This is a genomic window from Gemmatimonadaceae bacterium, from assembly GCA_030647905.1.
GTDB lineage: Bacteria > Gemmatimonadota > Gemmatimonadetes > Gemmatimonadales > Gemmatimonadaceae > UBA4720.
The window spans coordinates 115343-173013 of sequence record JAUSJA010000026.1; the positions used below are offsets into that span (position 1 = coordinate 115343).

40 protein-coding genes (2 of these 40 running past the window's edge) are annotated in these 57671 nt (G+C 63.4%); 18 read left to right on the top strand and 22 right to left on the bottom strand.

What is annotated here, in order from left to right:
• The 3 genes from Q7S20_06715 to Q7S20_06725 form a co-directional block, all read right to left on the bottom strand.
• Positions 1–410: the 5' portion of a hypothetical protein gene (locus tag Q7S20_06715; protein MDO8501517.1), read on the bottom strand. Its footprint begins 334 nt before the window's first position; only the first 410 of its 744 coding nucleotides appear in the window; its start codon is at positions 408–410; its stop codon lies beyond the left edge, outside the window.
• A 66-nt stretch (positions 411–476) separates the two neighbouring features.
• The gene (locus Q7S20_06720; protein ID MDO8501518.1) at positions 477–701 is read right to left on the bottom strand and encodes a hypothetical protein; all 225 of its coding nucleotides are present in this window, start codon (positions 699–701) and stop codon (positions 477–479) included.
• The gene (locus Q7S20_06725; GenBank protein ID MDO8501519.1) at positions 698–1735 is read right to left on the bottom strand and encodes a zinc-binding dehydrogenase; all 1038 of its coding nucleotides are present in this window, start codon (positions 1733–1735) and stop codon (positions 698–700) included. The genes Q7S20_06720 and Q7S20_06725 overlap by 4 nt, the downstream gene beginning before the upstream one ends.
• Positions 1736–1828: 93 nt before the next feature.
• On the opposite strand from Q7S20_06725, the gene odhB reads away from it, so the two are divergent.
• The 6 genes from odhB to Q7S20_06755 all read left to right on the top strand — a co-directional run bounded on the left by odhB (position 1829) and on the right by Q7S20_06755 (position 9019).
• Positions 1829–3073: a 2-oxoglutarate dehydrogenase complex dihydrolipoyllysine-residue succinyltransferase gene (odhB, locus tag Q7S20_06730; protein ID MDO8501520.1), complete on the top strand. Its 1245-nt coding sequence runs from the start codon at positions 1829–1831 to the stop codon at positions 3071–3073.
• 15 nt (positions 3074–3088) lie between these two features.
• Positions 3089–4486 (top strand): dihydrolipoyl dehydrogenase, encoded by a 1398-nt coding sequence (lpdA, locus tag Q7S20_06735; protein ID MDO8501521.1) that lies wholly within the window; start codon positions 3089–3091, stop codon positions 4484–4486.
• Positions 4487–4506: 20 nt separating this feature from the next.
• Entirely contained in the window at positions 4507–4995 is a 489-nt protein-coding gene (locus Q7S20_06740; protein MDO8501522.1) for a GNAT family N-acetyltransferase, read from the top strand.
• Positions 4996–5022: 27 nt separating this feature from the next.
• A complete protein-coding gene (locus tag Q7S20_06745) occupies positions 5023–5829 on the top strand; it encodes a polyphosphate kinase 2 family protein (GenBank protein ID MDO8501523.1) in 807 nt (268 codons plus the stop codon).
• Positions 5830–5890: 61 nt separating this feature from the next.
• On the top strand, positions 5891–7738 hold the full coding sequence (locus tag Q7S20_06750; GenBank protein MDO8501524.1) for a DUF1800 domain-containing protein: 1848 nt from the start codon (positions 5891–5893) through the stop codon (positions 7736–7738).
• An 18-nt stretch (positions 7739–7756) separates the two neighbouring features.
• Positions 7757–9019, top strand: coding sequence for a DUF1501 domain-containing protein (locus Q7S20_06755; GenBank protein MDO8501525.1), 1263 nt, complete (start codon positions 7757–7759; stop codon positions 9017–9019).
• A 43-nt stretch (positions 9020–9062) separates the two neighbouring features.
• On the opposite strand, the gene Q7S20_06760 is transcribed toward Q7S20_06755, so the two are convergent.
• On the bottom strand, positions 9063–11204 hold the full coding sequence (locus Q7S20_06760) for a PBP1A family penicillin-binding protein (protein MDO8501526.1): 2142 nt from the start codon (positions 11202–11204) through the stop codon (positions 9063–9065).
• A gap of 6 nt (positions 11205–11210) precedes the next feature.
• Between Q7S20_06760 and Q7S20_06765 the strand changes: the two genes are divergently transcribed.
• A complete protein-coding gene (locus tag Q7S20_06765) occupies positions 11211–12269 on the top strand; it encodes a polysaccharide deacetylase family protein (protein ID MDO8501527.1) in 1059 nt (352 codons plus the stop codon).
• A 13-nt stretch (positions 12270–12282) separates the two neighbouring features.
• Here the strand turns inward: Q7S20_06765 and Q7S20_06770 are convergent, their stop codons facing one another.
• Positions 12283–12723, bottom strand: a complete 441-nt coding sequence (locus tag Q7S20_06770; protein ID MDO8501528.1) for a hypothetical protein — start codon at positions 12721–12723, stop codon at positions 12283–12285.
• A 465-nt stretch (positions 12724–13188) separates the two neighbouring features.
• Between Q7S20_06770 and rho the strand changes: the two genes are divergently transcribed.
• The 4 genes from rho (at position 13189) to Q7S20_06790 (ending at position 23095) form a co-directional block, all read left to right on the top strand.
• On the top strand, positions 13189–14595 hold the full coding sequence (gene rho / locus Q7S20_06775) for a transcription termination factor Rho (protein ID MDO8501529.1): 1407 nt from the start codon (positions 13189–13191) through the stop codon (positions 14593–14595).
• An 80-nt stretch (positions 14596–14675) separates the two neighbouring features.
• Complete coding sequence (locus Q7S20_06780; protein MDO8501530.1) at positions 14676–16889, top strand: BamA/TamA family outer membrane protein; 2214 nt, start codon at positions 14676–14678, stop codon at positions 16887–16889.
• Positions 16889–21460 (top strand): translocation/assembly module TamB domain-containing protein, encoded by a 4572-nt coding sequence (locus Q7S20_06785; GenBank protein MDO8501531.1) that lies wholly within the window; start codon positions 16889–16891, stop codon positions 21458–21460. Before Q7S20_06780 ends, Q7S20_06785 begins: the two co-directional genes overlap by 1 nt.
• Positions 21461–21571: 111 nt before the next feature.
• On the top strand, positions 21572–23095 hold the full coding sequence (locus Q7S20_06790) for a DUF4173 domain-containing protein (GenBank protein ID MDO8501532.1): 1524 nt from the start codon (positions 21572–21574) through the stop codon (positions 23093–23095).
• A gap of 3 nt (positions 23096–23098) precedes the next feature.
• Here the strand turns inward: Q7S20_06790 and Q7S20_06795 are convergent, their stop codons facing one another.
• Positions 23099–24487 (bottom strand): dipeptidase, encoded by a 1389-nt coding sequence (locus Q7S20_06795; protein MDO8501533.1) that lies wholly within the window; start codon positions 24485–24487, stop codon positions 23099–23101.
• A 244-nt stretch (positions 24488–24731) separates the two neighbouring features.
• On the opposite strand from Q7S20_06795, the gene Q7S20_06800 reads away from it, so the two are divergent.
• The gene (locus tag Q7S20_06800; protein MDO8501534.1) at positions 24732–26789 is read left to right on the top strand and encodes a thioredoxin domain-containing protein; all 2058 of its coding nucleotides are present in this window, start codon (positions 24732–24734) and stop codon (positions 26787–26789) included.
• An 18-nt stretch (positions 26790–26807) separates the two neighbouring features.
• Here the strand turns inward: Q7S20_06800 and nadC are convergent, their stop codons facing one another.
• The 3 genes from nadC to Q7S20_06815 are packed head-to-tail and all read right to left on the bottom strand — an operon-like array spanning position 26808 to position 30251.
• Entirely contained in the window at positions 26808–27722 is a 915-nt protein-coding gene (nadC, locus tag Q7S20_06805) for a carboxylating nicotinate-nucleotide diphosphorylase (protein ID MDO8501535.1), read from the bottom strand.
• Positions 27719–28738: a quinolinate synthase NadA gene (gene nadA, locus Q7S20_06810; GenBank protein MDO8501536.1), complete on the bottom strand. Its 1020-nt coding sequence runs from the start codon at positions 28736–28738 to the stop codon at positions 27719–27721. Before nadA ends, nadC begins: the two co-directional genes overlap by 4 nt.
• Position 28739: 1 nt before the next feature.
• Positions 28740–30251 carry an L-aspartate oxidase gene (locus Q7S20_06815; GenBank protein MDO8501537.1) on the bottom strand — a complete coding sequence of 504 codons (1512 nt, stop codon included), beginning with the start codon at positions 30249–30251 and terminating at the stop codon, positions 28740–28742.
• An 86-nt stretch (positions 30252–30337) separates the two neighbouring features.
• Here Q7S20_06815 and Q7S20_06820 point away from each other — a divergent pair, with 86 nt between their 5' ends.
• From Q7S20_06820 to Q7S20_06840, 5 genes are read left to right on the top strand one after another with little or no spacing between them, the layout of a single operon-like run.
• A complete protein-coding gene (locus Q7S20_06820; GenBank protein ID MDO8501538.1) occupies positions 30338–31375 on the top strand; it encodes a BMP family ABC transporter substrate-binding protein in 1038 nt (345 codons plus the stop codon).
• Positions 31372–32970: an ABC transporter ATP-binding protein gene (locus Q7S20_06825; protein MDO8501539.1), complete on the top strand. Its 1599-nt coding sequence runs from the start codon at positions 31372–31374 to the stop codon at positions 32968–32970. Before Q7S20_06820 ends, Q7S20_06825 begins: the two co-directional genes overlap by 4 nt.
• Entirely contained in the window at positions 32967–34031 is a 1065-nt protein-coding gene (locus Q7S20_06830; protein ID MDO8501540.1) for an ABC transporter permease, read from the top strand. The genes Q7S20_06825 and Q7S20_06830 overlap by 4 nt, the downstream gene beginning before the upstream one ends.
• A complete protein-coding gene (locus Q7S20_06835) occupies positions 34028–34897 on the top strand; it encodes an ABC transporter permease (protein ID MDO8501541.1) in 870 nt (289 codons plus the stop codon). The genes Q7S20_06830 and Q7S20_06835 overlap by 4 nt, the downstream gene beginning before the upstream one ends.
• 3 nt (positions 34898–34900) lie before the next feature.
• Positions 34901–36106, top strand: coding sequence for an MFS transporter (locus Q7S20_06840; GenBank protein ID MDO8501542.1), 1206 nt, complete (start codon positions 34901–34903; stop codon positions 36104–36106).
• A gap of 3 nt (positions 36107–36109) precedes the next feature.
• Here the strand turns inward: Q7S20_06840 and Q7S20_06845 are convergent, their stop codons facing one another.
• From Q7S20_06845 to Q7S20_06900, 12 genes are all read right to left on the bottom strand, one after another.
• The gene (locus Q7S20_06845; GenBank protein ID MDO8501543.1) at positions 36110–37765 is read right to left on the bottom strand and encodes an iron ABC transporter permease; all 1656 of its coding nucleotides are present in this window, start codon (positions 37763–37765) and stop codon (positions 36110–36112) included.
• A 25-nt stretch (positions 37766–37790) separates the two neighbouring features.
• Positions 37791–38849: an ABC transporter ATP-binding protein gene (locus tag Q7S20_06850; protein ID MDO8501544.1), complete on the bottom strand. Its 1059-nt coding sequence runs from the start codon at positions 38847–38849 to the stop codon at positions 37791–37793.
• Positions 38846–39886, bottom strand: coding sequence for an extracellular solute-binding protein (locus tag Q7S20_06855; GenBank protein MDO8501545.1), 1041 nt, complete (start codon positions 39884–39886; stop codon positions 38846–38848). Before Q7S20_06855 ends, Q7S20_06850 begins: the two co-directional genes overlap by 4 nt.
• The gene (locus Q7S20_06860; protein ID MDO8501546.1) at positions 39883–42285 is read right to left on the bottom strand and encodes a PIG-L family deacetylase; all 2403 of its coding nucleotides are present in this window, start codon (positions 42283–42285) and stop codon (positions 39883–39885) included. The genes Q7S20_06855 and Q7S20_06860 overlap by 4 nt, the downstream gene beginning before the upstream one ends.
• Before the next feature lie 34 nt (positions 42286–42319).
• Positions 42320–45100 carry a 2-oxoglutarate dehydrogenase E1 component gene (locus Q7S20_06865; protein MDO8501547.1) on the bottom strand — a complete coding sequence of 927 codons (2781 nt, stop codon included), beginning with the start codon at positions 45098–45100 and terminating at the stop codon, positions 42320–42322.
• Positions 45101–45462: 362 nt separating this feature from the next.
• The gene (locus Q7S20_06870; protein MDO8501548.1) at positions 45463–45951 is read right to left on the bottom strand and encodes a YMGG-like glycine zipper-containing protein; all 489 of its coding nucleotides are present in this window, start codon (positions 45949–45951) and stop codon (positions 45463–45465) included.
• A gap of 58 nt (positions 45952–46009) precedes the next feature.
• A complete protein-coding gene (locus tag Q7S20_06875; protein MDO8501549.1) occupies positions 46010–47374 on the bottom strand; it encodes an ATP-binding protein in 1365 nt (454 codons plus the stop codon).
• Positions 47371–47970: a chemotaxis protein CheB gene (locus Q7S20_06880; protein ID MDO8501550.1), complete on the bottom strand. Its 600-nt coding sequence runs from the start codon at positions 47968–47970 to the stop codon at positions 47371–47373. The genes Q7S20_06875 and Q7S20_06880 overlap by 4 nt, the downstream gene beginning before the upstream one ends.
• Positions 47967–48842, bottom strand: a complete 876-nt coding sequence (locus Q7S20_06885) for a protein-glutamate O-methyltransferase CheR (GenBank protein MDO8501551.1) — start codon at positions 48840–48842, stop codon at positions 47967–47969. The genes Q7S20_06880 and Q7S20_06885 overlap by 4 nt, the downstream gene beginning before the upstream one ends.
• Positions 48827–54250, bottom strand: a complete 5424-nt coding sequence (locus tag Q7S20_06890) for a response regulator (protein MDO8501552.1) — start codon at positions 54248–54250, stop codon at positions 48827–48829. Before Q7S20_06890 ends, Q7S20_06885 begins: the two co-directional genes overlap by 16 nt.
• A gap of 99 nt (positions 54251–54349) precedes the next feature.
• Positions 54350–54715 (bottom strand): MOSC domain-containing protein, encoded by a 366-nt coding sequence (locus Q7S20_06895; protein MDO8501553.1) that lies wholly within the window; start codon positions 54713–54715, stop codon positions 54350–54352.
• Positions 54712–55869, bottom strand: a complete 1158-nt coding sequence (locus Q7S20_06900; GenBank protein ID MDO8501554.1) for a hypothetical protein — start codon at positions 55867–55869, stop codon at positions 54712–54714. Before Q7S20_06900 ends, Q7S20_06895 begins: the two co-directional genes overlap by 4 nt.
• Positions 55870–55944: 75 nt before the next feature.
• Here Q7S20_06900 and Q7S20_06905 point away from each other — a divergent pair, with 75 nt between their 5' ends.
• On the top strand, positions 55945–57426 hold the full coding sequence (locus Q7S20_06905) for an ATP-dependent DNA helicase RecQ (GenBank protein MDO8501555.1): 1482 nt from the start codon (positions 55945–55947) through the stop codon (positions 57424–57426).
• Between the two features lie 38 nt (positions 57427–57464).
• Here Q7S20_06905 and Q7S20_06910 read toward each other — a convergent pair whose 3' ends face one another.
• Positions 57465–57671: the end of an OsmC family peroxiredoxin gene (locus Q7S20_06910; protein ID MDO8501556.1), read on the bottom strand. The gene runs 228 nt beyond the window's last position; 207 of the gene's 435 nt are visible here — the last part of the coding sequence; its start codon lies off the right edge, out of view — the gene reads right to left on this strand; its stop codon occupies positions 57465–57467.

Sequence of the window (57671 nt, forward strand, 5' to 3'; positions counted from 1 at the left end):
AATCCACCGAGCACGATACCGACGATGATGATGACGATCGCCGCGATGACGCTCGGGATGTAGCTCACCAGCTCGCTGAAGACGTTCGCCAGCGACTGCAGGCCTAGCGCGTTCGCCGCGACAAGCATCACCGTGAACATGATGAACCAGAACACCAGGTTCGCGCTGATGCGGATCGGATTGACGTGCGAGCCTGCGCGCTCGACGGCGTCCATGACGCCTCCGCGCTCGAGCAGCTGGTTGAACCTTATGCGGCGGAGGACCTTTTCCGTCCCCTTCTCGAAAAGCCGCGCGAGAAGGTAGCCGGCGAAAAGGATGACGAGCGCGCCGACGAGCGCGGGTACGTACTGGTATAGCTGCGAGAAGCTGTCCTGAAGCCGTTCGGTGAAGCTCTGTGTCGTGTTGCCCACGGTCTGCTCTTGGTGGATTGCCGGACTGCCCTCTAAGAATAGCAACCCTTACGGTTCTTTGCTCGGCTAGTTCCGCGTTCCGCGCTTGATGTCGTAGATGGCGCTGCGGTGGCAGCGCGGACAGATGAGCCACTCCCGTTTCCGGGCATAGCCAAGCCCGAACGACCCGCCCCCGATTGGACGCTCCGTCATTCGAACATGGCAGCGGGGACAATCGGGCATCACACCGGTGACGAATACCTCGCGAATCGCCTTCAGCTCCCCGGCCGCATACTGTGCCCGCTCGCTCATTGCCCGACCTTCACGACGATTTTTCCGAACTGCTCGCCCGCAACCATCCGGGCGTAGGCTTCGCGGCCGTTCTCCAGGTCGAAGACCGAGTCCACCACTGGAGTCAGCCTGCCCGCTCTGAGCTCCTCCGTGACGGCGTCGAATTCGGCATCGTTGCCCATCGTCGAGCCCATGATCGTCCACTGGTTCCAGAAAAGGCGGCGCACGTCGGTCTGAACCAGCGCACCGGACGTGCCTCCGCAGGTGACGAGCCGTCCGGCCCGCCCAAGCGCGACGAGCGATTGTTCCCATGTCGCCTGCCCGACGCTGTCAATCACGACGCTGACTCCACGCTTTGCAGTACGGGCGCGGATCTCCTTACCGACGGATTGCGTGCGATGGTTCAGCGTTTCGTCGGCGCCGAGTTCCCGCGCGCGCTCGAGCTTCGCGTCACTGCCCGACGTCACCCACACCCGGGCCCCACACTGTTTCGCGATCTGTAGCGCCGCCTGTGCAACCCCGCCCCCAATTCCCCATATCAGGACGTTGTCGCCCGGGCCGACGTTCGCGCGTGTCACGACCATCCGCCACGCCGTAAGTGTCGCGAGGGTAAACGCGGCGGCCGTCTCGTCGGAGATACTTTCCGGAATCGTCCGCACGTTTCCAGCAGGAACCACGACGTACTCGGCGAGAGTTCCCGGAAGGTGTTCACCGAGAAGCCTGAAGTGGATACAGAGGGACTGTTCGCCGGCCTGGCAGAATTCGCAGGCTCCGTCACTGATGCCGGGATTGATGACCACGCGGTCGCCGGGCTTCACCGAATGAACCCCGTCACCGATTGAATCAATGACGCCAGTCCCGTCGGCGCCCATCACCCAGGGTGGCGTTATGGTGATCCCGGGAAAGCCCGCGACCGTGAAAACGTCGAGGTGATTGAGGGCCGCGGCACGGATGCGGACGCGAACGGTGCCGGGCGCGGGTTCAGGCACGGCGACGTCGGTGCGGAATTCGAGCTGTTCTACCCCGCCGTGCGCGGAGATGGTGAGTGCTCGCAACGAAAACCTCGAGCGTTATATTGAGATTCCACCGCGCCTAAGCGACGGTGACCGCACAAGATACCGGGTCAGTCCTCATTTCGCTCCGAGTCAATGCTATCCATCAAGGTGCCCCCGCTGGGTGAGTCGATCGTCGAAGCAACCGTGTCGCGCTGGGTGAAGAAGAAGGGGGATACGGTAGCGAGCGGCGATACGATCGTCGAGCTCGAGACGGACAAGATCACGGTAGAGGTCCCGGCTCCGCGTGCCGGCGTGCTCGCTTCTCTCGAGGTTGCTGAAGGCGATGTCGTGAAAGTTGACCAGGTACTGGCCGAGCTCGACGAGACCGCTGCAGGCGTGGCGGCTCCCGCGGCTGCGGCTGCTCCTGCTGCTCCAGCGACGCCGGCGGCCTCTGCTGCCGCGGCGGCTTCTGCTCCGCCCGGCCCGGCCGAGGCGAAGTCATCCCCCGCTGCGCGGCGCCTTGCCGCAGATACCGGAGTTTCGATCGGAGATATCGCGGGAACCGGACGCGGCGGCGGCGTAAGCAAGCCGGATGTCGCAGAGCACGTGGCCAGGGGCGGAACCGCGGCACCTGTTCTCGCGCCGACTCCGAGAGCGCCGGCACCACAGGCCGGATTCGCCCCTGTTCCTGCGGTCGCCGGCGAGCGTGAGACACGTGAGAAGATGACCACGCGGCGCAAGCGCATCGCGGAGAATCTGTTGCAGTCCCAGCACGCAACCGCGCATCTCACGACGTTCAACGAGATTGACATGTCGGCGGTGAACGCGCTGCGCGAGCGGATGAAGGAGAAGGTCGAGAAGGAGCACGGAGTCAAGCTGACGTTCATGCCGTTATTCGTGAAAGCCACGTGCATGGCTCTCGAGAGCTTTCCGGTCGTCAACGCGCAGATTGACGGCGACTCGATCGTATACAAGCACTACGTCAACATGGGAATCGCGGTCGCATCCGACGCAGGGCTCGTGGTCCCCAACATCAAGGATGCGCATCGCAAAGGCATCATTGAGGTCAGCCGCGACATCTCCGCCGTCGCCATGCGCGCGCGGGACGGCAAGCTGTCCATGGACGACCTCATGGGCGGCACGTTCACGATCACCAACGGCGGTGTTTTCGGATCGCTCATCTCCACACCGATCATCAACTACCCGCAGGTCGGCATCCTCGGCCTTCACAAGACGCAGGACCGGCCCGTCGCCATAAACGGGCAGGTCGAGATCCGCCCGATGATGTACATCGCGTTGTCCTACGACCATCGCATCGTGGATGGACAGCAGGCGGTGCTGTTCCTCATTCGCGTGAAGGAGCTCCTCGAGGATCCCGCATCCATGCTCATCTCCTGACGCACCATGACTGAAATGAAATCCGCAGACGTCGTCATCATCGGCAGCGGACCGGGCGGATACGTCGCCGCGATTCGCGCTGCGCAGCTCGGACTCAGCACCGTCTGCGTTGAGATGGAAGAGACGCTCGGCGGAACTTGCGTCAACGTCGGATGCATTCCGTCGAAGGCTCTCCTCACATCATCCGAGCATTACGAGTTCGCGCGCCTGCACGCGGCCGAGCATGGGGTGAAGTTCGAGGGCGTGTCGGCCGACCTTCCGACCATGCTCAAGCGGAAGGACGCGGTGGTCGCACAGAACACAAAGGGCATCGAGTTCCTGTTCAAGAAGAACGGGATCGAGTGGGCGAAGGGACGCGGCACCCTGAAGGCGGGCAACGTCGTCGAGGTCACCGGCGCCGACGGTGTGGTTACGTCGTACCACGCGAGGAACGTCATCATCGCCACCGGCTCCGTTCCCATCGAGCTGCCGTTTCTCAGGTTCGACGAGCAGCGCGTTCTCTCCAACATCGGCGCGCTCACCATCTCCGAAGTGCCAAAGGAGCTGATTGTCATCGGCGGTGGAGTCATCGGCCTCGAGCTCGGCTCGGTCTGGCGCCGGCTCGGCGCGAAGGTGACGGTCGTCGAGCTGTTCCCGACGATTCTTCCCGGGAATGACGCCGAGATCATCAAGGAAGCCGATCGCATCTTCCGGAAGCAGGGACTCGACATCCGCGTGGGCACCAAGGTCGTCGGCGCGAAGCGCGAAGGCGACCGGCTCAAGGTTGACGTCGAGAAGGACGGCAAGACGGAGACTCTCGAAGCCGATTACGTGCTCGTCTCCGTAGGCCGCAAGCCGTCGCTCACCGGCATAGATGCGGCTGCGCTCGGCCTGACGCTGGGCAAGCGCGGCGAGATCGCAGTGGACGCGCAGATGCGCACCAATCTTCCGAACGTCTACGCGATCGGCGATGCTGTCGGTGGCAAGCTGCTGGCGCACAAGGCGGAAGAAGAGGGTGTGATCGCGGCCGAGGTGATCGCCGGCCATCACGCTCACATGGATTACAAGTCCATGCCGTCGGTCGTCTATACCTGGCCGGAGATTGCCACGGTTGGACTCGCCGAGCACGAGGTGAAGGAGTCGGGACGCGAGTACAAGGTCGGGAAGTTTCCGTTTTCGGCGAACGGCCGCGCACGGACGATGGCGGAGACGAACGGATTCGTGAAGTTCATCGCCGACGCGAAGACCGACGAGCTGCTCGGGTGCCACATCATCGGCGCCAATGCATCCGATCTCATCCAGGAGGTCGTGCTCGCATTCGAGTATCGCGGCTCATCGGAAGACATCGGGATCACCGTGCATGCCCATCCGACCCTTTCCGAGACGGTGAAAGAGGCCGCTCTGGGCGTGCTCGGCCGATCACTACATATATAGATAGTGACACAGAGCCGACGGTGCTTGCCCCAGCCCTGAAGCGACTCGATGTCCACGCGGCGCGCGAAGAGGATCTCGCCGCCGCGCTTGCGTTGGTGGAGTTCGAGCGGCAGAAGAACCATTGGGTTGACCGGATTCCCGAGCTGCTGCAGGATGCCGTTCTCAAGCCGGATGGTGAGCACCGCGCGTGCGTTGCGGTTCGGGATGGCGAAGTCGTCGGCTTCGGAGTGTACGGAATCGTCGCCGGAACCGTCGGAACCGGAATCCTCTATTCCGTGCTGGTGGCGCCGCGCTCACGGCGGGCCGGAATTGGGCAGTGCATCCTTTCCTACATTGCGACCGAGCTGTCGAATACGGGGGCGCGAAAAATATTCACCGAAGTTCCGGGCGACCCATACCTGATGCGCTATCGAGCACTGCTCATTTCGTATGGGTTCATGGAGGAGTCCCGGGTCGAGAACTATTACCGCGATGGGGTCCCGCAGATAATCTCCAGGTTCGACCTGTAGTCTCACTTTGGCCCCGGCCCATTCGACATGCTTCTGAAGCCAGTGTCATCCCGCGACCGTCTGCAGCTCCGCGACAAGGACGCATCTCCGCCCAAATCGCTTGGAAGCGGCGCCGAGCTCGAGAAACAGCTCCACAAGCTGCTCGACCGGCTGGGGGGGCTGCAAGAGGTCTTTTACGCCGATGGACGGCGCGCTCTGTTGATCGTGCTTCAGGGGCGCGACGCATCCGGCAAGGACGGCGTGGTGCGTACGGTGATCGGGGCGGGAAACCCGGCTGGCATCAGGGTCACTTCGTTCAAGGCGCCATCGCCCGTCGAGCTCGCACACGACTATTTGTGGCGCGTACACCAGGTGATGCCGGAAAAGGGAATGATGGGAATCTTCAACCGGTCTCACTACGAGGATGTGCTGGTTGTGCGCGTACACGAGCTCGTTCCCGAAGAGATGTGGTCGAAGCGGTACGATCAGATCAACGACTTCGAGAGGATCCTGACCGAGAACGGGACGGTGATCCTCAAGTTTTTCCTTCACGTGTCTCACGACGAGCAGAAGCAGCGGCTGCGCGAGCGGGTGGATGACAAGACCAAGAACTGGAAGTTCAACGCGGGCGACCTCGACGAGCGGAACAGGTGGGACGAATACACCGGTGCGTATCTCGATGTCCTCAGGAGGTGCAGTACGAAGTGGGCGCCGTGGTATGTCGTTCCCGCCGACAGCAACAAGGCCCGCAACTATCTCGTCGCAAAGCGGATCGTGGAGACGCTCGAAGGGCTGGATCTCTCGTACCCGAAGCCGAAGACCGACCTGAAGCAGTATCTGAAGACACTGAAATAGTGCTGGAGCCCCGGGCTCGAGCGCCGGGTTAACACTGCGGCGGTGACGGCGTCTACCAGCCATGCCAACAGGCCGTGGGATGGAGCGTCGTCGCGATATTCTCTTCACAGCCGCGATCCTGGCTCTGAGCCCGGGGCTGGATCTCCGCGATGCGCGGGCGCAGACCGTCTCACCCTCGAGTCGCCAGAAGGCGTCGGTGCCGCGACTCGATCATCGCGAGCTGGCCGCCGACCAGCAGATCATCCACGCGCTCAACCGGCTCACGTTCGGCACGCGGCCGGGCGATGCTCAGAAGATTCGCGCGATCGGCCTCGACAACTGGATCAATCAACAGCTGCATCCCGAGCGGATCGATGATTCGGTGCTCGACGTATTCCTCGATCGCTACAGCATTCTGAAGCAAAACCAGAACGAGCTGCTCGCTCAATACACCGAAGCGCAGCGCGCTCGCCAGATGGTGAGGCGCGCCGCTGATGACACGACGCGAGGCGTCTCACGCGACGACAGCATGGCGTTCCAGCGGATCGCGCAGAGCCGTCGGGCGGTGGTTGGAGAGCTCCAGTCCGCCCGTGTCGCCCGCGCCGTTGCGGGCAACCGGCAGCTCGAAGAGGTGATGACCGACTTCTGGCTCAACCACTTCAACGTCTTCGCGCAAAAGGGGCCTCCCCAGCCGTACTACCTGGTTCAGTACGAGCGCGACGTGATCCGGCCCAACGCTCTCGGGACATTCCGGAATCTCCTCGGCGCCGTGGCAAAGAGTCCGGCAATGCTCTTCTATCTCGACAACGCGCGCAGCATGGTGGACAGTACGCGCCCGCGTCTCGCAAGTATTAACCGTGCGCGCGGCCGTGCGCTTCCGCCCGAGCTGCGCCAGCGAGTGAACCAGCTCCGGAATGGCGGGCTCAACGAGAATTACGGACGCGAGCTGCTCGAGCTTCACACGCTCGGCGTTGATGGTGGGTACACGCAGCAGGACGTCATCAACGTCGCCCGGGCGCTGACCGGCTGGACGATTGAACGGCCGATGGCCGGCGGCGGATTCGTCTTCCGGCCGGTGATGCACGACGCCGGCGAGAAGATCATGCTCGGACACAAGCTCAAGGCCGGGCGCGGAATCGAGGATGGCGAAGACATTCTTGACATCGTCGCGCGGCATCCGGCCACGGCGCGCTACATCGCGACGAAGCTCGTGCGCCGGTTCGTGTCGGATGACCCACCGACGGCTCTCGTGGATCGGGCCGCCGCGGTGTTCATGAAAACCGATGGAGATATCCGCGAAGTCGTCAGGACGATCGTCACGTCGAACGAGCTATTCTCGCAGCGAGCGTTCCGCAGCAAGGTGAAATCCCCGTTCGAGGTCGTCGTCAGCGCGATGCGCGCGATGAACGCCCAGCCAGACAGCACGCCGCGTACCGCGCAGGTCATCGCGTATCTCGGCCAGCCCATCTACGGACATCAGGCGCCCAACGGATATTCCGAGACCGGGGATGCATGGATGAATGCGGGCGCCATCCTCAACCGGATCAACTTCGGAATTGCCGCGGCTTCAAACCGTGTTCCCGGCGCTCGTGTGAGCGCGATTCCGGGACTCGATTCACTGGATGCGGCGCCGCGTGCGAAGCAGGTTGACGCGGTCGTCTCGGTTCTGCTCGGCGGTGCCGTATCAGCCGATACGCGAGCGGTGCTGCTCTCGGGCGAGAACTTGCTGCTGGCAAACGCAGCGGCGACAGGTAACCAGGACGCTTCGATGCAGGCGATGGATGTGCGGCGGCGGGCGCCAGGCAACGGACCCAGTGGCGCCGCGCGGGCAAATCCGCTCGGGCGGCCGGGCGCATTGCTTCCGCAGCTCGCGGGAATCGCCCAGGTGGTCGGACTGGCGCTCGGCTCGCCCGAGTTTCAGCGCCGATGATTGCCGAGGCATAGGGATATGGAACGCAGAGCATTCGTAAAATCGGGAGCGCTGGCCCTCGTCACGATCGGGCTCAGTCCCAGCTTCCTCCGCCGCACCGTGTTCGGCGCCGAGCTGTTGAAGGCACCGAAGGGCAAGACGCTGATCTGCCTCTTTCAGCGCGGTGCGGCGGACTCACTCAACATCGTCGTCCCCCACGGCGACGCGTCGTATTATGCACTCAGGCCTTCGATCGCGATTCCGCGGCCGACTGGACTCGCACGAACCGTGTCACGCGACGCGGCGATTGACCTGGACGGTTTCTTCGGGCTGCATCCGTCGCTCGCGCCGTTCAAGCCACTGTACGACCGAGGTATTCTGGCGCCGGTGCACGCCGTGGGAAGTCCCAGCGCCACGCGGTCGCACTTCGACGCGCAGGATTATATGGAGACCGGCACGCCCGACGTGAAGGGCACGCCAGACGGCTGGCTCAATCGCTATCTCGCCGTGAAAGGGACGTGCGATGAGTGTCACGTGAGTCCGTTCCGGGCCGTCGCGCTGACGCAGCAGACACCGCGCATCATGGAAGGCGCCAACAAAGTCGTGGCGATGAACAGTCTCGACGAGTTCACTCTCCGCGCGACGGGCTCGCAGGCCGATCGCCTCGAAGCGCTGTATCGCACCGGTTCGGCGGATCTCGTGCACGGCACTGGCAAGGAGATGTTCGAGGCGGTGAAGATGCTCAAGGCCGCCAATCCACAGAAGTACGCGCCGCGCCGCGGAGCGGAGTATCCGCGGTCGCAGTTTGGACACAGGCTGATGCAGATCGCGCAGCTCATCAAGGTCGACGTCGGGCTCGAGATCGCGTTCGCCGATGTCGGTGGATGGGACACGCACGTGAACCAGGGAGCGGCGACGGGTCAGCTTGCGCTTCGTCTCGACGACTTCGCCCGTTCGATCGCCGCGCTCGTCACCGACCTCGGTGACGGGATGGACGATGTCCTGATTCTCACGATGTCGGAGTTCGGTCGGATGGCGCGAGAGAATGGCAATCGCGGAACGGATCATGGACACGCCGGCGCGCTGTTCGTCATCGGCGGCGACGTCAAGGGCGGAAAGGTGCATGGCAAGTGGCCCGGCCTCGCGCAGGAGCAACTCTACGAGGGCCGCGACCTTGCGCTGACGACCGATTTCAGATCCGTGTTCTCCGAAGTGACGTCGCGGCATCTCGGCGCGACGAAGCTCGACAGGATCTTCCCCGGATTCGCTCCGCAGCCCGGAAGCTGGCTGGGATTAGTCTGATCGGCGGGGTGTGCTGAGTCACGCCGCCCTGCCACCCCCAGCCCTAGAACCTGAAGATTCTTCCGAGCGCTTTCTGGATCTTTTTCCCGAGACGGTCGGCCTGACGCTCGACTTTGCGACCGATCTCACCCGAGTCGGCCCAGCCCGGCATTTCTTCGTCTGGTGGACCGTGCTCCATGCATTCCGTGTGCGGGCCGGTGCCGGGCTTGAAGTACTCGAGCTTGCGGGCGGGACACCATTCGTTGGCGATCCACCCCGTCGTCGGATCTATCATCACCGCTTCGCTCACCCCCGGCGGCGGCTGCCACGAACCCGGCGGTACTGCTTCGCGCCATCCCTGCGTGTAGAACTCCGCCCAGGCGGGTGACGCAAGGCGACCGCCCGACGCGTCGTGACTGATCGCGTGCGGATCATCGTATCCGAACCAGAATGCGGCGACGAGATTGGGTGTATACCCGACGAACCAGACGTCGGTACCGTTGTTCGTCGTTCCGGTCTTGCCGGCGATCATTCCCTTCGCGCCGTAGTCGCGGATCGGGCGTCCCGTGCCGTAGTCCACCACTGCGCGCAGCATGGATGTCAATTCGTACGCGTCGCGCGGATCGAGCACTTGCTCCGGTGCGATGGTCTCGCTGCTCCACAGCACTTCACCGTCACGCGATTCGATGCGGCGGACGAGACGAGGCGTGATGCGAAAACCGCCGTTCGCGAAAGGCGAGTACGCGCGCACGAGCTCGATCGGCGTCACGTCGGCGGCGCCGAGCGCGACGGCGGGGTAATTGGGAATGTCGCTGTCTATTCCCAGCCGGTGAGCCCCTTCGATGATCCGTGACAGTCCCACTGACTGGCTGACGCGGACCGCGGCAGCATTCGACGAGCGCATCAGTGCGCGACGAAAGGTGATCAGCCCGAGATATGAATCGTTGTAGTTGGAGGGCGACCACACGTTCCTGCCCTGCACCACTTCCACCGGCTCGTCGCGCACGTCCGAGGCGGGGGAATATCCCGCGGCGAGCGCGGCGACGTACACGAACGGCTTGAACGCCGACCCCGGCTGTCGTTTCGCTTTCAGCGCGCGATTGTAGTTGCCACGCTCGTAACGCCGGCCTCCCGTGAGAGCGCGGATGTCGCCGTTCCGCGGATCGATCGCGACGGCCGCGCCCTGTATCGAGTGACGCGTGCCGTTCCACCATCCGCTCGACTCGGACTGGATCGCCGATGCGCGGCGTGCCACCGCTCTGTCGGCGGCGATCTGTGCGCGCCGATCGAGGGTCGTATATACGGTGTAATCGGAGACGTCGTCGTCACGATCCTTCAATACCGAGTCGGTGAACGCGCGCACCGCATCGAGCGCATACGAGTCACCGCGCGTGTCCGGCCTCCACTCGTCGCGCGCGATCTGGAGACCCGTGGCCGCCAGGCCGCTGAGCCGGCCTTTCGACACGTAGCCCTCCTTCACCATCAGGCCGAGCACGAGATTGCGTCGCGCAAGGGCGCGCCGCGGGTTGCGCCGGGGCGTGTAGTACGACGGAGCTTTCGGCAGTGCGGCGAGCATTGCCGCCTCGGGCAGAGCGAGCCGGCTCACGCTCTTGCCGAACAGATCGCGGCTCGCCGCCTCGATTCCATAGACGCCGTTCCCCATGTAGATGGCGTTCAGGTAGAGCTGAAGGATCTGATCCTTCGTGAGCGACCTCTCCATCAGCCGCGCGACGCGCAGCTCGATCATCTTCTGCGGAAGCGAGCGATTCCTGTACTTCCGCACCACGAAGCTGTTGCGGGCGGCTTGCATGGTGATGGTGCTGAATCCCTGGCGGACGCCGCCCGCCTTCACGTTGCGGAACGCGGCGCGGACGAAACCTCGCCAATCCACTCCTTTATGCTTGTAAAACCGGCGATCTTCGGTCGCGATGAACGCCTGTCTGACGAACACCGGAACCTGCGAGATGGGTACATTCAGGCGTCGGACGATCGCCAGGCGGCCCATCAGGGCGCCGTTGCGGTCGAAGATGCGTCCGCCCTCGTCGGGCTGGTATGCCTGGATCTGACCGGGGGTCGGGCAGCTGTCGAACCCGCAGGTGGCAAGCCAGGCGTCGAGTGCGATGACGCCTAGAATGCTTATTGCGAGAGCGACCTTGAGCGCCACATCCCGGCGGATCTCTATTTTCCACTGTCTGAACTGCATCATCAGTCCATGTTCAATCGAATAGCAGCCGCAGTACTTCTCCTCGCTTCTGCCGCCTGCACGAAAGGCGACATCGCCCCCGCATCATCCACCGCGGGCACTCCCAGTGCCGCCACACCAGCTAATACACCGCCCGGACCGGCAAGCGCCAGCAATACCACGGGAACTTCTGGTGGCACTACGGCCGTGGATTCCGCGCGGATTCCGAATGAGCTCGGCCGCATTCCCGTCGTCGAGTATCACCTGATAGACACCGCCGGTGGACGCTATGCCCGCGAGCGCGGCCGATTCGCCCGCGACCTCGAGCTCATTTACCAGAAAGGCTATCGGCCGGTCAGCATCTCGCAGCTTCTGGACCGGAAAATCGATCTCCCTCGCGGACTGTCTCCCGTCGTTTTCGTCTTCGACGACGCATCACCCAGCCAGTTCAGGTACATCGAGAAGAACGGACAGCTCGAGATCGATCCCACGAGCGGAATCGGCATCTGGATGAAGTTCCGTGAGAAGCACCCCGACTGGACGAACAAGGCCGTTTTTTGCATGCTCTCCGGAGCCACCGCCGGCAGGTCGTTCTTCGGCGATCGTGGAATCGAGGGCCAGAAGAGCGAGTGGCGCTTCAAGAAGGTGCAGTGGCTGAAGGACCAGGGTTTCGAGCTCTGCAACCACACGCTCTGGCACGCCAACCTCGGCAAGTATTCCGACACCGTAGTGCAGGAGCAGATTGCGCGCGGGCAGATGGCGATCGACTCGGCGCTTTCCGGCTACAAGGTCCGCACGTTTGCGCTGCCGCTTGGCGTATGGCCGAAGAACCGCGCGCTGGCGAAGTCCGGCTCATGGACGGACCCGAAGACGAAGCAGGTCGTGCGGTACGACAACGAGGCAGTCCTCGAAGTTTCCGGCGGCCCGACCGTGAGCCCGTACGACCCTGCGTTCAACCCCCTCAGCATCAAGCGCATCCAGATCTTCGACAACCAGCTCGAGCACGTTCTCGACCGACTGGACAAGAACGCGTCACGCTACGTCTCGGATGGTGATCCCGATACCGTGGCAAAGCCGACAGGCAAGTAGCTCCGGTGGTGGCTCAAAAGCGCCATCCTCTGAGGTTGCGGAGAGCGGAGTCGAGGGCTTCGCGCTGGTCCTTCTGCTCCGCCGTCTCGAGCAGCTGCTCGTAGGTCGCGATCGCGAGATCGAGCGCATCATAATCCTTTTCCGCGCCGGCGAGCGCGGCGGCGTTGTCGGCCACATTCGCGCGCGCCAGATCGTCCTTCGGGAAGCGGCCCGAGACCTGTTGCCATCTGCCGACGCGCTGTCTCGGATCCGACTCCGACAGCGCCCACAGGTGCCATGCAGCGCGGTTTTCGGGATCGGCGGCGATCGCTCGCGAAGCCAGCTCGCCGGTGGCTTCAGGACCGCGCCCGGTGAGCCAGTATGCATTTGCGAGAGCGACGAGCTTTTGCGCGTCGTTCGGGTCCTCTTCCACCGCCTTCTCCAGCGATGGCATCGGGTCGGTCTGATCGTCCAATTTCGTATCTCGGGGTTCGTGTCCGGTGTTGCGAAACATACCGCTGTTGCGTCGTTCATCCGGTGTCGCCAATGCGTGATTGTGATTGCCGGCGGCTTGTATCCGGCTGGACAATACCGCAACGAAGGACTACCATTCGGAAGATTGCTGGACAACTCCGGCAGTCCGATGTACCATTCTGACGCTAGCGCAGCCCATCGAGGCGCGCCTACGAAGAAGATGAAGTTGCGGGACGCCGCGTGAGTACAGCCCGCGCCCGCCGCAGCAGCCAGTTGCGCTACTTTTTTTACGCCACACCACAATTTGATGAACGAACGCCGACGTCCTTTTCGTCGCGGCCGGGGCCAACGCCCGTCCGGCCCTAGCGCCAACGAACCTTACGGGGATGCTGACCCGTATCGCGAATCAGTCGAATCAGCACCACAGGACACCGAGAGCTTCGATGCTCCCAGACCGCACATTGACATGAACGGTGACGCACAGGACGACGGATCACCTCCGATCTCGTCGTCAGTAGACACACCTCCTGCTCCCCCCGATTCAGGCGAGAGCATGGCTCCGCCTCAGTACTCCAACCAGAATCAGCAGCGCCGCGATTACGGCGGACCGCAGGGCGGCAACAGACAGCAGAATGATCGCGGTGACAACCGCCGCGACGGACGGCGCAACCAGCGCAACCAGCGCGGACGCGGACGCAGCACCAACCGACCGCAGCGCGACCAGACGCCGCGCCAGCCGATGGCGCCGATCATTCCCGATGGCGAAACGACAGGATGGTACGAAGCCTCACGCGAAGGCGGCTTCATCCGCCGCGCCGCGAACAGCTACCTCGTCGATCCATCTGACGCATATGTTCCACCAGACGTCGCGCGTCAGTTCAATCTCCGCCGCGCCGATGCAGTATTCGCCACGACGGGGCGCGATCAGCGCGGCCGCACCGTCGTCGCCGAGATCACGCAGATCAACGGCGCCGAGCCCGAAGCGGCACTTCGCCGACCCGATTTCGGCTCGCTCATCGCATCGTATCCCGAACGCAAGCTCAAGCTCGAAACGGGCCGTCCCGCCAAGGGCGGACCCGAGCTTACGCGCCGCGCGATCGACCTTATCGCTCCCATCGGCTACGGCCAGCGCGCGCTGATCGTCGCCCCGGCACGCGCCGGAAAAACGATGTTGCTCCAGGCGATCGTCGAAGGCGTCGCCCTCAATCATCCGGAAGCCACACTGCTCGTGTTGCTCGTGGATGAGCGGCCGGAAGAAGTCAGCGAGATGATCACGTGGGGTTACGGCGAAGTCGTCGCATCGAGCTTCGACATGCCCGCCGCACGACACACCGACGTCACCGAAATGGTTCTCGAACGCGCGCGCCGTCTCGTCGAGCTGGGCAAGGATGTCGTCATCGTGCTCGACTCGATCACCCGCATGGCGCGCGCTTACAACACAGTCGAGCGCGGAACGGGACGCACCCTGAGCGGCGGCCTCGACGCCACCGCGATGGCCAGGCCCAAGGCATTCTTCGGATCCGCACGGTCGGTAGCTCCGGAGCATGGCGGCGGATCGCTCACCATTATCGCCACCGCTCTCGTCGAGACGGGATCGCGGATGGACGACGTCATCTTCGAGGAGTTCAAGGGCACCGGCAACTGCGAGATCAAGCTCGACCGGTCGCTCGCGGAGAAGCGTATCTATCCCGCCATAGATGTGTCCACCAGCGGGACCCGGCGCGAAGACAAGCTCTTCCGCCCCGACCAGCTGGAGCACGTCTATACGCTGAGGCGGGGACTCCAGCAAATGCCGTCCTCATCCGCCATGGAATGGCTCATCAAGCGAATCGCCGCGACCCCGGGCAACGACGCCCTGCTGGAAGGGTTGTAAGAACGGGAGAACACAGAGGGACGACCCAACCACGAAAGGGGCTGGACGCGACGGGCCCGCGCCTTGCTCTCAGAGGCGCCATGGAGTGGACCAAGAAAGGGTGGATTTCCGGTGCGGCGGCCGCCATGCTGCTGCTCCCGGGATCGCTCGCCTCGCAAGCCCCGGTCGGCATGCCCGCCCCCCCGCCCACGGAGGTGGTGACGCTCAACCTCAAGGGTGTCAAAGCCGTACGCAGGAACGAGCTCACGGCAAGCATCGCCACCGATGCTTCGCATTGCGTCAGCCTCATCCTCACTCCCCTCTGCTGGATCACCAAGGCGCACTACGTCTACATCCGGAAGTATCTGAACCGCAAGGAGCTCGCGCGCGACATCCTGCGCGCGCGGGTCTTCTACTGGAAGCGGGGATATCGCGACACGCAGGTTGACACGCTGGTAACGCCGAAGGGCAAGAACAAGGTCGCCGTCAGCTTCCTGGTCAACGAAGGACCGCCGACGATGGTCACCGATATCACGGTGACACAGTCGCAGCCGATCCTCCGCGACAGGGAAATCGCCCACCGCCTGGTGCTCGGTGAGAATTCGCCGCTCAATCTCATCCGCCTCGATTCCAGTCTCGTCTTTCTTCAGCAGAGCCTGTGGGACAAGGGCTACGCCGATGCCATCGTCGATACCACGCTCCAGGTGGATACGGCGGCGAACACCGCTGTCGTCGCGATCAGAATCAATCCGCGCTGGAAGGCGACGGTCTCCGACATCGTCGTCGAAGGCAATCACAAGATCGCGACGAGAACGATCCTCAAGTCCCTCACCCTGGGCCCCGGCAAGCTCTTCAAGCGATCCGAGCTGCTGCGCAGTCAGCGCGCCCTCTACGAGTCCAACCTGTTCAAGCGCGCCGCCATCGAGATTCCGAGGCAGGGCGATTCGTCCAAGGTCCTCATCGTTACGGTGACCGAGGCGCCGCTCCGTGAGACGCGTCTCAGCGCCGGCTTCAACACGATCGACTTCTTTCAGGTCGAAGGGCGCTTCACGAATTACAACTTTTTCGGGCGTGCCCGCCGTCTCGAGGTTCAGGGAGCGGTCGGCAACCTTTTTGCCAGCACATTCAACGGAAAATTCATCTTCCGGGACGTGTTGAGCGACGTGCGTACCCAGCACTCGGGTTACCTGGCGCCGACATACAACGCCAGCCTCAACTTCCGCGAGCCCTGGTTCGGATCGCGGGCCAACGAGCTCGCACTCGGCGTGTTCGCCCATCGCCGCAGCGCACCGGGCATCTACGTGGACAGGGGATTCGGCACCAGCGTCACGTTCACGCGCGAGCTGGTGGAGCGCGCGCCGGCGAGCATCAACTATCGGTTCGAAATGAGCCGGGTGGATGCCGGGGACGTGTACTTCTGCGTCAACTACGGCATCTGCGACCAGCCGACGCTTGGCGCGTTGCATGCGCGGCAGCGGCTCTCCCCGCTGACGCTCACCGGCAACATCAACCGCTCCAACGACCCGTTCTCACCCAGTCGCGGATACCGCGGAACGATAAGCACCGAGCACGCTTCGGCATTCACGCTGTCCAACTTCCGCTACAACAGGGCCGAAGGCGACGGCGCGATCTATCACCCTATGCGCAGCCGCGGAGCCCTCGCCGGACATCTCCACCTCGGGTGGGTGAACCCGCTGGCCAGCACGGCTTCGGCCGTCGGAGTCGAAGGCGACGGAGATGTGCTGCATCCGCGAAAGCGGTTCTACGCCGGCGGGTCCCGCTCGGTGCGCGGCTACGGTGAAAACCAGCTCGGCCCGCGCGTTCTCACCATCCCCGCGTCGAAGCTGCGCGAGCACGATCCGAATTGCGGTCCGGCGGCGGACATCACCTCCTGCGACCCGAACGCGGAAGGACTCAAGCGGACTGATTTCGACCCGCGTCCGCTCGGCGGTAACGTCATCGTCGAAGGGAGCGCGGAGTTCCGTTTCCCCGTCTGGAATCAGCTCTTCGGCGCCGTGTTCGTCGATGCAGGATACGTCGCGCAGCGGACGAATCCCGGACTCCCGTTGAGCAAATCGGCGATTACGCCCGGATTCGGCGGACGATATCGCTCGCCGGTAGGACCGATCCGCGTGGACATCGGAATCAATCCCGGGCTCGGCGACGAGCTGCCCGTCGTGACCGAAGGCGTGGTGGACGGCGAAACGAAGCTGGTGACCCTGGCCGAGCGGCGCCGATTCACTCCGGTTCGCGGCGGATTCAGGGGAGCGTTCGATCGCATGACGCTTCACCTCTCGATCGGAGAAGCGTTCTGATGCGACAAGGCCTCACCCGCTTCCTCGCGGCTGTCGCCATCGTCGCCGTCATTCTTCTGATCGCGATATTCGCGCTCACCAACACCGACCGGGGCCGCGAACAGATTCGCAAGCGCGCGCTCGCCATGCTCGAGAACAGCTCTCACGGCATCATCAGGATCGGCCGCGTGACCGGGAATCTTCTGAACGGATTCACGCTGCACGATCTCGTGATCACGGACAGCGCCGGTGCTCCGTTCGTGACAGCCGACGAAGCGAGCGCGCGGTACACTTTGAGATCACTCACCTCGCAGCGTGTCGAGTTCGACGACGTGAAGCTCGTGCGCGCGATGATCGTGCTCGATCGGCAGCCCGGCGGACGGTGGAACTGGGACCGGATCTTCCCCCGCGACACGCTCACCCCGCGCGGCAGAAGAAAGACGGGATGGGGAACGTGGATCCGCTTCACGGATGTGAGTCTCGTGGACGTAGATCTGACCGTGCGCTCCCCGTGGGAGCCGAGAGTCCTCACTGGGGCCGAGAAATCCGACGTCGTGCGCGAGGCTCTCGGGCCGGAAGGCCGGCTCGTGCTCGTCGAGGTTCCGGGCGGCTACCAGAAGATCTCGAAGTTCCACCACATCAACGCAAAGCTGCCGCTGCTGCGTCTCGAGGATCCGGGATTCAGGACGCGTCGCGCCGATGTCGCGTCGCTCAGCATGCTGGCGGAGCCTTTCCGTCCGCCGACCGTGGAAGTGCGCTCGCTCGTCGGCGGCTTCGACTTTACCGGCGATTCGGTCTGGTGGCAGAACGTCAACGCTACACTGCCCGGCAGCAAGCTCAGAGGCGGCGGCCTCTACAGGATAGACAACAACGACATGACGCTGCGCGCGCATGCCGACCCGGTCGCCGCCGCCGACATGCGCTGGGTATATCCGCGCCTCCCCGAGCGCGGGTCGGGCACACTCGATTTCGCGATGGACTGGGTGGGCGATACGAGCATCTACATCGCGCGTAATGCCGACGTCCGCGTCGCCGATGCCCATCTCCTGGGCGATCTCGGAATGACGGTCGCCGAGGATTTTACGCTGCACGATACCAACGTGCGGTTCACCGGTCTCGACACGCGCCTCATTCAGCAGATGTTCCCGCTCGTCAAGCCGTCTCGCTCGGGAATCCTCGCCGGTCGCGCGAAGCTCGACGGGAATCAGAAAAAACTCGCGGTGGACGGCGACGTCACGTTCGACGATCGTCGCGCCGGCCGCAATCGCGTCATCGCCGTCGGTGAGGTAGGGTTCGGCAACGGCGTGTTCAGGGCCGACAATCTTCGGCTGACGATGCGCCCCGTGCAGGTGGACCTGGCGCACGACTACGCACCCACGCTGCCGATCCATGGAACGATCACCGGCACCGCGACGCTGAACGGCTCGACCGCCTCACGGATGACTGCCCGTGCCGACATCACTCATGTTGATCGCGGGGCGACATCGCGCATTACCGGTACGGGCGCCATCCGCAGCTCGCCCGGCGCAAAGATGGCATCGAGCTGGTTCGATGTGGATGCACGTGTACATCCGCTGTCTCTCATCACCGCCGGACGATTTTTCCCGCAGGCCGGATTGCGAGGAGACGCTTCGGGACCAGTCCGGCTCACCGGCACCATGCGCGATCTCTCCGTTCGCACCGACCTCGGCCTTTCCGATGGCGGATCGGTCGGGCTCACCGGCAAGCTCGACCTCGCAAGCCGGGAAAAAGGCTACGACGTGGATCTGGTCGCCCGGCTGTTCAACGCCAACACCATCATGGCAAAGGCGCCGAGGACTTCGATCAACGCAACGGCATCGGCCGAGGGGCGTGGATTCGATCCGGCGACGATGCGCGCGACGCTCGTCGCCGACGCGCGATCTTCGACGTACGACACGCTCTCCCTGACCTCGGCCACCGTCCGGCTCGCGGCCGCCAACGGAATGGCGCGCGTGGACACGCTGGCGGTCGACCTTGGGCAGAGTGTCGCCGCGGCCAGCGGGACGTTCGGCCTCGCCCGCGGAATCAGTGGACAACTTCGCTATCACGTCGCGGTTGACTCACTCAACCGCCTGGCGTCACTGCTTCCGCCTGTAGCGGAAGAAGCCGTTCAGCCGCGTCCTGGAATCCTCGCCGGCCGCATGGCCCGCGTGCGCTCCGATTCCACAAAGGAGGCAAAGGCGACGGAAGTCGAGCGTGCCGCACTGGGACGCGCTCCGCCCACGCTTGCTCCGGTTGACACTCCGCGCACGCTGAGCATAAGCGAGCTCTCCGGCTCGCTGCGGGCGGATGGCGTCGCCACCGGTAACATCCGCGACTTCGGGCTCAACGGCACCGCCAGCGGTGAGAACATCATCGCCCGCGGAAGCAGCATTCAGAGGTTCCGCGCGACGTACGACTGGACGAATGCACTGACGCCGCAGTCGCACGTTGACATAGATGCTTCGGCATCGAAGGTGCTGGCGAGCGGATTCGATCTCGACAGCGTCCAGACGCGCATCACCTACAGGAAGCCCCTGGGCACGGCGAAAGTCGTAGTCGTGCAGAACCAGACGCACGTATACAGTCTCGACGCCGACTATCTGCTCAACAAGGTGCGGAACGACCTCCGCCTGAACCGAATGGAGCTTCGGTTCGATACGACAGTGTGGGCATCGGTGCGCCCGTCAACCGTGCACTGGGGGCAGGCGGGCGTGGACATAGACAAGCTCGAGATGCGCAACCAGAGCAACGGCAGAATCTACGTTGACGGTCTCATCCCGAAGGAGGGCCGCGCCAATGTCGAGGTCGCCGTGGACAACTTCGCCGTGCAGGATCTCATCGCGCTCACGCAGAGCGACATCAATGCGAGCGGCCTCGTCTCGTTCAACGTAAAGGCAGCGGGAACCGCGGCCGACCCGATATTCAGCGGTTCGTTCGGCACCGAGCGCTTCTACTACAACGGCACGCTGATCCCGGAGGTACATGGGATTGTCAGCTACGCCAATCAGACACTCACCGGACGCGCCGATGCCATGCGCGACGGCGAAGCGCCGATCCTCTTCGCGCACGGTACGATCCCGATCAACCTCGCGCTCACTGGAGTGACGGGATCGCGGCTGCCGAGAGACCGGCAGATCGATCTCGCTATCCGCGCGGACAGCCTGCCGCTCGATCTCTTGCCGCAGATCAACACGATCGTCACCAACCTCAAGGGCCGCGCGGTCGCCGACTTCAAGGTGAACGGTACGCTGAATAGACCGGAGGTGACCGGCCGGTTCGATCTCGACAGCGCCGAGGCGCGCTTCGTACCGCTTGGCCTGAATCTGAAGCGGATGGACGCATCGGTCCGGATGCTTCGCGACACCATCGTCGTGGACTCGCTCGTCGCCTGGAGTGGAGGGCGCATCGTACTGACCGGCGGTCTCGGCATCGGGTCGCTGCGCGCTCCTTCATTCGACCTGAAGCTCTTCGTCAACAACGCCACCGTGCTGGACAGCGACCAGGGAAAGCTCAGGGCGAACATGAACCTCGCCATGACCGGTCCTTTCTCCGACACTCATGTGGGCGGCACGGTGCGGATCCTGGACGGCGTGCTGTATATCCCAAAGTCCGAGGGAAAGAAGATCATCGGAACGGATGACCCGGCGCTGTTCAGCGTTCTCGATACCGCGATCATGGCGAATCGCGAGATATTCCCGGCACAGTCGCCGCTGCTCGCGAATCTGCGGATGGACGTCGATCTCCTGGTGGATCGCGACGTGTTTGTCCGCTCGCCCGACTTCAACATCGAGGTCTACAGCGACGGGGATCTCGCGGTGCACGTCAACCGCGCGAAGGAATCGCTCGTGCTCGACGGCGTTCTGCTCAGCGAGCGCGGCGAGTATCGCTTCCTGTCGAAGCGGTTCGACATCAACCGCGGATCGGCGACGTTTGTCAATCTGGACGAGATCAACCCGACGCTTCAGGTCACGGGCGGATACGAGGTGCGGCTCCCCGCGCGTGAGGCGATCAACATCAAGATCATCATCGGCGGGACGCTCCGTAATCCGCAGATCGCGCTCGAGAGCGACGCGCAGCCGCCGATTCCGCAGAGCGATCTCCTGAGCTATCTGGCGTTCGGACGCTCGTCTTCGTCGCTGCTTCAGCTCGAGGGAAGCGGGCTCGCCGCAAGCGACAATCTCGTTGGCGCCGGAGCCGCGCTGGCCAGTCGCCAGCTCGCCGCCGTCGCGCTCGGCGTATTCACCGATCAGCTCGCGGGAGAAGCGGCGCGGTCGCTCGGTGCCGACGTCTTCAACATTGCGCCCGCAGACGTCCAGACCGACATCGGAACCTTCCTGCGCGGCACCGAGATCGAGTTCGGCAAGTACATCAAGTCGCACACGTTCGTCGCGGCCCAGGTCCGGCCCGACCCTGCCGCCCTGAAGCGGCCCGGGCTTCTGCTCCAGCACCGCTTTGGCGGGCTCAGGGGGTACAGCATGGAGACAAGCTTCCAGCCGCGCTATCTGCTGAAGGAGCCGTCGCTCGATCCGCAGAATCCCACAACGACGAGCGTCTTCAGTCTCTTCCTTATCCGCAACTGGAGGTTCTAGCGTCGGGGCGATGCCCGGTTGGTATCTCGGCCGCTAACTTTGTATTATAAAGTACTTGACAACGCAGACCAGGGCCGGATATTCGACACTGAACCCCGAATGGAACCCCCGATGAACTTTCCCGAACCCGCGCGCCGCTCGTGCGACACCACGATGCTCTGGGCCGTCTCGGCCGCGGTTGCCGGCCTGGGGACATGGGTGATGTACGCCGCACTGCCCGGGCTGAACTGGGTGATCTGGACGACAGCGGCGGCCGCCGGACTCCTTCTCTTCAGCCGATCGGCGAAAGTCGCATCGGGACCAGTCGTCGTTACCGGGGTTCTCGCGGCCATCATCGCTGGCGGTGTGGCCATGACCGCCGATCCGTTCATGCATGCCCTCATCTGCCTGGCGGTCATTCAGCTTCTCGCACTTCAGATGCTGCTCGCGACCGACGGTTGGTGGACCCGGATTGCGCCGCTGTTCACCCTCGCCGCGCCTATCGTTGCGTTCGGCTGCGCCGTCATCGAGTCCGCGCGCCGCGCGCTCGAGGCATTGCACATCGTCCGGTCGCATCGCGCCATATCCGTCGTGCAGGGTCTGGCGATCACCGCTCCGGTGCTTCTCGTCTTCGCCCTGCTCCTTTCGTCCGCCGATCCTGTCTTCGCCCAGTGGCGTGCTGCGTTCGAGCACCTGCTGTCGAGCTGGGCATTTCTTCCGCGGACGGTTTTCTTTCTGGCGCTTCTCACCATCGTCCTCGGCGCCTACGGATTCGCGGCGAAAGGCGACGATGCACCGACCATCGCCGCCCTTGCACCTCCCGGCGATCGCGGCGGACGCTGGCTCGGCGCAACGGAGCGCCTCATCCTCCTCGGTGGCGTCGCTCTTCTCCTTTGGGTGTTTCTTCTCGTTCAGCTGAGCTACCTGTTCGGCAATCTCCCGATCGTCGCCGGGTCGGGGATGACCTTCGCCGAGTATGCGCGAAGAGGCTTCGCTGAGCTAACGGTGGTGGCATCGGCGAGTGTCCTGTTGATTCTTTTCGCCGAGCGATTCGGGCGCCGGGGCGAACGCGAAGTCCTGCTTCGTGCCGTGACGATCGCGCTGATCGTCGCCGTGCTTTGCCTGCTTGGCTCGGCGTTTCACCGCGTGTCGCTTTACGAAGAGGCGTATGGATTCACCACGTCGCGGCTCTATGCTCAGACCTACATGATCGTGGTCGCGATCAGCCTGGTGGCACTGGCCATCGAAGTGCGGGGCGAGATCCAGCCCCAAAGGGTATTCCGTCGCGCGGCGTCAGCGGCGGCGATCGCGTTCATCACATTGATCTACTGGAATCACGGGGCGTGGATCGCGAACCGGAACATTGATCGCTTCGCGACGACCGGGAAGCTGGATACCGTCTATCTCACGCGTGATCTCTCGCCAGACGCGGTTCCCGCCATCGCCGCGCGACTCACATCACTCCCCGAGCCCGCGCGGTCGGAGCTTCGCGCGGCGGTGAACCTGCGTTATCGCGGACGGCACCGCCTTCTCGACCAGCGATGGTTCGAGTGGAATCGTGGCCGAGCCAATGCCCGGAATGCGCTGTTGCGACTGGGAATTCCGCTGCGTCTTCCACCGCGGCCAGCGGTTCAGCCGGAGGCCGCGCGGCCCTGAGCGTCAGCTCTTCGTCGCGGCCGCGTACTCGTCCCAGAATACTGCCATCGCGCGCATCCCCATCCGGAAGCTCTCCTCGCTCATCCACTCGTCCGGCGCGTGCGCGTTTTCGCCCGGCAGTCCGAACCCGACGAGAAGCACAGGTACGCCGAGCACCCGCTCGAAATCGCCGACGACGGGAATCGAGCCTCCCTCGCCGACGACGACCGGCTGCTTCTCAAATACCGTCGCCAGCGCTCGCTTCGCGGCGTCGAAGAGAGGCCCCTGGAGCTCGGCGCGCCACGGCTTTCCGCCGTGGAGATATGTCACTGTCGTCTTCACTCCCTTTGGAGCTACGCGCTCCACGTGCGCCGTCACCGCCTTGCCGATCTCAGCCGGATTCTGATCGGGAACCAGCCGGCAGCTCACTTTCGCCATCGCCTTGGAAGGCAGAACCGTCTTTGCGCCCTGGCCCGTGTATCCGCTGAGAAGGCCATTCACTTCGCAAGTAGGCCGGGACCAGAGGCGCTCGAGTACCGTGAATCCTTCTTCGCCCCCGAGCTCGGGGGCACCTGTCTCCTTGCGAAAAGTCTCCTCGTCGAATGGAAGACCGCGCATCTGCTGCCTGATTTTCGGCTCCCATTCACGCACCGAATCGTAGAACCCCTCGATCGCGATACGGCCGTTCGCGTCATGCATCGTGGCGAGAATTCTCGCCAGCGCCATCGCCGGATTGATGACAGCACCGCCGTACGCTCCCGAATGCAGATCCATGCCCGGCCCCTGCACGGTGATCTCGAAGTAAGCGAGCCCCCGCAGCGACGAGAGAATAGACGGCTGTCCCGGCGCGAACATGGTGGAGTCGGAGATGACGACTGCATCGCACGCCAAAAGCTCCTTGTTGCCCTCCACGAAGTGCTCGAGGTTGTCGCTTCCAACTTCCTCTTCGCCTTCCGCGATGAGGACGACGTTCACGGGCAGCGTGCCGCGCGTGGAGAGATGCGCCTCCAGTGCCTTCACGTGGAGGAAAAGCTGACCCTTGTCGTCAACCGACCCGCGCGCGTAGATGTTGCCGTCCCGAATCGTCGGTTCGAACGGGGGCGACGTCCAGAGCTCGAGCGGCTCGGGGGGCTGCACGTCGTAGTGACCGTACACGAGCACAGTTGGCGCTCCGGGCGCACCGCGCCATTCTCCTGTCACGACAGGGTGGCCGGTTGTCGGATGGATCGTCGCCTTGAGGCCGGCCTGTTCCAGAGATCTCTTCAGCCATTCCGCAGCGCGCGCCACGTCGGCGTTATTCTCTGACTTTGCGCTGACACTCGGAATTCGCAGGAACTCGAAGAGCTCGTCGCGGATTCGCGTATCGTTGTCATCGAAAAACTTGTTCAGATCGGTATTGGCAATATTCGTCATTTCAGATTCCATTTTCGAGGATTGCGTTGAGTTTCTGTCGCGTCAGGCCGTCGCCACTTTAACACGCTTCCGGTCGCACCGCCGACGGCGATCCACAGTAGCATCGGGGGAAATTAACGCGTCCCCCAATTGGATGTGCCGATCCGGGCCCTGCTTGCCTTCCGGAGCGAACGAAGCGTAGTTCAGAAGGCGTTTACGGATGGCCGGCATAGAGCCGGCCTCGTAGACGGCACCGAACGAGCGAATGGCCAATCGACTGGCGGAGGAGACGAGCCCCTACCTGCTCCAGCACGCGGACAATCCCGTGGACTGGTATCCGTGGGGCAAGGACGCGCTGGAGCGCGCGCGCATCGAGGACAAGCCCATCCTCCTCAGCATCGGATACGCAGCATGCCACTGGTGCCACGTGATGGCCCACGAATCGTTCGAGAACGAAGCCACGGCGCAACTGATGAACGAAAAGTTCATCAACATCAAGGTGGACCGCGAAGAGCGTCCTGACCTCGATGGGATCTACATGCAGGCCGTGCAGGCGCTCACCGGTCACGGCGGCTGGCCGATGACGGTATTCCTCACGCCAGTTGGTGAGCCGTTCTACGGCGGTACTTACTATCCGCCCGAAGAGCGCCACGGAATGCCGTCGTTCGCCCGGGTGCTCAACGCAGTCTCGGATACGTGGAAGAATCGCCCGGACACCGTCGCCCAGACGACGCGCCAGGTAAAGAACATCTACGATTCCGCGAAGATGCAGGCGCGGAGTGAGGGGGCGCTCACTTCGCACGCTCTCGATCTGGCATATCGTGGCATCGCCCAGAAGTACGACGTGCGACATGGAGGTTTCGAGGGCGCGCCCAAGTTCCCTCCGACGATGTCGCTCGACTTCCTGCTTCGATACTGGCGGCGGACCGGAACCGGCTACGCCCTCGAGATGGTGACGGACTCGTTCCGGAAGATGGCCCGCGGCGGGATCTACGATCAGGTCGGAGGTGGATTCCACCGCTATACGGTGGACGCGATCTGGCTGGTACCCCACTTCGAGAAGATGCTGTACGACAATGCGCTGCTGGTGCGGTTTGGCGCGCATCTCTGGCAGGCGACGCACGATGATGAATTCAGGCGCGTGACGGAGGAGACGATTCGGTGGGTGGAACGCGAGATGACGTCGCCCGATGGAGGATTCTACTCGTCGCTCGACGCCGACAGCGAGGGCGAAGAAGGGCGGTTCTACGTCTGGTCGCAGGCCGAGCTCGATGCGCTGCTTGGCTCGGATGCCCAGCTCGTGAGGACCTATTACGGTGTCAGCGCAGTGGGGAACTTCGAAGGCGAGAACATTCTGCACGTTCGTTCCGATTTTTCTCTCGCCGCGGCAAGAGCGGGCATCTCACCGAAGCTCGCTGAGCAGATAATCGCCGATGCCAAAACGACGTTATACGAGGCACGGACAAAGCGGGTGTGGCCCGGCCGGGACGAGAAGATTCTCGCGGCATGGAACGGACTCATGCTGCGCGGTCTCGCTACCGCCGCGCGCGCGTTCGAGAGCGACGACCTCCGGCGGCTTGCCGTCCGAAACGGCGAGTTCCTGAGCCGGGAGATGATCCGCGACGGGCGCATCATGCGATCGCACACCCGAGGCACGAGCCGCATCAACGGTTTTCTCGAGGACTACGCCGCGGTCGGGCTGGGATTCCTCGCGCTGTACGAGCTCACGTTCGACGTCTCGTGGGTGATACGCGCCACCGAGCTCGCGAACTCGATGGTCACCTGGTTCTGGGACGAGCAGCTCGGCTCGTTCTTCGACGCGCCGAGCGACGGCGAAGAGCTGATCGCGCGACCTCGCGACGCCGGCGACAACGCGATGCCGTCGGGCACGTCGCTCGCCGTGGATCTCCTTCTTGGTCTCTCCGAGCTCACACACGACGCGGACATGCGGCGCCAAGCGACGTTCGTACTCGAGACGCTGGCGACGCCGCTGATCCGCTACCCCGGCTCGTTCGGACACCTGCTCACCGCGGCGGACATGGCGGTCAATGGTGCGGTCGAGGTCGCGATATCCGGAAAGCCCGGTGACACCGGGTTCCGCGCGCTGCAGCATGAAGTTGCCATTCACTACGTCCCGTCGCTGGCGCTTGCCGGCGGCAGCGACGATTCAAACGGGAGTATTGCGCTGATGGACGGACGTCTAGCCCAGGACGGCAAAGCGACCGCCTATGTGTGCAGATCCTACGCGTGCGAGGAGCCGGCGATGACGCCCGCAGTGCTCGCAACGCAGCTCGAGACAGCCGGCCGTCTGTCCCAGTCGTGACCGAGATCAGGCCATCGTTCACCCGCGGTGGAAATCCAGCGCCAGGTCCAGGGCCTTCGCGGAATGGGTCACTGCTCCGACGGAGATCCAGTCCACTCCGGTCTCGGCGATCGCACGAACCGAGTCGAGGCTGACGCCGCCGGATGCTTCGCTCACGGCGCGGCCGTCTATCAGCTCCACCGACTCGCGGAGCTGCGGCAGCGTCATGTTGTCCAGCATGATTATGTCAGCACCCGCAGCCACCGCCGCTTCGACCTGCCTGACATTGTCACACTCGATCTCGATCGGAGTGCCGGCCGGTGCCACCTCGCGCGCGCGGTTCACCGCCATCACCACGTCGCCGCCGATGGCCGCGATGTGATTGTCCTTGATCAGCACCGCCGCACCGAGGTCCATGCGGTGGTTCATTCCTCCACCCGCACGGACGGCATACTTCTCCAGCCGGCGCCAGCCGGGCGTCGTCTTTCGCGTGTCGAGAATCTTCGCCTTCGTGCCCTCGATCGCGTCCACGAACTGCCGCGTCAGCGTCGCCACTCCCGACAATCGCTGCATGTAGTTGAGCGCCACACGCTCCGCCGACAGCAGTCCGCGCCCATGCCCCGTGATGAACATCACCGGTGTCCCCGCCGCTACCTTCTGCCCGTCCTTCACCACATTTCTCACCGCGGCATTCGGATCCCTCTGCCTGAACGCTTCGCGCGCGAGCGGAATCCCTGCGATCACCCCGGCCTGGCGCGCCACGAGCGTGCACCGCTCGCGCCGGTCCGACAGAATCGTCGCAATGCTGGTGATGTCGTTGTCCGCCGTGTCTTCGGCGAGCGCCTCACGTACGAGTGAGGTCGTCATCAGTCGGGCGTAAGGAAAGCGCAGCGGGCCCGCCGGCGCGAAGCCTCGCTCCGCAAGAACGGTGATCCGCCGCGGCCGGCGTGTCATTCCCCGGGATCCTCGGTCGTCTCGGGCTTCAGCGATAGCGGGCGCTGCCCGCCAATCGCAATCATCCGCTCGATCGCCGTGCGCGCACGGTCGGCGATTGCCGGATCAACAGTGATGTGATGCTCCAGCCGCTCCAGCGATCGCAGCACCTTCGGCAGAGTCGTCACCTTCATGAACGCGCACACCGCCAGCTCGCTCGCCGGATAGAATTTCCTCGTGGGGTTCTCGCGCCGCAGGCGATGCAGGATGCCTACCTCGGTGGCGACGATGTATTCCTCCGCATCCGAGATGCGCGGACGATTGATCATCCCCTCGGTCGAGAGGATCTGCACGTCCTCCGGATCCACGTCACCTGCTGACACCGCCTCCACTACGCTCGTCGCGCATCCACACTCCGGATGGATCAGGAACTCGGCCCCGGGGTGCTCCGCGCGCTTGCGTTTGATGTGCTCGGGATCGATCCCAGCATGCACGTGACACTCACCCATCCACACATGCATGTTCTCACGCCCCGTGACGCGGCGTACGTGCGCCCCGAGGAACATGTCGGGGAGAAAGAGTATCTCCTTGTCGAGGGGAATCGAGTTCACGATCTCGACGGCGTTTCCCGACGTGCAGCAATAGTCGCTCTCCGCCTTCACGTCGGCCGTCGTGTTCACGTACGAAATGACCACTGCGCCTGGATGCTCCGCCTTCCAGTCGCGGAGCTGATCCCCGTCAATCGTCGCGGCAAGCGAGCATCCTGCCGCAAGATCGGGCAGCAGTACTTTTTTTTTCGGCGACAGCACGGCAGCCGTCTCCGCCATGAAATGCACGCCGCAGAACACGATGATGTCCGCGTCGGTGTGCGCTGCTTCACGGCTCAGACCCAGTGAGTCGCCGACGAAATCGGCCACGTCCTGCACTTCCGGCCGCTCATAGTTATGCGCCAGGATCACCACGTTTCTGTGCTTCGCCAGCCGCTTTATCTCCAGCTGCAACGCGCTGAGGTCTCTTCCGATTGCCTGTGCCGTCATCTTACCATTCGATGTGCCTGCCGCGCCACTTCCGCACGGCATGAGGAAAGTCGCTTCTGAAGTGCCCGCCTCTCGATTCCTTGCGCAACAATGCGGCCTCCGCGATGAGCCGCGCCGTCTCCACCATGTTCGCTTCCTCGGTCGCCCCGACGGGAAGACGCGTCTCTATGTCGCCCAACATCTCGAGCCCTTTTCTCAGGCCCTTTGCGGTACGATGGATTCCGGCGTGATCCCACATCACGCTGCGCACATCGTCGGCCGCGACCTGAGCGGCGCCCCGATCCTCGAGCGGCGGCACGTCCCACGCCTTCTTTCGCGGAGTGCCGGTCATTCCCGGCAGAGCGATCATGTCCCGCGCCACGCGCTCGGCGAACACCAGTCCTTCCAACAGCGAATTCGACGCCAGCCGGTTGGCTCCGTGCACGCCGGTTCGCGAGACCTCGCCGCACGCGTACAGGCGGGCGAGGCTCGAGCGTCCCACGAGGTCGGTCACGATCCCGCCCATCATGTAGTGAGCCGCGGGAATCACCGGGATGAGGTCCTTTGACGGATCGATTCCGCGCGCCTTGCACAACGCGAAGATTCCCGGGAAGCGGTTCCGGAACGATTTGCCGAGCTTCCGCGCGTCGAGATAGACACGGCTGCCACGAGCCCGCTCCCGGAATATCTCGCGCGCCACGACATCGCGCGGCGCGAGCTCCGCCAACCTGTGCTTCTTCGTCATGAAGCGGACACCGGCGTCGTTCACCAGGATGGCGCCTTCACCTCGCACCGCTTCGGAGATGAGCGCCAGAGGATTCTCCGGCGTCTCCAGCGCGGTAGGATGGAACTGCACGAACTCCATGTCGGCCAGCTTCACACCGGCGCGGTGGGCGATCGCATATCCATCGCCAGTGGCAACCTGGGGATTCGTCGTGTAGCGATATACCTGCCCGCACCCGCCCGTCGCGAGAACGGTCGAGTCGGCTACGATCTCGACCGGCTTGCCCGCCATCGTTGCCCGGATCCCATGACAGACGCCTTCGCTCACGATCAGATCGAGAACGCGCGTCTTCTCCAGCACCTGGATATTCCGGCTCTCGCGCACTCGCTCGATCAGCGTGCGGGCGACCTCTGCCCCCGTCTGATCTCCGTGCGCATGGACGATGCGCCGTCGCGAGTGCGCGGCCTCCTTGCCGAGCTTAAACCCCCCTCCCGGCTCTAGATCGAAATCGGCCCCCGCCGTGTGAAGCTCGCGAACGCGCGCCGGCCCCTCCTCCACGAGAATCTCGACCGCCCTGGCATCGCAAAGCGCCGCACCCGCGGCAAGCGTGTCCTTTCGGTGCAGCTCAGGCGAATCCCCTGCCCCGAGAGCTGCCGCGATTCCACCCTGCGCGTACGCCGTGGCGCTGTCGAAAAGCGAGCGCTTCGTGAGCACCATCACGTCCCCTTCCGTGGACGCCCGCCAAGCCGTGTGAAGGCCGGCGATACCGCTTCCCACAACCAGAAAGCGTGTTCTGATCCGCTCTGCCATAGGGGAAATCAACGGGGATTCAATACTTATAGAAAGGGGGGATACCGCCTTGCAGGCGAGCGCTCCGTGGGCGAATATCCTCCTGAATGCGGAAACTCCTCCTCGTAGCCGCCGGCCTCCTCGTCGTGCATGCCGCGCTTCTCTTTGCCGGCGGCCGTGGAGTGACGGATTCCAGCAGACCGGGCGCGACTGATGTCGGCATTGTCCTCGATGTCGGCGGTCGTGGCGACAAGTCGTTCAACGACGGCGCTTTTGCGGGCGCGGACAGCGCTGAGAAAATCCTCCACCCAAACGTTCGCTTCATCGAGCCGGGCGAGGGGTCGGACCGGGAAGCAGGTCTCCGCCTGCTGGCCGCCGAGAACATGGATCTCGTCATTGGAGTCGGTTTCATTTTCTCCGACGACATCACCAAGCTTGCCAGGGAATATCCCGGCGTCTCGTTCGCCTGCGTTGACTACGCGCTCGCAGTGGACGACAAGGGAAACGTCATCCCGCCGCCGCCGAATGTCGCGGCCCTCAAGTTCCGTGAAGAGGAAGGCTCATTCCTCGTCGGCGCTCTCGCCGCCCTCGTCGGCAACTCCAGAAAAATCGGATTCATCGGCGGAATGGACATTCCTCTCATTCACAAGTTCGAGGCGGGCTATCGCGCCGGGGTGAAGCACGTCTGCCCGGATTGCACGGTGATCGCGCAATACGCTGGCGTCACTCCCGATGCGTTCAAGAATCCGGGCAAGGGCAAGGAGCTCGCGCTCAGCCAGTACCAATCAGGGGTCAACGTGATCTTCCACGCGTCCGGCTCCACCGGGCAGGGTGTCTTCGAGGCGGCCCGCGTGATGGACAAGCTCGCCATCGGCGTAGACGCCGATCAGTACGACGAAGCACCGGGCCACGTTCTCACATCCATGGTGAAAGGCGTCAACGCCGCTGTGTTCGACGCCATCCAGCGTGTGCAGAACAAGACGTTCAAGGGCGGCATCTATTCGTTCGGCCTCGCCGAGGGCGGGGTTGGATACGTGTACGACGACCGGAACAAGCCCCTTATACCAGATAGCGTGCACACCCGTATCGAACAGCTGAAGCAGGAGATCATCACCGGCAGGATCAAGGTACCCAGCACGCGATGACAGGATCTGGCACCGCGATGGGCAGTCGCGCCGATCACGCGATTCGCATGCAGGGGATAGACAAAGCGTTCGGCGTTGTCCGCGCCAACCGTGGCGCTTCTATCGACGTGCTGCAGGGCGAGATCCACGCACTCGTCGGCGAGAATGGAGCCGGCAAATCCACCCTCATGAAGATCCTCGGCGGGCTTCTCAGGCCCGACGCGGGCAGGATGGAAGTGAACGGCCGCGACGTCACGGGCTGGTCCACCAGCGACGCCATCGCCGCCGGGATCGGTGTCGTCCACCAGCACTTCATGCTCGTGCCGACGCTCACCGTGGCCGAAAATATCGTGCTCGGCAGCGAGCCGGTGAAAGGAATACGGTTCGATTATGCGAAGGCCGTTGCCGATGTCGAGAAGCTGAGCAGGGAGACCGGCCTCGAGGTCTCGGCGGACCGGAAGGTGTCGGACCTGTCGGTGGGCGAGGCGCAGCGCGTGGAGATTCTCAAGACGCTCTTTCGCGGAGCGCGTATCCTCGTTCTGGACGAGCCGACGGCCGTGCTTTCACCACCCGAAGTACGCGAGCTCTGGACCGTGCTTCGCAAGCTCCGCGACGGTGGCGGGACGATCGTCCTGATCACGCATCGCCTCGACGAAGTGATCGAAATTTCCGATGTGATCACCGTGATGCGGGCCGGCCAGACCGTGGATCGCCTCACGACCGAGGGAACCACACCAGCCCAGATTGCGCGGGCGATGGTTGGCCGCGAAGTAGCTCTGACGTCACGCGACGAAGCCAGCGCGCTCGGCACGCGCACCGAGAGTGACGAACATCCGGCTTTCAATCCATCGAACGACATGACGTCCGCGATCCGGGTCACCGACCTGGTCGTGCTCGGCTCACGAAAGACCCGTGCAGTTGACAGCGTCACTTTCTCGATCAGGCCCGGCGAGATTCTCGGAATCGCTGGGGTCGAGGGAAACGGCCAGACCGAGCTCATCGAAGCACTGGCAGGTCTCCGGCCGATCGAATCAGGCCTGATTCGGATCAATGGCCACGACGTCACCAGGGAGAATGTGGCCGAGCGGCGCGATGCGGGAGTGTCACACATTCCGGAGGACCGCAATCGCCGCGGGCTGATTCTCGACTATTCTATCTCCGACAATCTGGTGCTCGGGCTGCAGGGCGAATTCGCCAACCGTGGCGTTCTCGACGGCGAGCGCATTGCGAAGAACGCGCAGCAGCAGATCGAGGCCTTCGATATCCGGCCTCCCGATGCCAGCCTGCCTGCACGGGCTCTGTCCGGAGGCAATCAGCAGAAGGTCGTCATTGCCCGCGAGATGGGCCGTCGTTTCGGCGTATTGCTCGCGTCGCAGCCGACGCGCGGCGTGGATGTCGGCGCCATCGAGTTCATTCATGCGCAGCTCCGTGAGGCCCGCGCGGCCGGCAAAGCGATTCTTCTCGTGTCTGCAGAGCTCAAGGAAGTGCTGGCACTTTCCGACAGAGTCGCCGTGATGTATCGCGGCAAGTTCAGCAAGGTCATGCCCGCCGCGGAAGCGAGCGAGCAGTCGCTCGGCGAATACATGATCGGCACCAGGAAGGAGTCCGCGGCGTGACCACTCGGTTCAGGGAACAGCTCGAGGAAGCGCTTTTTCCGCCGGTTATCGCGCTGCTCGTCGCGCTCATCTGCGGCGACCTGCTCATCATGAGTTACGGCCAGTCGCCCGCCACTGTGTACCGGTTGCTGCTCGAAGGCACCTGGGGCAACGCATACGGGTTCGGCCAGGTGTTGTACAAAGCGACGACTCTCACGTTCACCGGGCTCGCCGTCTCGCTCGGAATACGCGCCGGATTGTTCAATGTCGGCGCGGAGAGCCAGCTCGCAACGGGTGGGTTCGCCGCCGCGCTTATCGGTCTCTGGCTTTCGCCGGCCATGCCGGGGCTGATCGCAGTACCGATCTGTCTCATTGCGGCGGCAGCGGGGGGTGGAGTGATCGGCGCCATACCAGGCTGGCTCAAGGTGAGATTCGGCGCGCATGAAGTGATCGTGACGATCATGCTCAACTTCATCGTGCTCGCTTTCCTGAACTGGATCGTCGCCGGACACCTTCACGTGGCGGAGACCCTTCACACTCCTGAGATTCGCACCGGCGTCGTTCCCCGCTTCGATTCGTTCATCGGCGCGTTCCACGGATCTGCCGCCAACCTCACCATCATCATCGCCCTTCTCGCCGCCGCCGCAGGCTGGTTTTACCTCTTCAGGAGTCGTCGCGGATTCGAGCTGAGGGCCGTGGGGCTGCAGCCGGACGCGGCGGAATACGGCGGCGTGAGCGTCGGTGGAGTCTGGATTCGCGCCATGACCCTGTCCGGCATGATAGCCGGCATCGGCGGCGTGAATTATGTGCTCGGCTACAAGCACTACTACGAGGAAGGGTTCGCCGGCGGGTCCGGATTCCTCGGTATCGCGGTGGCGCTCGTGGGACGCAACCATCCCGTCGGCGTCGTGTTCGCGGCTCTCTTCTTCGCGACGCTGTCGCAGGGCGGGCTCGCGATCCACGCCTTCGTACCGAAGCAGATGGTCGAGGTGCTACAGGGCGTCGTGATTCTCGCTGTGGCGATGTCGGTGCCTGAAGTGCGCGCGGCGCTTCGCCAGGCGCGCAAGCCGGCGGCCGCATGAATCCGATCTCCTTTCTGACGCAGACGCTGCGTATCGCGGTGCCGTATCTGTTCGCGGCAAGCGGTGGCGTGATCGCCGAACGCGCCGGCATCATCAGTCTCGAACTCGAAGGGCTCATGCTGACCGGCGCCTTCTCGGCGACGCTCGGCGCGCACTATTCCGGAAGCCCGTTGATCGGACTTCTCTCCGGAATCCTCGGCGGCCTCGTGTTCGGCTTGATTCACGCCGTCGCCACGATCCGGTATCGCGCAAACCAGGTCGTCGTCGGCATCGCCATCAACCTTCTGGCAATCGGAGTCACGCGATTCTTCCTCAAGCTCGCGTTCGCCAGCTCCTCCAATTCTCCTCGCGTGAACGGATTCGGAGGAAACCAGGCGGCACACGGATTCGACAATCCGCTCCTCTGGATGGGTCTGCTCGTCGCGCCGATTCTGGCTTTCTTCCTCTACAGAACTCCGTTTGGGCTGCGTGTGCGGGCGGTCGGCGAGCACCCTGATGCCGCCGCCAGCGTCGGCATCAGGGTTCGGCGTGTGCAGTACATCGCCGTCGCGATCTCCGGAATGCTGGCCGCGCTTGGCGGAGTCTTCCTCGCGCTTGACCAGCATCAGTTCACGGACCAGATGACGGCCGGTCGCGGATTCATAGCCGTCGCCGCCGTCATCTTCGGGCGATGGGATCCGGTGCGCGCGGCTCTCGCGTGTCTCCTCTTCGCGGCAGCCGAGACGCTGCAGATCCAGCTTCAGGGAAATCAGCTCATTCCGTCGCAGTTCGTCGAGATGATTCCCTATGCCCTCACCATCATCGCTCTCGCGGGAGTTGTTGGCCGGGCGGTTCCGCCGGCCGCGTTGGGCAAGACGGCAGAGTAGCTGATGTTCAGGAAGCTCTTCATTCTCATCATCACTGCGTTCGTGGACATGGTGGGGCTCCTCATGGTGCTCCCGCTCATGCCGTTCTACGCGCGCACTCTCGGCGCTGGCTCGATGATGGTGACGGTGATGGTGGTGTCGTTCACCGCTGCGCAGCTTCTCAGCGCCCCACTCTGGGGACGCTTCTCGGACCGGTACGGACGCAGGCCCGCTCTTCTCGTTGGCCTTGGCGCGGCGGCGATCGCCTACGTCGTCTTCGCCCTCGCGAACTCGCTGTGGCTGCTGCTTCTCTCGCGCGTCGTGCAGGGCGCGGGCGGTGGAACGGTAGGCGTCATTCAGGCGTATGTCGCCGATTCGACGGAGCCGCAGAACCGGGCGAAGGCGCTGGGGTGGCTCTCCGCCGCTACCAATGTCGGTGTCGCGCTCGGGCCGCCCCTCGGCTCGTTCGCGCTGCTGTTCGGACACGGCGGGCCCGGCTATATGGCGGCCGCGCTCTGTCTCGTCAACATGACTTTCGCGTGGAAGTTCCTCCACGAATCGCGCGACATGGAGGACGCTCGCACGTCTGTGAAGAAGCGCGGCGCATCGCGTGCAGCGATCCTCCGCGTAATCTCGCACGCTAAGGAGCCGGGACCGCGACTCATCTGGATCTACGCCATCGCAATGGGTTCGTTCTCGGCAGTGACCGCGATCCTGCCGCTGTTTCTCGCCGACCAGTTCGGTATCGGCGAGCACACGATCTGGATCTTTTTCACATACATCGGGATCATCTCCGTCATTACTCGCGCTGGGATCCTCGGGTCGGCGGTCGAGAGATTTGGTGAGGCGCGGTTATCGCGAATCGGGCTGGTGTTGCTTGCGACCGGCCTGGCCGGGATGCCTTTCGCGCGCGGCTATGTACTGCTCGGAATCACGATCGCTTTCATCCCGCTCGGAACGGCTTTTACGTTCCCGTGCGTGACATCGCTCTTGTCCCGTGTGATCTCGAGCAGCGAGCGCGGCCTCTACATGGGCGTGCAGCAGACGTTCGGTGGATTGTCGCGCGTGATCATTCCGCTGTGGGCAGGATTTTCATACGATCACTTCGGCCGCCAGATTCCGTTTCTCACCTCGGCGACGTTCGTGATGCTCACGCTGCTGCTCGGACTCAGCGTGGACGACGGCCGCCGAGTGCAGGCGCCACCCGTTCCAGATGGAGTCGCGGTCTAGAAATCAGGCCATCCGGTCTTCGAGACCGCGCGCAGTCAGCGTCATGATCAGCACGAGCACGATCAGCAGCACGCTATACGCTGCCGCGGTACCGAAGGCCAGTGCACGGAGCTGGGCGAGAATCTCGATGGATATCGGACGGTTGGCGTGCGTGTACAGGACCACGCTGGCCACGAACTCACCGACAGCGGTTACGGCCGCGAGTAGCGCACCGGCGATGAGTCCCGGCCGTGCCGCCGGCAGGATGACACGCCGCATCGTCAGCCACCACGAGGCGCCGAGTCCGCGAGCCGCGTCCTCGAGCGATGGGTCGAGCTGTCTGAGCGAGCTCTCCACCGCGGTTGATACGAGCGGTACACCACGCACGAAGTAGGCGAGGGGAAGAATCCAGAAGGTGCCGACGAGCAGCACACGTCCGGCGAGCGGATCGTTCCGATTGAATGTTGCGGCGAGACCGAGCGCGATCGCCGTCGCCGGTATCGCCCACGGCAATGCCACCAGGATCTCGAGCATCCGGCGCCCCGCGAACCGGCGCAGCACGATCAGGTACGCCGCGACGAAGCACACGAGCACGTTTGCCGCTGTCGCGATAAGTGCCATCGAAACGCTGTTAATGATCGGCTTCCAGAGCTGTGCCTCGGTAACCAGGTGACGGTAATTATCGAGCGTGTACGCCGGTGGCAGCACCTGCGTAGTCCATGCGCCGTCAACAGCGAACGACACGAGCACGACCATCAGATGCGGAAGGACCAGGATGACCACAGTCGCGACCGACAGGATCACGACGGCTATCTGCGCCTTTCGGGAAGTGATTGCCCGTCGCGTAGCCGATCCCTTTCCCGACGACGTGTACTTGCGCTTGCCCTCGAACCACCGGAACAGCAACAGTCCGGCGACAGCGCTTAGCGCGAGCACGGTCGTCTCGACATATGCGAGACCCATGGATCCATTCAGCTTCGACGACACTATCTGAGTGGACAGCACCCTGATCCCGCCGCCGAATATGTACGGAGCGGAGAACGACCCGAGCGACATCATGAACACCAGCAGCATGGAGCCCGCCAGTGCCGGGGTGAGCAAGGGCAGCGTCACGCGTCGAAGCCGCTGCCACGAGCTTGCACCGAGCCCCGATGCCGCCTCTTCGAGCGTCGTGTCCAATCGCTGCAGTCCGGCGGACACGAACAGGAACACGTACACGTACATCGTGTAGGCGTGGACGAAGATGATCGCCCACACTCCGGTAAGCCGCCAGGGCGCCTCGGTCATTCCCAGGAGACGCTGCACACCACGCGTCACCAGCCCGCTTTCCCCGTAGAGAAAGAGAAACGCGATCACCCCTACGAGCGGCGGAAGCGCCGCCGGCAGAGTCGCCACCGCGCGCAGAATCTTTCTGCCGGGAAATTCGAACCTGCTCAGCAGGAACGCGAGCGGCACACCGATCAGCAGCGATGCAACCACCGACGCGAGCGAGATGACTATGCTCGTCGTCAGCGCTTCGCGATCCGCCGGGCTGGCCATGAATTCGCGCCAATGGCCAAGACCATTCTCGAAGCTGCCGAGTATTACGGCGACGTTGGGAAAGACGACCGTCCACAGCAGCAGGACGAAGACGGGCGCCGCGAGCGCCCAGCTTCTGCGCCTGTCCGCCGGCATCTTCATCCGCGCACCAGCTCCGCGCTAGCGCTCATTCTCCACTGACTATCGGCACTGGCTCGCGCGCCACGCGAACTCCCGTCGCTTCTCCCTCGCGAAGTCCCATCTCGGATGACGCCACCTCGAGCACTACGCCGTCGGACGCCCTCACGCGATACACCGCCGTACCGCCCGTGAAGCGGCGATTGACCACCTCGCCGCGCCACACTCCCTGCGTCTCCGGCGAGATCTCGAGCGCATCCGGCCGCAGCACGACACGTGGCGACACAAGCCGGCTGTTGCTTCCCGCGGGACGCGTCGCAGCGAGCTCGCGCCGCACGCCTCCGATCGTCACCGCTACTCGGTCGCCCAGATCCTCCGCAGGCACGATCGTCGCCCGGCCGATGAAGCTCGCCACATCGAGCGATACAGGACGATCGTAAAGATCCTCGGGCGTTCCAACCTGCAGCAGCTTCCCCTTCCTGATCAGCGCAATTCGGTCGGCGATCGCGAACGCATCCTCCTGGTCGTGCGTCACGAACAACGCCGGAACTCCGACGCGGTGCAGCATGGACCGCAGCTCGTCGCGGGTCGTCTGCCGCAACGTCGGATCCAGGTTGGAGAGCGGCTCGTCCATCAGCAGGACCTTGGGCTCGATCACCAGCGCCCGCGCGAGCGCGACCCGCTGCTGCTCGCCTCCCGATAACGACTGGATACTGCGATGTCCGGCTCCTCCGAGTCCGACGGAGTCGAGCGCGCCGCGCGCCTTGTCTATGCGCAACGATCGCAAAACACCCCGCGCCTCGAGCCCGAAAGCCACGTTCTCCTCGACCGACATGTGCGGAAAGAGAGCGTAATGCTGGAAGACCATCCCGAAGCCGCGCTCCTGCGGCGGAAGCGCGGTGATATCGCGCCCCTCGAGGAGCACTCGTCCGCTGTCCGGGATCTCATAACCGGCCGCGATGCGAAGCGTCGTCGTCTTTCCCGACCCCGACGCTCCTACCAGCGCGAGCAGCTCTCCCGCCGGTACGTCGAGCGATATGTCGTTGACCGCGACGTGCTCACCGAAGCGACGTGTGATCCGCTCCAGTCCGAGCGATCCCGCGCTCACTTATTTCGCTCGCTGTTCCTGATGCTCGCGTCCCAGTACTTCATCCACTCGTTCAGATGCTCGGCCATCATCTTCCTGTCCACCGGCATCGGCTTGATCTTCGCGTTGGCGTCCTGGATCCACTGCGGCAGCTCCGCCTGCGGAATGTCCGTCCGCGCCGGAATGCGAAGGAACTGCCCGGCCGCCGCCTTCAAGGCTTCGGGAGTGGTGACGAACTCGTAGTAGAGCTTCGCCTCCTTCGGATGCTTCGTCCCCTTCACGATCGCGATGCCGTCCACCAGCAGCGGCGTGCCGCTCGCCGGAATTATGTAATCCACCGGGATCTTCAGTCGCTGCCGTAAGGTAGCGATGTCGGGCATGTCCCACAGCGTGATCACACCTTCCTGTCGCCCCAGCTTCTGGTAGAGGATGGTCGGATTCAGCACGTAATCACGCGTGTTGGCGTCAAGCTTTCGCAGCCATTCGTATCCTGATTCGGGCGATCCGGTCTTCGCCACTGACCGCGCCACGATCGCGCCGAAAATCGCCCGCATCGTTCCCGACGCGATCGGATCGCGGATCAGCACCTTGCCCTTCCACTTCGGGTCGAGCACGTCGTCCCAGTCCTTCGGCGCCTCCTCGCGTGTCACCGCGTCGGTGTTGTAAGCGATGACTTCGGGGGTCAGATACGTTCCGTACCAGTGGTCCCCCGAGTCGCGCCCGTCGACGGCCACCGCGTTCGACCACGTCGGGATATAGGGCTGGAGCAGATTCTCCTTCGTCGCCCTGTCGAACGCCTCGGCCGGCGCGCCGAACCATACGTCGGCCTGCGGATTCGCCGCTTCCGCGCGCACGCGGTCGAGCACCTCCTGCGACCCCATGTCCACCCACTGAACGTCAATGTCCGGGTGCGCCTTCTCGAACCCCTGCTCGAGATACCCGAGCAGATCCTTTCCGTGCGGCGAATAGACCGTGAGCACGGTTCTTTTGTCGCTCGAGCACGAGAGCGCCGCAAGCGCCGCAAGCGCCGCCGCAACGAGCGTCAGGCGTCTCATCATCGGCCCATGCCAGACCCGGCCCTCGCTTCCCGCTCTGCGCCGTTCATCGCCAGAAGGTTGACGAACAGCCGGGTTGCCCCACTCACTCCCGCCGGCAACTGCCTGAAGAACGCCAGCGTCGTGTACACGTAGAGGCCCCTGCCGTACGGAGTGACGATGATCCCGCCCCGATTGGCCGGCTCGCCCGGATCGTTGAGCGCGACGATCGGATGATACCTCTCGTCGAACGTGCGCGGCATATACAGCGCACGCTCCTGGATCCAGCCGGCGAAGTCGGCGCTCGTAATGACGTTCGGGCGCCTGACAGCGGCTGACGCAGCATCGATGATGGTTATCGGCGCGTTCTCTTCAGTCACGCGGTCGTGCGGCCTGGCAATCGAGATGGAGTACGGCATCATTCCGGGCTGGGTCATCTCATACTGTCCGTACTGTACGACCAGAGTTCCGCCGTTTCTCGCGTACGCGAGCAGATACGGATTGTTGTCCACCAGCTCGTGGCTCGCCTGGTACGCCCTCGGACCCACCACCACAGTGCTGAACTTCAACAGATCGACGGTCGGGATCGCGCGCGGCTCGATCACGGTCACAGGAATGTCGAGCTGCTCGAGCGCCGGCTCGACATTGTCACCGACACCGTGGATGTAACCGATGCGCACGGTGGCGGGGATTTTCACGTCCACTGAATGGAGCGCCACGACAGCCGGCCTATAGAAACGCTCCGGACTGATATGGTCGTGGTCAATGGGGATGAAGCCGCTGTCGTACGTGATTCCATTCGCCGACGCACGCGCTTTCACCTCGTGCTGTCCCGGTGCGAGCCGCCCATGCACTCTGAACGTGATTGCACGGGTCCCGGCGGAGTCGAGCGTCACCGTGCGCGTCGCCGAATCCGCAGTGAGCCCAGCCGGGAGAGTCAGTGTCACGCTCACGGACTGCGGCTTCATGATCGCAGACCGCAAGGTCACGGTGAAAAACCTCTCGAGCGGCGTATTCGCCCGCGCCAGCTCGTTTGCCCGGTCGAGCGTGACGCTCAACGCCGGCATGACTGCAAGCGGCCGCTGAACGTCACCGCGAACTGGATCGGCATAGCGATACACGATGGGCGCAGTGTGCTCCACCAGAACCTCTCCTCCCGGCAGACGGACGAGCGCAATCGCCCCACCACGCTTCGCACGCTGATCCTCGGCGGTTGCGCGAAAATCTCCATTCCCGATCATCTCCGGAGTCGCCGCCGGAATTGGCGGCGAGAACAAGTCTCCGTTTCTCGGCGTCGCGAGCCACCACGGCTGTGTGATCTCGCTCCCGCGCACGCGGAAGGTCCACGAGTAGGCACTATCGGCAGGCACACGCACCGCGTCGCCAAGGACTCCGCCGCCGATCTGCGGCCTCACTTCCGCTTCACTCCGGCTCCGGTTGTACAGCGTCGCCGTAACACGCGCGCTGTCGCCAAGCGCGACGTACTGTCTGTCGGCGACTGCTTCGAGCGCTATCGCGCTCTGGGTCGAGTCGTGCCACGCAGGCACGTCAATCTCGCCCGGTGCAGGCGCAGTGATTCCATCGAACATGGATTGCTCGGACTTCGCGTCCGTACTTTCGTTGACCCTGCTCGATTCGCGTCTCAGCAGGTCCCAGACGACGCCCTTTCTCTGAAGAGTCCCGAATCCCTGCGACTTGTGCTGCGAGCGGCTCTCCCCTGCGATCTCGGCGTATGATTTCCCGAGCGCCGGATTGAACTCGCCTACGTTGAAACGGATCGTCGCTCCCTCGGGCGCGAATCGGGCGAACCGATAGATCTTGAGTGGCGTCCAGGCTGGACCGAATATGCGCACGGGATACCTCACCGTGTCGGCCGCCGCGCTCTCGTACGCTTCCTTCGCCAGAATCGCCGACACCTGGTGCTGCCCGTGGCCGTCGCGCGGGGTTCCCGAGAATACCGCCATGATCACGTGCGGCCTGAACGCGCGCACGACCTTCACGACGTCATTCAGCAGCGAGTCCTTCGGCCAGTGCGTGAAAGTTTCGGCCGCGCTCTTCGAGAAGCCGAAATCGTAGGCACGTGTGAAAAACTGATGCGCTCCATCCACTCGCCGCGCCGCGAGAAGTTCCTCGGTGCGGATGATTCCGAGCGCCTCTCCGAGCTCGTTACCGATGAGATTCTGACCCCCGTCACCGCGAGTCAGCGAGAGATAGGCCGTCTCCGCCCGGCCGCTTCGCTGCAGCCATGCGATGAGCTGCGTATCCTCGTCATCGGGATGCGCACCGATGACCAGCACGCGCCGCCAGTCGCTGGGCGCGCAGTGATAGCACTGCAAAGACACAGCGCCGCTTCCCTGTCCCGATAGAAATCGCGGCGCTCCAACCATCATCACTGCCACAAGAGCAAGTACGGCTCGCTTCATGAACTCCATCTGGTTTGGGGATTACTGCCGGCTGCTAACGGCTCGCGATTGCACTCCGGCGCCTCCCGCCAGCTGGTGCCTCCATCGGAGCAACCACTTCGGACACGATCCGCTCCTGCTCCGCCTTGTGCGCCAAGGAGTATCCCTCCGCCGGGCTCGCGCGCTCGGGTCGCCCGATGTAGCGCACGATCACCGCGTTGCCCGTGGATACGCGAAGACGCGGCGATACGTACGTCCAGGCGCCCATGTTCTTCGGCTCCTCCTGCGCCCACACCACTTCCGCTGCGGCGGGATACAGATCCACGATCTTCGCCACCTCGTCGTGCGGCCATGGATAGAGCTGCTCCACCCGAACGAGCGCGACGTGAGGAGCACGCTTCACAACCAGGTCGTAGTAGATCTTTCCCGTGCAGAACACGAGACGTTTCACCTGCTCGCGATGACCCGACACGGCCGCATCATCGATCACCGTCTGGAAACCGCCGTCGGCCAGATCGCCCAGTCGCGATGCCGCTTCGGGCAGCCGCAGCAGACTCTTCGGCTGCATCAGCACGAGCGGACGACGCCGGCTCTCCGACATCTGCCTCCGCAGAATGTGATAGTACTGCGCCGGAGTGGACGGATACGCGACGAACATGTTGTTCTCGGCGCACAACTGCAGGAACCGCTCGAGACGTGCGCTCGAGTGCTCCGGACCCTGCCCCTCGTAACCGTGCGGCAGCAGCAGCACCAGCGACGAATCCTGTCCCCACTTGGCCCGATCGGACACAATGAACTGGTCAATGATCGGCTGCGCCACGTTCACGAAGTCGCCGAATTGCGCTTCCCACAGTACCAGCGCGTTCCGCGTCGCCATGCTAAACCCGTACTCGAAGCCCAGCACCGCCGTCTCCGACAACGGGCTGTTGTAGATCTCGAACCGGCCGCGCGCCTCGGGCAGATGCTGAAGCGGCGTATAGGTCTCGCCCGTCTCGGCATCATGCAGAACTGCCTGCCGGTGCGAGAACGTTCCGCGCTCCACATCCTGACCCGACATGCGCACAGAAGTGCCTTGGACGAGCAGCGACGCGAACGCCAGCGCTTCCGCGTGCCCCCAGTCTATTCCACCTGCTTCGCCAACGGCGTCACGCCGCCGCCGAAGCGTCTTCGCGAGCTTGCTGTTCGGCTTGAATGTCTGTGGCCATATGAGAAGCTGCTCGTTCATCGCCACGAGCTGCTCGCTGCGCAGGGCGGTCTTCGCACCTTCGGCGGCATCGGCCGGCTTCACTACCTCGCCCGGCAACGTGATCTCGCCATCGCCCGCCGACGCACCCCTCTGAATCTTCTCGAACGACGCTGCGATCTCGGCATCGAGAGACTTCACCTCAGCGGCCGTGACGAGCCCTTCCTCGACCAGCTTCTGTCCCCACACTTCGCGCGGCGAAGGATGCGACTTGATCTGCGCGTACATCGCCGGCTGAGTGAACGCCGGCTCGTCCGTCTCGTTGTGCCCGTGACGGCGATAGCCGACGAGATCCACGAGGAAGTCCTTGCCGAACTTCGCGCGATACTCGACGCCAAGCTGCATCACGCGCACGCACGTGTTCGCATCCTCAGCGTTCACATGCACGATCGGCACCTCAAATCCCTTCGCCAGATCGCTGGCGTAGTACGTCGAGCGCGCGTCTATCGGATCGGTCGTGAACCCCACCTGGTTGTTCGTGATGATGTGCAGCGTGCCGCCCACGCGATACCCGCGCAGCCGCGACATGTTGAACGTTTCGGCGACCACTCCTTCGCCCGGGAACGCGGTGTCGCCGTGAATCATCACCGGCACTGCCGAGGACTCATCACGCTCGCCATCTGACGCAAGCAGTGTCTGCCGCGCGCGCGCCACGCCCTGGAGCACCGGGTTGGCGAACTCGAGGTGACTCGGATTCGGGGCCAGAGAGATAGTCACTTCCCCATCACCCACCTTCCGCTTCGCCGTGAAGCCGAGGTGGTATTTGACGTCGCCCGTCTCACTCTCCGCATTTGTCGCGGCGTGCCTCCCCTCGAACTCTCCGAAAATCGTCTTGTATGGCTTCTGAAGAACGTGCGCGAGAACGTTGATGCGGCCGCGATGCGCCATCGCGATGCCAACCTCGCTCGCACCAGCGGCTGCCGCCGACTCGATCGCCGTATCGAGCATCGGCACGAGCATGTCCGTGCCTTCAATCGAGAACCGTTTGTAGCCCTGATAAACCCTGCCGAGGAACCGCTCGAGACCATCTACTTCGGTGAGGCGGCGAAGAATCGCTTTCTTCTCGTCGGCGCTCAGCGGCTGGTGCAGCCGACCGCTCTCGATCTGCTCTCTCAGCCATTCCCGCTCGCCGGCTTCACCAAGGTGATCGAACTCGAATCCGATATCGCCCGAGTAGAGCGATCTCAGGCGATTCACGAAATCCGCGGCCGTCGGCTCGCTCGCCCGCAGCGCCTCGCCAGGAATCGTCTGCAGATCGGCCTCGGTGAGACCGTGGAATTCCGGCGTCAGCTCAGGGGTACCGCGGGGCCTGTCGCCCAGTGGATCTATCTGCGCAGCAAGATGACCGTAGGCCCGGATGGAGTCGGTGAGCGATGCGGCTCCCGCAACCTTCCTGAGTAGATCGCCGTCAACTTTGACGGCAGCCGCTCCCGGCGCGCCTCCCGCTGCCGAAGTCGCTCCACCAAGCTGCTCGGCGAAACGGAAGAACTGGCGCCACGACTCTTCGACCGAAGACGGATCGCGCTGATAGGACTCGTAGGTCTCGGCGATGTAGCCGTCGTTGAAGACGCTCGTGATCGGATCGCTCGACATCACCCTAATTTAACGCCCCACCACAGAGGGGCGAGAAGCTGGTTTCCGGGCGCTCAGGCATGCGCTGCGCGTGTACCGGAAGGCGAGATCTTACGGCGCCTCGAGATCAACTCGTCGCGCTCCCACGCGGGTAACGGGTAACGGGTAACGGGTAACGGGTAACGGGTAACGGGTAACGGGTAGCGGGTAACGGGTAAGCGCGTCCCGCTGTGTGGACGATTCTCCGGGACAGCTGGACACCCTCTGAACCGCCTTTTCTAGCTGGCAAATATTTGTGATAAACAATTGACTGCCGGATTGGCGGGCAAAAGAAAACCCCCGCACAGAAAGGTACGGGGGTCTCCCACTGCTGGATTCCGGTCTTAGCGCTTCGTGATGTCCACGTTGTTGCCGATCACGCCGCCGAGCACCGCGCCCGCGACGCCGCCGACCACGGCACCCTTGAGCTTGTCCCGGCTCGTCACCGCGCCGATCGCCGCACCAGTCACCGCACCAATGGCCGCGTCACGCTGGGTGTGCTTTATACGGGTCGTCCTACGCGCCGTGGAAGAGGTCCCCGAGCTCGTCGAACTGCGGTAAACCGGGCGATCGCGGTACACTACCCGCTCACGAACCGGCTGGCTGTAGACAGGCGAGCCGTTGGGCGCATAACCCACCGGGGCCAGACCCTGCGCCGCATAAGCCCGCTCCATCGCCGAGATGCTGTCCATTGCCGTATACGGCCGCGCCTGTGCAGCCAGCGTGAGGTCAGCATTCAGGGCGTCATCCACCTTCCTGCTATCGTCAGGCCGACAAGCCGTTACCGCCAGAATGGCCGCCGGGACCAGTATCAGCGCTTTGAGATGCTTCATTTATTTCCTCCCGAATGACGGCCGCACCACGCGACCAGATACCATCATAAGGCAGGGTCTATGCCACCCTGACCCCTTCGGAGGACTTGCCCCCGGATCCGTTTGGGGCGTCATTTTCCGGCCCTTTGACCCGCATCTCCTGGCCCGCCGGTGGCCCGCCGAATTCGTCCGAATCGTACACCAAGGGCTGGCTTTCTGCCGGAAGCAGCAGAGTGAACACGCTTCCCACCCTCGGGGTCGATTCGACATCGAGCGATCCATCGAGCAGCGTCGCCAACCGGCGCGAGATCGGAAGTCCGAGCCCGGTTCCAAGCTGTTGCGTCAGCGACACCTGCACGAACTCCTCGAAGATGCGAGACTGATCCCCTTTCGAAATCCCCTCACCGTGATCTGTGACGGCGATGCACACGCCTCCGTCCTCGGTGCGATTGCAGCTCACCTTGATCGGCTTCTGCATCCCGAACTTGATCGCGTTGGACAGGAGATTCAGGAGTATCTGCCGCACGCGCCGTGGATCCGTCACCACCGTCAACGGCTCGTTCGGGTTCTCGAACGACAGTCTCGTGCCATGCTCGTCGGCCAGCGGGCGCACAGTCACGAACAGATCCTCTATGAGATTGGGGATGTTCACCTGCTGCAGCGACAACTCGATCTTCCCTGCCTCGATCTTCGACAGGTCGAGAACGTCGTTGACGAGCTCGAGCAGATGGCGGGCGGCACGCAGCGTTCGCTCGAGCCCCTCACGCTGCTTCACGTTCAGCGGTCCGTAGATGTTGTCGATCATCAGCGTGCTGTAGCCGATGACCGCGTTGATCGGCGTGCGAAGCTCGTGGCTCATTGACGCGTAGAAGCGATTCCTCACTCCCATTGCCTGCTCCAGCTCCGCCTGGCGCTCGGTGAGCTGTATGTTGAGCTCGGTGAGCTGCGCGGCTGACTTCGCCTCCGCCTCGAACAGCTCTGCCCTGTGCTCCAGCTCCATCTCCCGGCGCTGGCTTTCCGCGAGCATCTCCGACTGCTCCTTGATCTGCTGCTGCTTGAGGTACAGATCCACGAACACGGCCACCTTCGACCGCAGCACGTCCGGATTGAAAGGCTTGAACACGTAGTCCACCGCGCCCATGGAATAGCCTTTGAAGACGTACGAGTCTTCCTTGTTGATCGCGCTGAGGAAGATGATCGGGATGTAGCGCGATTTCTCGCGCGACTTGATGATCTGCGCCGCGTCGAATCCGTTCATGTCGGGCATCTGCACGTCGAGCAGGATGGCGGCGAAATCATGCTGCAGGACGCACTTGAGCGCTTCTTCGCCGGAGTATGCCGAGATCAGCTTCTGACCAAGCGGCTCGAGTATCGCCTCGAGTGCGAGGAGATTCTCCGGCCGGTCGTCCACCAGCAGCAGTTTGACGCGACGATCCTCGGTCATCCCTTCACCTTCCTTTCCCCGCGCGATGACGCCGAAGCCGTGATCGAGACGAGATGTGCTGCTATCTCGTTCAGCGGCAGGACGTCCGCCTCGGGCACCAACAGCAGCGCCGCCGAGGGCATCGCCTTGCCCTCGGCCGTCGCCGGATCCTGTACCACCGCTCTACCCCCACGATCCACGATATGCCTCAGACCCCGCGCACCGTCGTCGTTCGCGCCCGTCAGCACGACACCGACTGTCGCGCCCGGGTATGCGTCGCCGGCCGAGACGAACGTCACGTCGATGGACGGGCGGCTGAACCGCACCATCGGATCAGTCGTGAGCGAGAGATAACCGTCATCCACCATCATATGGTAATTCGCCGGCGCGATGTAAATACTGCGCGGCTCGAGTGGCTCCTTGTCTTCGACGTCCACAACACGCAGCGGAGTCAGATCCTGCAGCAGGGAGGCCAGCAGATTGTCGGCGTGCCAGCTCCGGTGCTGCACCACAGCCAGCGGAACCGCGAAGTCGCCCGGGAGCCCCGCAACGAGCTGGCTCAGCGCCGTCAGTCCGCCCCACGACGCACCCACGACGACCAGCGAGATCTCGCTCACCGTGCCTTCCGGAAAATCTTCTCCGGCCCGTTGAACTGCTCGTAGCATTCCACCTTTGGCGAGAAGCGCAGGGATTCCTTGCTTCCAAGAACGAGAATGCCAAACATCGCCAGGCTGTCGTAGAAGAGACCATGCACCTTCGCCTGGAGCGTCTTGTCGAAATAGATGAGAACGTTCCGGCACAGGATGACGTTGAACTCCGCGAACGATCTGTCAGTTACCAGGTTGTGCAGCGAGAACACGACGTTCTTCGTCAGCGACGGGCTGAACAGCACGCCACCGTACTTGGCCACATAATAGTCCGAGAACGCCCGCTTCCCGCCAGCCGCGATGTAATTCTCCGTGTACTCCTGCATGCGGTCGAGAGGGAAAATCCCTTCCTTCGCCGTCTGCAGCACGACCTCGTTGATGTCCGTCGCGTAGATCCTGCACCGCTCGTACAGCCCTTCCTCCTGAAGCAGGATCGCCATCGAGTAGACTTCCTCGCCGGTCGCGCACCCCGCGTGCCACAGGCGTATGAACGGATAGGTTCGGAGGATGGGAATGACCCGCTCGCGGAACGCCCGGTAGAACGACGGGTCCCGGAACATCGCCGTCACGTTGATCGAGAGATCGAGCAGGAGGCGCTCCATTATCTGCGGCTCGTGCAGCACTCTCGCCTGCAGCTCGCTCACGTCATGCAGCCCTTCGGCCTCGATCCGCTTCCACAACCGCCGCCTGATCGAGGCGTAGGCATAGGAGCGGAAATCAAAGCCGTAGCTCCGGTAGATCCCCTCCAGCAGCAGCTCGATCTCAATGCGCTCGAGCTCGGGATCGTACCGCGACACAGCGGCCGCCGCGGACGGGACCGCGTCGTCTACCTGTACAGCCACACCCGCAACAGGGACAGTAGCTGCTCGGTATCAACGGGCTTCGTTATGTAGTCCGACGTCCCGGCAGCGATGCACTTCTCACGATCGCCCTTCATCGCCTTCGCCGTCAGCGCGATGATGGGCAGCGACTTGAACTCGGGCATTGCGCGAATCGCCCTCGTCGTTTCGTAGCCATCCATCTCCGGCATCATCACGTCCATCAGAATCACATCCACCCCCGGATCCTCCTTCAGCGCATCGAGAGCATCCTTCCCGTTCTCCGCAAATCTCACGTTCATTCCGTGCTCCTCGAGAACGCTCATGAGCGAGAAGATGTTACGCACGTCGTCGTCCACGATCAGCACCCGCTTTCCGGCGATCACCGCTTCGGCGTCATGCAGTTGCTCGAGCATTTTCCGCTTCTGCTCCGGCAGCTTCGCCTCCACCCTGTGAAGGAAAAGCGCGGTCTCGTCGAGCAGCCGCTCCGGTGAGCGCACGTCCTTCATGATGATCGTCTCCGCGTACTTCTTGATCTTCGTCTCCTCGGCCTGTGAGAGCTGCTTGCCCGTGTAGACGATGATCGGCAGGTCGGACTTCTTCGGATCCGACTTCACCTTCTCCAGGAAATCGAATCCGCTCATGTCCTTGAGCCCGAGGTCGAGCACCACGCAGTCGTAGTGCTTCGACAACGCCAGCTCGGCGAGCGCCTTCTCCGCCGAGTCAACCGCCGTGATCTCCACGTCCTCGTGGGCGATAAGCTCCACGATTGCCGTGCGCTGACCGTCATCGTCCTCCACCACCAGCAGGTGCTTGGGGATGTCGTCAATGAAGGTCGCGATCTTCGAGAACGCGTCGTCGAGCGCTTCCTTGCTCACCGGCTTCGCCAGGTACGCAATCGCGCCGGCCTTGAGACCCTGCTGCCGTCGCTCGATTCCGCTGATGATGTGCACCGGGATGTGCCGCGTCCTCGGATGGTGTTTGAGCCGCTCCAGCACTTTCCATCCGTCGAGCCCCGGCATGTCTATATCCAGCGTGATCGCGTCCGGCCGATACTCGTGCGCGGCCGCCAGACCGCTGTCGCCGTCGAGGCAGACGATTCCCTTGAATCCCTTGTCACGGGCCATGCCGAGAAGGATCTTCGCAAAATTTGCGTCGTTCTCCACGATCAGAACGGTGCGGTCGCCCAGTTCGATGCGCTCGTGATCATCCTCGACCACATACTGCGCCGCCCTTCTCTCCGGGACGCCTCCAAGCATGATCGGCGCCTTCGTCCCCTGAGACGGCATCGGCCGCCACGTCGGATTGGGTGTGATCCTCGGCGTACGCTGCTTATCGGGGATCCCGATGGCGGGAGATTTCCTCGCACGCATCGAATCCGCGTCCACGTAGCGCAGCGGCAGAAACAGCGTGAACGTGCTGCCCTTGCCCGGAACACTTTCCACGTGGATCTCGCCGCCAAGCAGTCGGGCGATCTCGCGGCTGATGGAAAGACCAAGCCCGGTGCCGCCAAACTTCCTGCTCGTCGTGCCGTCGGCCTGCTGGAACGCCTCGAAAATGAGACGCTGCTTGTCTACAGGGATTCCGGGACCCGTATCGGACACCGCGAACGCGACGACTCCGCTGCCGCTGTTCAGTGCCGGCTGCAGGAATCTCCGTTTCGGCTCGGCCTTGCGGACCGTCAGCGATACGCTGCCTTCGTTCGTGAACTTGAACGCGTTCGACAGGAGGTTCTTCAGCACCTGCTCGACCCGCTGTCCGTCGGTGTAGATCGTCGCCGGCACGTCGGGCTTCACTTCCACCGTGAATTGCAGCCCCTTCTGCTCCGCCACCGGGCGGAAGCTCCGCTCCAGCAATGCGTTCAGCTCGTTGACCGGGGTCTCCACCGGTGTCACTTCCATCTTCCCGGCCTCGACCTTCGACAGGTCGAGCACGTCGTTGATGAGAGACAGCAGGTCCGAGCCCGACGAATGAATCGTCTGCGTGTACTCGATCTGCTTCGACGTGAGGTTCCCGTCCTTGTTGTCCGTCAGCAGCTTCGAGAGAATGAGGAGGCTGTTGAGCGGAGTTCTCAACTCGTGTGACATGTTCGCGAGGAACTCCGACTTGTACTTCGAGCTCAGCGCCAGCTGCTCCGCTTTCTCTTCGAGAGCAAGACGCGACGCCTCCACCTCGTCGTTCTTCTGCTCCACCCTCCGGTTCTGCTCGGCGAGAAGTGATGCTTTCTCCTCGAGCTCCTCGTTGACCTGCTGCAGCTCCACCTGCTGGTCCCGCAGCAGCTCTTCCGAGCTCCGCAGCGACTTCGTCTGTGCCTCGAGCTCCGAGTTCGAGTGCTTGAGCTCGTCCTGCTGCTGCGTCAGCTCCTGCGACTGGCTCCGCAGCTCCTGCGTCAGCTGCTGCGACTGCTCGAGCAGCTCGCTCGTCCGCATGTTCGCGGAAATCACGTTGAGCACGACGCCGATGCTTTCCGCCAGCTGGTCAAGGAAGATCTGGTGGATCTGGCTGAACGGAAGGAACGACGCGAGCTCGACTACCGCCTTCACGTCCCCTTCGAACAGAATCGGCAGAACGAGAATGTTCCGCGGTGGCGCCTCACCGAGACCCGACGTGATCCTGATGTAATCGTCGGGGACGCTCGTGAGGAGAATCGGCTTCTTCTCCAGCGCCGCCTGTCCCACCAGGCCCTCGCCCAGATGGAACATGTTGCCGACATGCTTCCGTTCCTTGTACGCGTAGCTCGCGATCAGTTTGAGGACCGGGGCGCTCTCCTCGGTGTCCATGATGTAGAACGCGCCGTGGTGCGCCGAAACGAGCGGAGTGAGCTCGGACATGATGAGGCGCGACACCGCCTCGAGATCCTTCTGCCCCTGCATCATCCTCGAGAACTTCGCGAGGTTGGTCTTGAGCCAGTCCTGCTCGGTGTTCTTCTCCGTGGTCGCTTTCAGGTTCGCGATCATCTGGTTCAGGTTGTTCTTCAGCTCGTCAAGCTCGCCCGGCGTCTCGACGGTGATCTGACCCGACAGATCGCCCCGTGTCACCGCTGTCGCCACGTCGGCGATCGCTCGCACCTGCAGCGTGAGGCTGTTCGCCATCGCGTTCACGTTGTCCGTGAGCGCTCTCCACGTTCCCGCCGCGTCCGGCACTTCGGCCCGGCCGCCGAGCTTTCCTTCGGTTCCCACTTCCTTCGCCACGCGTGTCACTTCGTCGCCGAAGAGACGCAGCGAGTCCACCATCGCGTTGATCGTGTTCTTGAGCTCGAGAAACTCGCCTCGCACCTCGACGGTGATTTTCTGCGAAAGATCTCCGTTCGCCACCGCCGTCGTGACGAGCGCGATGTTGCGGATCTGGCTGGTGAGGTTTCCTGCCAGCGTGTTCACGTTGTCCGTGAGGTCCTTCCACGTTCCCGCGACCCCCGGCACTTCCGCCTGTCCGCCGAGGTTTCCTTCCGTACCTACTTCCCTGGCGACACGCGTCACTTCGGACGAGAACGCCGAGAGCTGGTCCACCATGATGTTGATCGTGTTCTTCAGCTCGAGGATCTCGCCCCTCACGTCCACCGTCATCTTGCGCGACAGGTCTCCGCGCGCCACGGCGGTCGTCACGTCGGCAATGTTGCGCACCTGGCCGGTGAGGTTCGACGCCATGAAGTTCACGTTGTCGGTCAGGTCCTTCCACGTGCCTGCGACTCCCGGCACCTGCGCCTGTCCGCCGAGTCGCCCTTCGGTTCCTACCTCCCTCGCCACGCGCGTCACTTCGCCGGCAAACACCGAGAGCTGGTCCACCATCGTATTGATAGTGCTCTTCAGTTCGAGCACCTCGCCCTGCGCATCGGCGGTGATCTTCCTCGACAGGTCTCCCTTGGCGACAGCCGTCGTCACGTCGGCGATGTTTCGGATCTGACCGGTGAGGTTCGAGGCCATGGCGTTCACATTGTCCGTGAGGTCCTTCCACGTTCCACCGGCGCCCAGCACCTCCGCTTGGCCTCCCAGCTTTCCTTCCGTTCCTACTTCCTTCGCTACGCGCGTCACTTCAGCGGCGAAAGCTGAAAGCTGATCCACCATCGTATTGATAGTGCTCTTCAGCTCGAGCACCTCGCCCTGCGCATCGGCGGTGATTTTTCTCGACAGATCTCCCTTTGCGACAGCCGTCGTCACGTCGGCGATGTTTCTCACCTGGCCAGTGAGATTCGAGGCCATGAAGTTCACGTTGTCGGTGAGGTCCTTCCACGTGCCTGCGACTCCCGGCACCTGCGCCTGTCCGCCGAGCTTTCCTTCGGTTCCCACCTCGCGCGCCACACGAGTCACTTCCGAGGCGAAGCCCGAAAGCTGATCCACCATCGTGTTGATCGTGTTCTTCAGCTCGAGCGTCTCGCCTTTCGCCTCCACCGTGATCTTGCGACTCAGGTCTCCTTTAGCCACCGCCGTCGTCACGTCGGCGATGTTTCGCACCTGACTCGTGAGGTTGTCTGCCAGAGTGTTCACGTTGTCGGTGATATCCTTCCACGTTCCGGCTACGCCCGGCACGTTCGCCTGTCCGCCCAGCCGTCCTTCCGTACCCACCTCGCGCGCCACTCGAGTCGCTTCGGAGGCGAATCCCGAGAGCTGATCCACCATCGTGTTGATCGTGTTCTTGAGCTCGAGGATCTCGCCCTTGGCGTCCGCCGTGATCTTTCTCGACAGATCGCCTCGCGCCACCGCCGTCGTTACGTCGGCGATGTTTCGCACCTGGCCAGTCAGGTTGCTGGCCATGAAGTTCACGTTGTCCGTGAGATCCTTCCACGTCCCGCCGACTCCCGGCACATTCGCCTGTCCGCCCAGCCGTCCTTCCGTTCCTACTTCGCGAGCCACCCGAGTCACTTCAGAAGCAAAAGCACCGAGCTGATCGACGAGCGTGTTCACCGTCGTTCCAATTCGCAGGAATTCGCCCTGCACCGATTTGCCGTCGATCACCAGCGTCATCTTCTGCTGCAGATCGCCTTCGGCAACGGCGGTCAGCACTCGCGCAACTTCGCTTGTCGGCGATACGAGATCGGTGATCAGAGCGTTGATCGAGCTGGTGATGGTCGCCCATCCGCCGGTCGCCCGCCCGATCGAGGCGCGCTCGTTCATCTGCCCTTCGCGCCCGATCGTCGTGCTGACCCGCACGGACTCTGCGGCGAGTCTCTCACTTCGCTCGGCGATTCCGTTGAAGGCCGACGCGATGTCGTCGAGCAGTGGATCGGCCGCTCCAGGGAGGCGCACCGAGAAGTCGCCGTCGCGCATGTCGCGCAACGCCGTCAGAAGCTCCGCCAGCCCGGAGGAGGAATCACCGTCGTCACCTTTCCCGTTGCGGCGCGGTTTCGTCGCCGCAACGCCGGAACGGGGCTGCTTGCGAGAGCGCCTGGATGGCGCCTCACTCTGCTGCTGAGTATCGATTGTATCGCCGATTTCCACGCCCTGCTCCTGAACTAAAGATGTACGATCTGCCCATCGCCGTATGAGTGCGCGCGACCGGCCTGGCGCGTAAGGGGCGCCGGACGGGTTGGATTGCACTTACCTATTCAAGAGTGGGACCGCTTTTCGCGGGTCCCTTACGATAGAAGGGACTCCAGCCACCCTTTTGCCTTCATCCCTGACGGCGTCAGGGTGACCTGGGGTCACCAGATCCCAGTCGAGTCCGGATATGGTGAGATTCTCGCCAGTCGTCCCGGTCCCGATCGGATGACCTTCCTCCTGCAGGGCACGGATCCGCTCCACCGAGAATATGCATACCGCGCGGTCCGGCCCGCCGTGGTGCCTGGTGTCGGCCTGGCTGTCGCCGAACAACCCGTAAGTCGTGACGAGAGCTTCGGGCATCGGAAGCTTGGGAACTCCGCCCGCCGAGCAGTTGATCGAGAAAAGCAGTCCGCTTTCCGTCACCCGTCTCCTGCCATCATCAGTCGCACCGGTATGCCGCCGTTGGTGGTCCTGAACACCTCTCGTAACTCGACCCTCAGCTGTGCGTCGAGCAATTTGTCCGCAGAAAGTAGCGCCATCCGGTATCCGTGCGCACGATTCCGCAGAATTTTGCCGAGCTGGGAGTAGAGATTCCTCAGCGGGCCCGATTCGCCGACCCGAAGGCCGTACGGAGGATTGGTGACGATCCATCCGGGCTGGTCCGGGATCTCCGCCGCAGACACCGCGTGTTTGCCGATCTCGATGTCCCCTTCCACACCGGCCCGTGCGGCGTTCGCCTTCGCCGCCTCCACTGCACCGGCATCCCGGTCTGACGCAATGATCGGCCCCGGCGCCTTCGACAGCTGTGACTCCCTCGCCGCGGCAATCGAATCCTCCCACGCGTCCGCGTCGTGATTCGGCCAGTTTTCGAACGCGAATCTCCGCCCGATACCCGGTGCCATTTGCCGCGCCATCATCGCGCCCTCTATGGCGATCGTCCCCGAGCCGCACATCGGGTCCACCAGCGGGCTGACGCGATCCCATTCGCTCCCCGCGAGCATCGCCGCGGCGATCGTCTCGCGAAGGGGTGCTTTCGCCACCGCCTGTCTGTATCCGCGCCGATGCAGCAGCGCACCCGAGCTGTCAGCGCTCACCGTGCAGACGTCGTGAGCGATGCGAACGATGAAGAGCTGTCCGGCGGCGTCTCCACCGTCGTCAACATCGTCACCGGTCTCGTCCTCCACTTTCTTCGCCCCCAACTGGCGCTCCGCGGCCTTCGCCAGTCGCTCCGCCACAGCGTCGGAGTGGTACAGCCGCGACTTCTTGCAGGTGACGCGAAACCGCACCTGCTCACCCGCGGAGACAAAGCGCGCCCAGTCCATTCGCTTGGCGCGGCGCTCCAGCTCGTGAAAGCTGCTGGCGTGAAATTCGTCCATGCGAACGATCACGCGGTTCGCGATGCGCGACCAGAGATTGACCCGCCTCACATCGGCCACCGTGCCGGTGAACGACACTCCCCCCGGAGTTGTCGTTCCACGAGGGAGATTCAGCTGGCGCAGCTCCTCCGCCAGAAGTCCTTCCAGTCCAGGCGCAGTCATCGCGAACAGTTGCAGCGAACCCTTCGATTTCGATTTCACCTCACAAAGCTACCGAACCGCTCCGTTCGATGAACATGACCCAGCGGAATGCTTCATGCGAATGCCGGATACGTGATGATGAAGGCAAACAAGGCCGAGGCCCGTGCTCTGCTGCGCGAGCGCTTTGGCCATGATGATTTTCGCAGAGGCCAGTGGGAGCCGATCAAAGCCGTGCTCGATGGCCGCGACGCACTCGTCGTGATGCCAACGGGCAGCGGCAAGTCGGTCATCTACCAGCTTGCGGCGCTCGCCCAGCCCGGCCTCACCGTTGTCGTTAGTCCGCTGATCGCGCTGATGAAGGATCAACAGGACAAGCTGTCGGCACAGGGTGTTGATGCTGTCGCGATGCATTCGCATCTTTCGACCGGCGAGGCGCGTGAGGCGCACCGGCAGATCGAGGCTGGCGAAGGCGAGCTGCTCTACCTCACGCCAGAGCGATTCAAGGATCGCGATTTCTTCGAGCGGCTGATGTCGCGCCACGTCGGACTCTTCGTGATAGATGAAGCGCACTGCGTGAGCCAGTGGGGACACGACTTCCGTCCCGATTACCTCAGTCTCGGCTCCATCGCCAAGCGGCTGGGAAGGCCGCCGATAGTGGCACTCACGGCGACCGCGACGCAGGAAGTGCAGGACGACATCGTCCGCCAGCTCGGGATGCAGGATCCGCACGTCACGATTACCGGCTTCGCGCGCCCGAATCTGCGATTCGAAGTCCGGCGCACAGTCAACGACGGGATCAAGGACACGATCGTCGAGCAGATCCTCACCGAGAGCGAGGGCTCGGGCGTGATCTACGTGGCGACCGTCAGGGAAGCGGAGCGTCTCTACAAGCAGTTCTCCGAACGCCACAGCGTCGGCCTGTATCATGGCAGGCGTCCCGCCGCCGACCGCAAACAGGTGCAGGATGCGTTCATGAACGGCGACATCAAGGCCATAATCGCCACCAACGCGTTCGGGCTCGGCATAGATAAGCAGGGCATCCGCTTCGTCGTGCATTACCACTTCCCCGGCTCGATCGAGTCTTACTACCAGGAAGCCGGCCGCGCGGGACGTGATGGCCTCCCCGCGACGTGCACAGTTCTCTACAGGGTGGAGGACCGCCGCATCCAGTCCTACTTTCTGGGCGGCAAATACCCGGAGGTCGAGGAAGCCGCCAAGGTCGCGCTCGCGCTCGAGAAGTACCCGCTCGACACACCGGTGCTGCTCAGCGACATCACCGACATCACCGAAGTCCCTCAGCGCAAGGCGAAGATCGTGTTCGCACTCCTCAAGCGCCACGGACTGGTGCGCGAGCACCGCGGCGGCCGCTGGCAACGTCTCCAGGACAACCTCACGTCATGCGACCTGAGCAATGACCTCACCGACTACGAGGAGCGCCGCGCCAACGATCAGAAGAAGCTTCGCACAATCATAGACTTCTGCCAGACCACCGGCTGCCGCACGCGATTCATCCTGGAGCACTTCGGAGAAGATGTCTCGAGCGACTGGTCGTGCGGCAACTGCGATGCGTGCGACGCACGGGCCATCTGGAATTCGGGAGAGATGCGTATCGCCTGACCAGGCGCCCGAGGTTGCCCGGATTTCGGCCCTTTGCCTCAGGCGCCAACCAGACTCGCGTTCAATGTCAGCTCGACGTTTCCATGAAACGCCTTCGATACCGGACACCCGGTGAGCATTGCGTTGGCAATCTCCTGGAACTTAGCCTGGTCAACACCGGGAACCGTCGCCTTCACGTCGAGGTGAATCTTCGATATGCGGAACCCGCCATCGGCGGCTTCAACCGTGCACGCGGCTTCCGTCTC

Bases quoted from the DNA above. Each gene is read 5' to 3' on its own strand.
- lpdA (MDO8501521.1), top strand. From the start codon at position 3,089: ATGAAATCCGCAGACGTCGTCATCATCGGCAGCGGACCGGGCGGATAC.
- Q7S20_06780 (MDO8501530.1), top strand. From the start codon at position 14,676: ATGGAGTGGACCAAGAAAGGGTGGATTTCCGGTGCGGCGGCCGCCATG.
- Q7S20_06860 (MDO8501546.1), bottom strand. From the start codon at position 42,285: ATGAAGCGAGCCGTACTTGCTCTTGTGGCAGTGATGATGGTTGGAGCG.
- Q7S20_06815 (MDO8501537.1), bottom strand. From the start codon at position 30,251: ATGGCAGAGCGGATCAGAACACGCTTTCTGGTTGTGGGAAGCGGTATC.
- Q7S20_06865 (MDO8501547.1), bottom strand. From the start codon at position 45,100: ATGTCGAGCGATCCGATCACGAGCGTCTTCAACGACGGCTACATCGCC.
- Q7S20_06755 (MDO8501525.1), top strand. From the start codon at position 7,757: ATGGAACGCAGAGCATTCGTAAAATCGGGAGCGCTGGCCCTCGTCACG.
- Q7S20_06840 (MDO8501542.1), top strand. From the start codon at position 34,901: ATGTTCAGGAAGCTCTTCATTCTCATCATCACTGCGTTCGTGGACATG.
- Q7S20_06870 (MDO8501548.1), bottom strand. From the start codon at position 45,951: ATGAAGCATCTCAAAGCGCTGATACTGGTCCCGGCGGCCATTCTGGCG.
- Q7S20_06905 (MDO8501555.1), top strand. From the start codon at position 55,945: ATGATGAAGGCAAACAAGGCCGAGGCCCGTGCTCTGCTGCGCGAGCGC.
- Q7S20_06845 (MDO8501543.1), bottom strand. From the start codon at position 37,765: ATGAAGATGCCGGCGGACAGGCGCAGAAGCTGGGCGCTCGCGGCGCCC.
- Q7S20_06720 (MDO8501518.1), bottom strand. From the start codon at position 701: ATGAGCGAGCGGGCACAGTATGCGGCCGGGGAGCTGAAGGCGATTCGC.
- nadC (MDO8501535.1), bottom strand. From the start codon at position 27,722: ATGACACGCCGGCCGCGGCGGATCACCGTTCTTGCGGAGCGAGGCTTC.
- Q7S20_06785 (MDO8501531.1), top strand. From the start codon at position 16,889: ATGCGACAAGGCCTCACCCGCTTCCTCGCGGCTGTCGCCATCGTCGCC.
- Q7S20_06875 (MDO8501549.1), bottom strand. From the start codon at position 47,374: ATGACCGAGGATCGTCGCGTCAAACTGCTGCTGGTGGACGACCGGCCG.
- Q7S20_06765 (MDO8501527.1), top strand. From the start codon at position 11,211: ATGTTCAATCGAATAGCAGCCGCAGTACTTCTCCTCGCTTCTGCCGCC.
- Q7S20_06745 (MDO8501523.1), top strand. From the start codon at position 5,023: ATGCTTCTGAAGCCAGTGTCATCCCGCGACCGTCTGCAGCTCCGCGAC.
- Q7S20_06800 (MDO8501534.1), top strand. From the start codon at position 24,732: ATGGCCAATCGACTGGCGGAGGAGACGAGCCCCTACCTGCTCCAGCAC.
- Q7S20_06855 (MDO8501545.1), bottom strand. From the start codon at position 39,886: ATGATGAGACGCCTGACGCTCGTTGCGGCGGCGCTTGCGGCGCTTGCG.
- Q7S20_06750 (MDO8501524.1), top strand. From the start codon at position 5,891: ATGCCAACAGGCCGTGGGATGGAGCGTCGTCGCGATATTCTCTTCACA.
- nadA (MDO8501536.1), bottom strand. From the start codon at position 28,738: ATGACGGCACAGGCAATCGGAAGAGACCTCAGCGCGTTGCAGCTGGAG.
- odhB (MDO8501520.1), top strand. From the start codon at position 1,829: ATGCTATCCATCAAGGTGCCCCCGCTGGGTGAGTCGATCGTCGAAGCA.
- Q7S20_06820 (MDO8501538.1), top strand. From the start codon at position 30,338: ATGCGGAAACTCCTCCTCGTAGCCGCCGGCCTCCTCGTCGTGCATGCC.
- Q7S20_06760 (MDO8501526.1), bottom strand. From the start codon at position 11,204: ATGATGCAGTTCAGACAGTGGAAAATAGAGATCCGCCGGGATGTGGCG.
- Q7S20_06835 (MDO8501541.1), top strand. From the start codon at position 34,028: ATGAATCCGATCTCCTTTCTGACGCAGACGCTGCGTATCGCGGTGCCG.
- Q7S20_06825 (MDO8501539.1), top strand. From the start codon at position 31,372: ATGACAGGATCTGGCACCGCGATGGGCAGTCGCGCCGATCACGCGATT.
- Q7S20_06790 (MDO8501532.1), top strand. From the start codon at position 21,572: ATGAACTTTCCCGAACCCGCGCGCCGCTCGTGCGACACCACGATGCTC.
- rho (MDO8501529.1), top strand. From the start codon at position 13,189: ATGAACGGTGACGCACAGGACGACGGATCACCTCCGATCTCGTCGTCA.
- Q7S20_06795 (MDO8501533.1), bottom strand. From the start codon at position 24,487: ATGACGAATATTGCCAATACCGATCTGAACAAGTTTTTCGATGACAAC.